Origin of the sequence: uncultured Pigmentiphaga sp. (assembly GCF_937950555.1) — a bacterium.
Taxonomy (GTDB): domain Bacteria; phylum Pseudomonadota; class Gammaproteobacteria; order Burkholderiales; family Burkholderiaceae_B; genus Pigmentiphaga.
Genome location: NZ_CALFCW010000066.1, coordinates 56,325 through 99,293, shown reverse-complemented (window position 1 = coordinate 99,293; position 42,969 = coordinate 56,325). Strand labels below are relative to the sequence as shown.

At 65.3% G+C, this 42,969-nt stretch carries 42 protein-coding genes and 1 tRNA gene (1 of these 43 cut by a window edge); 11 read left to right on the top strand and 32 right to left on the bottom strand.

The window, feature by feature from the left end; genetic code table 11:
- Positions 1–68 precede the first annotated feature (68 nt).
- From Q0319_RS15775 to Q0319_RS15750, 6 genes are read right to left on the bottom strand one after another with little or no spacing between them, the layout of a single operon-like run.
- Complete coding sequence (locus Q0319_RS15775) at positions 69–518, bottom strand: hypothetical protein (protein WP_299454202.1); 450 nt, start codon at positions 516–518, stop codon at positions 69–71.
- Positions 508–1,893 carry a type 4b pilus protein PilO2 gene (pilO2, locus tag Q0319_RS15770; protein ID WP_299454200.1) on the bottom strand — a complete coding sequence of 462 codons (1,386 nt, stop codon included), beginning with the start codon at positions 1,891–1,893 and terminating at the stop codon, positions 508–510. Before pilO2 ends, Q0319_RS15775 begins: the two co-directional genes overlap by 11 nt.
- Positions 1,871–3,649: a PilN family type IVB pilus formation outer membrane protein gene (locus Q0319_RS15765; protein ID WP_299454198.1), complete on the bottom strand. Its 1,779-nt coding sequence runs from the start codon at positions 3,647–3,649 to the stop codon at positions 1,871–1,873. The genes pilO2 and Q0319_RS15765 overlap by 23 nt, the downstream gene beginning before the upstream one ends.
- Entirely contained in the window at positions 3,646–4,515 is an 870-nt protein-coding gene (locus tag Q0319_RS15760; RefSeq protein ID WP_299454195.1) for a TcpQ domain-containing protein, read from the bottom strand. Before Q0319_RS15760 ends, Q0319_RS15765 begins: the two co-directional genes overlap by 4 nt.
- A gap of 37 nt (positions 4,516–4,552) precedes the next feature.
- Complete coding sequence (locus Q0319_RS15755; protein WP_299454193.1) at positions 4,553–4,897, bottom strand: hypothetical protein; 345 nt, start codon at positions 4,895–4,897, stop codon at positions 4,553–4,555.
- Positions 4,881–5,162, bottom strand: a complete 282-nt coding sequence (locus Q0319_RS15750) for a hypothetical protein (protein ID WP_299454190.1) — start codon at positions 5,160–5,162, stop codon at positions 4,881–4,883. The genes Q0319_RS15755 and Q0319_RS15750 overlap by 17 nt, the downstream gene beginning before the upstream one ends.
- Before the next feature lie 466 nt (positions 5,163–5,628).
- Between Q0319_RS15750 and Q0319_RS15745 the strand changes: the two genes are divergently transcribed.
- Entirely contained in the window at positions 5,629–6,171 is a 543-nt protein-coding gene (locus tag Q0319_RS15745; RefSeq protein ID WP_296465951.1) for a lipocalin family protein, read from the top strand.
- Here the strand turns inward: Q0319_RS15745 and Q0319_RS15740 are convergent.
- The 4 genes from Q0319_RS15740 to Q0319_RS15725 all read right to left on the bottom strand — a co-directional run bounded on the left by Q0319_RS15740 (position 6,168) and on the right by Q0319_RS15725 (position 9,559).
- Positions 6,168–6,353, bottom strand: coding sequence for a hypothetical protein (locus tag Q0319_RS15740; RefSeq protein ID WP_296465954.1), 186 nt, complete (start codon positions 6,351–6,353; stop codon positions 6,168–6,170). The genes Q0319_RS15745 and Q0319_RS15740 overlap by 4 nt on opposite strands.
- 58 nt (positions 6,354–6,411) lie before the next feature.
- On the bottom strand, positions 6,412–6,708 hold the full coding sequence (locus Q0319_RS15735) for a hypothetical protein (RefSeq protein WP_296465957.1): 297 nt from the start codon (positions 6,706–6,708) through the stop codon (positions 6,412–6,414).
- A gap of 324 nt (positions 6,709–7,032) precedes the next feature.
- Positions 7,033–8,040, bottom strand: coding sequence for a tripartite tricarboxylate transporter substrate binding protein (locus Q0319_RS15730; RefSeq protein ID WP_296465961.1), 1,008 nt, complete (start codon positions 8,038–8,040; stop codon positions 7,033–7,035).
- A gap of 244 nt (positions 8,041–8,284) precedes the next feature.
- On the bottom strand, positions 8,285–9,559 hold the full coding sequence (locus Q0319_RS15725; RefSeq protein WP_299454184.1) for a LysR family transcriptional regulator: 1,275 nt from the start codon (positions 9,557–9,559) through the stop codon (positions 8,285–8,287).
- 313 nt (positions 9,560–9,872) lie between these two features.
- Between Q0319_RS15725 and Q0319_RS15720 the strand changes: the two genes are divergently transcribed.
- Positions 9,873–11,621 (top strand): EAL domain-containing protein, encoded by a 1,749-nt coding sequence (locus Q0319_RS15720; protein WP_299454181.1) that lies wholly within the window; start codon positions 9,873–9,875, stop codon positions 11,619–11,621.
- Here Q0319_RS15720 and Q0319_RS15715 read toward each other — a convergent pair.
- The 4 genes from Q0319_RS15715 to Q0319_RS15700 all read right to left on the bottom strand — a co-directional run bounded on the left by Q0319_RS15715 (position 11,618) and on the right by Q0319_RS15700 (position 15,762).
- Positions 11,618–12,487, bottom strand: a complete 870-nt coding sequence (locus Q0319_RS15715) for a proteasome-type protease (RefSeq protein ID WP_296465971.1) — start codon at positions 12,485–12,487, stop codon at positions 11,618–11,620. The two genes, Q0319_RS15720 and Q0319_RS15715, sit on opposite strands and share 4 nt — an antisense overlap.
- A gap of 67 nt (positions 12,488–12,554) precedes the next feature.
- A complete protein-coding gene (locus Q0319_RS15710; RefSeq protein WP_296465973.1) occupies positions 12,555–13,352 on the bottom strand; it encodes a transglutaminase family protein in 798 nt (265 codons plus the stop codon).
- Between the two features lie 11 nt (positions 13,353–13,363).
- The gene (locus Q0319_RS15705; protein WP_299454178.1) at positions 13,364–14,317 is read right to left on the bottom strand and encodes an alpha-E domain-containing protein; all 954 of its coding nucleotides are present in this window, start codon (positions 14,315–14,317) and stop codon (positions 13,364–13,366) included.
- Positions 14,311–15,762, bottom strand: coding sequence for a circularly permuted type 2 ATP-grasp protein (locus Q0319_RS15700; RefSeq protein ID WP_296465979.1), 1,452 nt, complete (start codon positions 15,760–15,762; stop codon positions 14,311–14,313). The genes Q0319_RS15705 and Q0319_RS15700 overlap by 7 nt, the downstream gene beginning before the upstream one ends.
- 304 nt (positions 15,763–16,066) lie before the next feature.
- Here Q0319_RS15700 and gtdA point away from each other — a divergent pair, with 304 nt between their 5' ends.
- The 3 genes from gtdA to maiA are packed head-to-tail and all read left to right on the top strand — an operon-like array spanning position 16,067 to position 18,508.
- Positions 16,067–17,110, top strand: a complete 1,044-nt coding sequence (gtdA, locus tag Q0319_RS15695; protein WP_296465981.1) for a gentisate 1,2-dioxygenase — start codon at positions 16,067–16,069, stop codon at positions 17,108–17,110.
- A gap of 35 nt (positions 17,111–17,145) precedes the next feature.
- Positions 17,146–17,844 (top strand): fumarylacetoacetate hydrolase family protein, encoded by a 699-nt coding sequence (locus Q0319_RS15690; protein ID WP_299454173.1) that lies wholly within the window; start codon positions 17,146–17,148, stop codon positions 17,842–17,844.
- Between the two features lie 13 nt (positions 17,845–17,857).
- Positions 17,858–18,508, top strand: a complete 651-nt coding sequence (gene maiA / locus Q0319_RS15685) for a maleylacetoacetate isomerase (RefSeq protein ID WP_299454170.1) — start codon at positions 17,858–17,860, stop codon at positions 18,506–18,508.
- Positions 18,509–18,594: 86 nt separating this feature from the next.
- Here maiA and Q0319_RS15680 read toward each other — a convergent pair whose 3' ends face one another.
- Complete coding sequence (locus tag Q0319_RS15680) at positions 18,595–19,914, bottom strand: aspartate aminotransferase family protein (RefSeq protein ID WP_296465990.1); 1,320 nt, start codon at positions 19,912–19,914, stop codon at positions 18,595–18,597.
- A 163-nt stretch (positions 19,915–20,077) separates the two neighbouring features.
- Between Q0319_RS15680 and Q0319_RS15675 the strand changes: the two genes are divergently transcribed.
- Together Q0319_RS15675 and Q0319_RS15670 are read left to right on the top strand one after the other, a co-directional pair.
- Positions 20,078–20,758 (top strand): Fe2+-dependent dioxygenase, encoded by a 681-nt coding sequence (locus Q0319_RS15675; RefSeq protein WP_299454167.1) that lies wholly within the window; start codon positions 20,078–20,080, stop codon positions 20,756–20,758.
- A gap of 13 nt (positions 20,759–20,771) precedes the next feature.
- Complete coding sequence (locus Q0319_RS15670; protein ID WP_296465997.1) at positions 20,772–21,893, top strand: alpha-hydroxy acid oxidase; 1,122 nt, start codon at positions 20,772–20,774, stop codon at positions 21,891–21,893.
- A gap of 37 nt (positions 21,894–21,930) precedes the next feature.
- Here Q0319_RS15670 and Q0319_RS15665 read toward each other — a convergent pair whose 3' ends face one another.
- From Q0319_RS15665 to Q0319_RS15655, 3 genes are read right to left on the bottom strand one after another with little or no spacing between them, the layout of a single operon-like run.
- A complete protein-coding gene (locus tag Q0319_RS15665) occupies positions 21,931–22,677 on the bottom strand; it encodes an alpha/beta hydrolase (RefSeq protein WP_296466000.1) in 747 nt (248 codons plus the stop codon).
- Complete coding sequence (locus Q0319_RS15660) at positions 22,667–23,026, bottom strand: protocatechuate 3,4-dioxygenase (protein WP_296466003.1); 360 nt, start codon at positions 23,024–23,026, stop codon at positions 22,667–22,669. The genes Q0319_RS15665 and Q0319_RS15660 overlap by 11 nt, the downstream gene beginning before the upstream one ends.
- Before the next feature lie 11 nt (positions 23,027–23,037).
- Complete coding sequence (locus Q0319_RS15655) at positions 23,038–23,922, bottom strand: gallate dioxygenase (protein ID WP_296466005.1); 885 nt, start codon at positions 23,920–23,922, stop codon at positions 23,038–23,040.
- 186 nt (positions 23,923–24,108) lie between these two features.
- On the opposite strand from Q0319_RS15655, the gene Q0319_RS15650 reads away from it, so the two are divergent.
- The gene (locus Q0319_RS15650; protein WP_299454161.1) at positions 24,109–24,825 is read left to right on the top strand and encodes a GntR family transcriptional regulator; all 717 of its coding nucleotides are present in this window, start codon (positions 24,109–24,111) and stop codon (positions 24,823–24,825) included.
- 22 nt (positions 24,826–24,847) lie between these two features.
- On the opposite strand, the gene Q0319_RS15645 is transcribed toward Q0319_RS15650, so the two are convergent.
- The 13 genes from Q0319_RS15645 to Q0319_RS15585 all read right to left on the bottom strand — a co-directional run bounded on the left by Q0319_RS15645 (position 24,848) and on the right by Q0319_RS15585 (position 38,806).
- A complete protein-coding gene (locus tag Q0319_RS15645; RefSeq protein WP_299454158.1) occupies positions 24,848–25,828 on the bottom strand; it encodes a LysR family transcriptional regulator in 981 nt (326 codons plus the stop codon).
- Between the two features lie 51 nt (positions 25,829–25,879).
- Positions 25,880–27,052 (bottom strand): acyl-CoA dehydrogenase family protein, encoded by a 1,173-nt coding sequence (locus Q0319_RS15640; protein WP_299454155.1) that lies wholly within the window; start codon positions 27,050–27,052, stop codon positions 25,880–25,882.
- 201 nt (positions 27,053–27,253) lie between these two features.
- Positions 27,254–28,231 carry a tripartite tricarboxylate transporter substrate binding protein gene (locus Q0319_RS15635; RefSeq protein ID WP_299454153.1) on the bottom strand — a complete coding sequence of 326 codons (978 nt, stop codon included), beginning with the start codon at positions 28,229–28,231 and terminating at the stop codon, positions 27,254–27,256.
- 24 nt (positions 28,232–28,255) lie between these two features.
- Positions 28,256–29,809: a long-chain-fatty-acid--CoA ligase gene (locus tag Q0319_RS15630; RefSeq protein WP_299454150.1), complete on the bottom strand. Its 1,554-nt coding sequence runs from the start codon at positions 29,807–29,809 to the stop codon at positions 28,256–28,258.
- On the bottom strand, positions 29,806–30,915 hold the full coding sequence (locus tag Q0319_RS15625) for an enolase C-terminal domain-like protein (RefSeq protein WP_299454147.1): 1,110 nt from the start codon (positions 30,913–30,915) through the stop codon (positions 29,806–29,808). The genes Q0319_RS15630 and Q0319_RS15625 overlap by 4 nt, the downstream gene beginning before the upstream one ends.
- Complete coding sequence (locus tag Q0319_RS15620; RefSeq protein WP_299454144.1) at positions 30,915–31,889, bottom strand: tripartite tricarboxylate transporter substrate binding protein; 975 nt, start codon at positions 31,887–31,889, stop codon at positions 30,915–30,917. The genes Q0319_RS15625 and Q0319_RS15620 overlap by 1 nt, the downstream gene beginning before the upstream one ends.
- A 29-nt stretch (positions 31,890–31,918) precedes the next feature.
- Entirely contained in the window at positions 31,919–33,085 is a 1,167-nt protein-coding gene (locus Q0319_RS15615; RefSeq protein ID WP_299454141.1) for a CoA transferase, read from the bottom strand.
- Entirely contained in the window at positions 33,082–33,774 is a 693-nt protein-coding gene (locus tag Q0319_RS15610) for a dienelactone hydrolase family protein (RefSeq protein ID WP_299454137.1), read from the bottom strand. Before Q0319_RS15610 ends, Q0319_RS15615 begins: the two co-directional genes overlap by 4 nt.
- Positions 33,775–33,790: 16 nt before the next feature.
- Entirely contained in the window at positions 33,791–34,939 is a 1,149-nt protein-coding gene (locus tag Q0319_RS15605; protein ID WP_299454134.1) for an acyl-CoA dehydrogenase family protein, read from the bottom strand.
- A complete protein-coding gene (locus tag Q0319_RS15600; RefSeq protein ID WP_299454131.1) occupies positions 34,939–35,910 on the bottom strand; it encodes a tripartite tricarboxylate transporter substrate binding protein in 972 nt (323 codons plus the stop codon). The genes Q0319_RS15605 and Q0319_RS15600 overlap by 1 nt, the downstream gene beginning before the upstream one ends.
- 9 nt (positions 35,911–35,919) lie before the next feature.
- Positions 35,920–36,711 (bottom strand): citryl-CoA lyase, encoded by a 792-nt coding sequence (locus Q0319_RS15595; protein WP_299454128.1) that lies wholly within the window; start codon positions 36,709–36,711, stop codon positions 35,920–35,922.
- Positions 36,712–37,137: 426 nt separating this feature from the next.
- Positions 37,138–38,358, bottom strand: a complete 1,221-nt coding sequence (locus Q0319_RS15590; protein ID WP_299454125.1) for an ISL3 family transposase — start codon at positions 38,356–38,358, stop codon at positions 37,138–37,140.
- A gap of 372 nt (positions 38,359–38,730) precedes the next feature.
- Positions 38,731–38,806: transfer RNA gene (locus Q0319_RS15585), tRNA-Lys, on the bottom strand.
- 131 nt (positions 38,807–38,937) lie between these two features.
- Here Q0319_RS15585 and Q0319_RS15580 point away from each other — a divergent pair.
- From Q0319_RS15580 to Q0319_RS15570, 3 genes are all read left to right on the top strand, one after another.
- Complete coding sequence (locus Q0319_RS15580) at positions 38,938–41,193, top strand: mechanosensitive ion channel domain-containing protein (protein WP_299454123.1); 2,256 nt, start codon at positions 38,938–38,940, stop codon at positions 41,191–41,193.
- Between the two features lie 79 nt (positions 41,194–41,272).
- A complete protein-coding gene (locus Q0319_RS15575; protein WP_299454121.1) occupies positions 41,273–41,515 on the top strand; it encodes a hypothetical protein in 243 nt (80 codons plus the stop codon).
- Positions 41,516–41,598: 83 nt separating this feature from the next.
- Positions 41,599–42,048 carry a PA2169 family four-helix-bundle protein gene (locus Q0319_RS15570; protein WP_296470636.1) on the top strand — a complete coding sequence of 150 codons (450 nt, stop codon included), beginning with the start codon at positions 41,599–41,601 and terminating at the stop codon, positions 42,046–42,048.
- A 21-nt stretch (positions 42,049–42,069) separates the two neighbouring features.
- Here Q0319_RS15570 and Q0319_RS15565 read toward each other — a convergent pair whose 3' ends face one another.
- Positions 42,070–42,969, bottom strand: partial view of an ATP-binding protein gene (locus tag Q0319_RS15565; protein ID WP_299454118.1) — the 3' end only. Its footprint extends 1,089 nt past the window's final position; only the last 900 of its 1,989 coding nucleotides appear in the window; the start codon falls outside the window, past its right edge; its stop codon occupies positions 42,070–42,072.

Sequence of the window (42,969 nt, the reverse complement as noted above, 5' to 3'; positions counted from 1 at the left end):
GGCTATCGGCTCGGCGGAGGGCTCTTCTGCGGGCGGCAGTTCAGCGAGATTGGTTCGGTCGAGCAACATCACCGCACCTCCGTTGCTTGGCCAGGGCCGGCTCCGGCGAGTTCGGCCAGCTGCCCGTTGTAGGAGAGGGCCAGCGTGCCTTCGTCCAGGGCGTCGACCCGATAGCCTCCCGGCAGAATGTCGCCGACGTCGGCCATCGCCGCGCGTCCGCCCGGATACAGGAAGGTGCCAACCCAGCCGGCCGTGGTGGCGCGGCGCGCAACGAGCCGTGGCGGCTCGGGCCGCACGTCCGCGCCCGACTCGCCGGCGGCAAGCTTCTCCAGTAGTGCCTGCTGCTCGGCGCGCGCCACCAACGCCTTGAGCCGAATCTCATCCTGCATGATCCGGTCGATGTCGCCGAGCGTGAGCGGCGCCTCCGGCGTACTGCCGGCCGGGGATTCCTGGGCGTGTACAGGCGCGCTCAGACTGAGGAAGGCCAGCGCCAGGCCGGCCACTTTGCTACTGACCATAGAGATCTCCAGAAACGCTCCATTGCAACCGGCCGTCGGCGTCGAATGCCGCTTCAATGGACGTAATACGGACGCCTTGCGCCGGCAGGCCAGCAAGGAACGCCGCCGGCGAACGTTCGGTTCGCTTGACGCTCCAGTTGGTTGTCATCCAATCCGGTGTCGGTGGAGGCAACGGCGAGTCCGGCGGGTGCTGGTAGCCGGGCGCCAGGCTTGAAGCCTTGGCGGCCAGCTCCAGCGGTACGACTTGGCGTTGCAGATGCGTTGCCAAGCGAGCGATGCGCTCATCGTGCGGTGCGAGCGGGTCATCACCGCCAGGTGGCATCGTGACCGCCAGGCTGATGGTCGCCGCGTTGGCGTCCACACTCACGTCGACGGCATTGGCCGCTTCTGGCAGCCATTGCTGCACGCGTTCGCGAAATCCGGCCACCGTGCGTCCAATCGTGCGGGAATACTTGGCCTTGACCGCCGTCTGTGTGCATTGCGCCTGCGCGATCGCCCAGCCATCGATGGTCACGGGCAGTCGCCACAGAGCCTGCATGCAGGTTCGGGCGAACACGACTGCACCGGGCTGTGCGGTCCAGGGGCGCAGCAGCGAAAGCTGCTGCGCATCCATGCCGCTTTCTCGGCGCAGTCGCTCCAGCTCGGCCTGGCGGCGCGCCTCCGCGGCCCGCTGTTGCGCCTCCTGGTACTCGTAGTACGCTGAGAGTCCCCAGCCGGCAGCCACAACGGCGCCAGCGACCGCCAGCAGCGATAGCGCTTCCTTGGGCGTGAGATACTGCAGCGCGCGCAGCTGGTGCTGCCGATGTGCGCCCTTGGCCAGCTGCTCCAGCGACACGTCTTCAGCGTCCGGCAGAACGGCCTGCGGCGCGTACAGACGCATCTGGCCGTCTTCGACTGATCCAGAATGCTCGCGCCAGAGTGCCGCTATGGTTGCTCGTGCCTCCGTAGCGTCGACCACCTTGTCGGATTCCGGGACGATGACGCCGCGAATCGCAGCAACGGTCGCGTAGCGCCCTTCGCCCAGCTCGAAGGCGGCGACAACGTTCGGCCCGAGACTTTCGGCCGCCACCGCAGCGAGCGAATACATCCCCCGGCGAGCGCGAGTGGCCTTCATCGCGAACCCTGCTGCCGTCTGCGCCGTACCTTCATTGAGCGACACAAACCGCACGGGATCCCCCGTCGTGCGCTGTGTGTCCTTGGCCAGGGTTCGCGCTTCGGAGAGGGGCGAAGCGCGGCCCTCCAGCACTTGCCAGAATAGGCCTGCTACGAAGACCCGGCGGCCAACAACGATGCGGGCACCGCCGGCGGGCGTCGAGTACACGCGGACTCGTCGCTTGCGGCGAAGCCGCGGCTTAAGTCGCGAAAGGGTCTTCATGGGCGCCACCCGCACGTGTGGTTGGGTTCGAGCCGTCGTCAGGCATTACCTGCGCGCTGATGATGATCACGACAATGCGACGCGTCTGTTCGCGTGTCCCGCCGCCGGTCACAGCCCACGCCGACAGGCCACCCACGCCTTCCTTGGTCGCGCTGTCGTAGACCTCCTGATAATCGCTCAGGACCATCGTCTGGCCACTGCGAAGGGTTACCCGCTGCGAGAACACTTGGCTATCGCTGCGTGCCTCCTTGATCGCACGGTCTTCCAGCCCTTCGACCGGGGTGATGACGGGTGTTGGGCTCATCGAGGACGTGAACTGCAACGTCACTTCGTCGCCTTCGATGGACGGGATCATGTCCATCGCCAGGCCTGAGACGGCGCTGCACATCTGGATGGATTCCGACGTGCCGACGTCGATGGTGTTGATGGCCTGTTGGCCGCAGACGTACTGCTGCTCGCTGGTCAAACTGATCGGCGTCGGCTGCCGGTTGTCCGTGATCACGCCACGTTGTCGTGTGATCTGCACGCTGCCCTGCCGCCGGAGCGCGCTGAGGATGGCTTGCGTGCCGGCAAATTGCGCGGCGCTGCCGGTTGCTGTCTCCAGAATGCCGAACCCGGCCGACAGACCGCCATCGAGCGGCGTGAATCCGTTAGCCAGCTGCATGCCGAAGTTGCCGGTGACGGAGCGCCAGACAGCATTCCAGTTGAACCCGAGGCTGTCGGCGTCGGTGAACGTGACCGTCGCCACCGTCACGTAGAGTGAGGCGCGGCGGCGCATCGCGGCGTTGACCTCGTCGACGTACGCTGCAATTCGGTCCAGGGCGTCCGGGGTGTCCGTCACCGTCAACTTGCCCGACGTTGAGGACAGCGCGTAGCGGCCGATCGAGGGCGTCATGAGACTTTCGATGGAGGCGCGAAACTCCGAATCGAATTCGGCCCGCCAGCTCACGCTTGTGGCCTGGTTGGTTTCTCCCGTCCTGCTGGAGGCTGCTTCCCCGCCCATGCCGCCGAATCCACCCATACCGCCCGTGTTGCGCAGATTGCTGCCTCGGGCGACCGCTGAAGAGAACGTCATGTCCGACGGCAGTCCGACATTGAAGGTACGCGTGTCCAGGTAGCTGAAGACGATGGCGCCGCTGCGATAGTTCCAGGTCAGGCCGAGCTGACTGCATACAACATCCAGCAGCCCGGAGAGCGGCTGGCCGATCCAGCGCAACGGCTGGATCTTGCTAAGTGTGCCGACCGGGCGAAGCTGCGCGGCCGGCATACCTGGAACCGCCGCCGCTTCCGCCAACGCGGGAACTGCCGGCTCGGCCGCTGCAGGCGTGAGGCTGGGCCTAGGCGTCTGGCCGGGCCCGCTGACATAGGCGCCTGCGAGCGCACCGAGTGCGTCAGGCGTGATGCGCACCGGCAGCTGGCAGTCGGCGCTGATGATCTGTGCCAGCTCCTGCAGCGACATCGGGGCGTCGATTACGAGCCGGAGTCGGCAATCACGGTCACCGGGGAGCTTGGGCCGGGTTGCGACTTGCTTGATCGGGTTCTGGGACACCCATGGTTGCGACAGCCGGCGGATGGCGCCGCTGGCAAAGCTGTTGCGCTGTGCCTGGGCCTGCGCGGCCAGGTCGTCTGCAGCCTGTGCAGCTAGCTCCGGCGCCTCGTCGATGCGCTTGTAGCTTGCGCATCCGGCGAGCGCAACGAGCGTCAGGCCGATGATGATGGCGCGCGGCCGGGGCAGCAATATCTTGGCTATCGTCATTTCGCCTCTCTCACGAGGAGCACTTGATTGGTGTAGGCGGCCGGCGCAAAGCGGCGGCTGGCATTGCGGTACAGTCCGAAGGCCTGTTCCGCCGCGTCGACGAACGTCGGGGCGGTCAGCTCCAGCGGCGCCTCGATCGGGTAGTCCAGGTCGGTTTCCCACCGAACCGTCCAGCCCTCGCGCTGGGCCCAGCCGTCTATCACTTCGGACAGCCGCTGGCCCGGCTCGGCGTGCCAGGACGGGAGGAGCGGTTCGGGTGCAGCAATTTCAACGGGCGCGACCTCCTCCCCCGGCGCGGGCGTGTCGATCGCGCCCGCCGACTGGTCCAGCTCTGGCGCATCAGTCGGCGGCTCGTGGTCGGCACGGATTTCTGCGGCATCGTCGGCCTGGCCGGCGTCCGGTCCTGTGGCGACCTCCACCGTCGGGATCGCCTCCAGGGGCGCGACGGTCAATGGTGCGACGGCCGTTGGTTTGGTGCCTGGGTGCGTCGCGTCTGCCTCGGGCAGACCAGCCGACGTGGAAAGGGGCGTGGCGGGGGCCGGGGGAAGGTCAGACGCGGGCGCGGCTTGGCCGGCGTCGCTTCCGTCCACCAACGCGGCCGGCTGCGCTGCTATCTCCGTGGTTGAGGGCGACTGGTGTTGCCAGGCCTCCAGTTTCTCGGTCAGCGAATCGATGCGCTGCGCCAAGGCGGTGAGATCGATCGACGGCGTGCCTTCGCCTGCCGTGCCTGCCCGCGCCAGGAGCGGCGGGCCGTGATTGATCGGAATGCGTGCGGAGTCAGGCGGGGTCGGGGGCTTCGGGGGTACGAATCCGCAGGCCGAAAGCAGGCAGGCCGCCAGGCCGGCGGCCGAGAACTTCGATGTCATGGAGTCTCCGGGAGAACGTGGCTGCCGCCCAGATTGCTTAGTCCGGCGGGCGGCCTGGGGAATCAGGTGTCCACGGGACGACGCCCATCGCGGCGAGGTCGGAGTGGACGGTCCGTAAGTCGGCCGGAGCCGCACGGCGCCGCGCCAGCAGAAGGAGTTCTAGCAGCACGGCCTGCGATTGCGGGGGCTCGGCCGCGTCTGCTTCGTCGAGCAGGGCCAGTCGCAGCTGCGCAATCCGCTCATCAACGTGGTCGTCAACATCCAGCCGCAGCCGCAGATACTCGGACAGGGCCAGGCCGTGCTGCGCCGCCTTGAGCCGGTATTCCTCGTGTTTGTCCGCGGGCAGGCGGATGCTGACTAGGCGTTCAAGCAGCGGGCGCATCGTCGCCGTCCTTGGCAAGTCCCGGCACCTGCTGCGCCAGGATCTGGGCAAATCCTTGGACGAAGGCCCGATGCCTGTGGCGGCGCTCCGCCGGCGTATCGGCGCGGCCCGCCGCGTGGCCAGCAAACCGCCTTTCGAGATATGTCGCCAGCTGAGCTACCAGGTCGGCAGGCAGGTCGCGGGCAGCCTGCCGGCCAGCACGCGATGCAGAAGGAAACACGGTGGCACCGGCCACGCCGACGCCGGTCGCAAATGGGGCATTCATGCGGTTCCTCTTCGATGCCGGCTCGCTTGCCGTACAGGCCACGAGCGGGGAGACTGGCGATATGGCGGGCGCCTGGCTGGTGCCGAAGGGCCGGTTATTTGGCATGGGCCAGCTTGACCAAATCTTGACCTAAACCGCCGAAAACGGCTGCCTTTTGCTGCAAATCCCTGGATGAATGCCCAGTGTTTGGATCAATGGCTATCGACGCAAGTCGTTGATAATCCGGGCGATTTCAATCTCAGTAGTTTGCAGTTGGCCAGACTTTTAATCCGTTGGTCGCGCGTTCGAGTCGCGCACGACCCACCAGAATTCTGATTCCAATCAGGCACTTACAGCCACCAGCGATGGTGGCTTTTGTGTTTCTGGCGGCGCACCAGGCGGTGCCGGTGGCCTCCGCTCGTTTCAAAAGCGAACACCTGCAAGCCCCACTCCCCGTTACGCTGGGCCATCGAATGGGGAGTCTGCGATGAAGCTTTTGCCTCTGCTTGGCGCCGCGTCCATGACCGCGCTGGCGGCCTGTGCCTCGAATCGACCCGGCCTGCCTACGCAAGACGGGGTCGATCTCAACCGGTATGCCGGGACCTGGTACGAACAAGCGCGCCTGCCAAACCGCTTTCAGGACGATTGCGTGGGCGACGTACAGGCCGATTACACGATCGGCCCGGATGGTGCGCTGGGCGTGACGAATCAGTGCCGGACAGCAGAAGGAAAAACGAAGGTCGCCCGCGCAGCGGGCCGGCTCGCCCGTCGCGTTGACCCGCCCGACCCTGCGAAGCTGGAAGTGCGCTTCGCCCCGGCGTGGACCTCCTGGCTACCCCTGGTCTGGGGCGACTATTGGATTATCCGGATCGACGAGGGCTACCGCCATGCGCTGGTGGGAACGCCTGATCGCAAGTATTTGTGGGTACTTTCCCGCGAGAAGCGGGCCGATCCGGCGACGATCGAGCAATTGCTCGACCACGCCCGATCGCTCGGCTTTGACACCCGCCAGGTCGTGCGCGCGCCCTAGGCGACCCGCGTATAGCGGTTCCCGTCGGAATCGGTCAGGTTGCCGTCCGCCGCAAGAAAAATAAGCGGGCCGCCGTCCACCTTGTACAAGGTGCAACTGATGTCGGCCTCGCCCCAGCGCAGGTGCGCGACGAGCAAGTTGCCCGCCTGGTCGTGGACTCGTATCGTGTGCGTCGTCTCCACGCGTTCCTCCATGATGGTTGTATGCCGATGGCGCGCCGGCTTTCCGCCGTGGCGACGGCTATTCCGGCGCCGCCACCTTGGGATGCAGCCGCAAGGTCGCCTGGGAAGACGCCGCGGCGTAGGCGGCCTGGGGCCGAAGCACCCGGGTATCGGTGACGTTCTCTATCCCCTCTTCGACGACGCGTTTGAGAAAGTTCACGCGCTCCCGGTAGTATTCGGCGTACATGATCGCGTCGCGCACGCGTTCTTCAGCGCGATATAGCGCCAGCCTCGCCTCGTACAGGGCCTTCTCCGCCTCTTTTTCGGGCGTGGCGGCATAACTCAAAGCCCATCTGCGTAGCCATTCGAGCATCATGCCCTCCAATAGAGGTTGGGTTGAGATCAGCTTAATGCAGGATGCTCGACAGCATGCGGTTTTCGCGAAAGTGTTGGTTTCCGGATATGTAAACGTGTGCGGCAAGGGAGACCCGGGGCGCCGGGGCAGGGCGACTGGCTGGCAGGGATGACGGCGGGGCACCGGAGACGATGGGCCCGCGATACCGGCCGATAATGCGCGGATGACATCCAAAAGTCGTCAATTCGCACACATGTGGAAGGGGCCGCCCCGAAACGGCACCGCCCCGCACGAGCGGGGCGGTGTTGCGGATTTTTCAATCCGTTTCGTACGTGGCTACGCGGTTTAGTCCACCTTCACGCCACCCTTTTGGATGACCGGCCTCCAGCGCTCGATTTCCGACTTGATGAGCTTGGCGAAGACCTCGGGCGGATTGGGCGTGGGCTGCGCACCCTCGCTCGAGAGCCGGTTCAGGAGTTCAGGCGAGTTGAGCGAGGCGTTGATCTGCTTGTTCAGCTTGGCAATAATGTCCTTGGGCGTACCCGCGGGCGCCACCACGCCGTACCACTGGTCGGCCTCGAAACCGGGATACCCGCTCTCGGCCACGGTAGGCACGTCGGCGAGCATCTTCACCCGCTCCGGCGACGAAACCGCCAATGCGCGCAGCTGCCCCGCGCGGAGCTGGGCGATGACGGCCGGAATACCGGTAAACATGACCTTGATGTGGCCGGCGACCAAGTCGTTCACGGCGGGAGCCGTGCCCTTGTAGGGCACGTGCTGCATGGGCGCGCCGCTTTGCAGCTTCAGATATTCGGTCGCCAGGTGCGCCGCGCTGCCATTGCCGCCCGAGCCGTAGGTCAGCGCGGTGGGGTTGGCCTTGGCGTAGGCAACCAATTCTTGCAGCGACTTGGCCGGAACCGAGGGATGCACCACCAGCACGTTGGGCACCCGTGCCACCCATGCCACGGCGTCGAAGGCATTGATGGGGTCGTACGGCAGCTTGGGATAGAGCGACGGCGTCACGGCCAGGGTGCCGATGTGGCCCATCATCAGGGTGTAGCCGTCGGCGGGCGACTTGGCGACGCGGTCCGCACCGATGCTGCCCCCGGCGCCCGGCACGTTCTCGACCACGACGGACTGGCCGAAGGCTTGGTGCAACTGCTGCGCAATGGTGCGTCCGAGAATGTCGGTGGAGCCACCCGGGGTGAACGGGATGACCATTCTTATCGGGCGGTTGGGATAGTCGGCAGCGCCTTGCGCCTGCGCCAGCCCGGGCGCCGCGCAAGCCGACAGGCACGCCAGCAGGGAAACCCAACGCAGGCGCGGAAGATTGCTGAAACGTTGCAGAGTCATGTTTGTCTCGTCCTATGTGGAAAACCCTTATGAGGGCCGAGGCACGGCTCGGATCGGGGCGTGCAGCGTTGCGTCCGTCGAATCCGATCTTCCCCCGGGGCCCTCTTTATCGATGTTGTGCATTGCGCCAAAGCCCGCGCGGCCGCTACCGGGCCCCTTAGGCATGCTCTGGCTGGGCAGTATACGGAGTCCGTTCTCCGTCGAGGCATCTTAGCATTGCAAGTTGCAAATGCAACATTGCATTTCACTTATCCGCCTCTACGCCATACTTATTCCGGAGCTCATCGACCGCCTCCGCGGCAGCTTGGCGCAATGCCTGCAGCACCGACACACATGCGGAAGACGCCAACGCATCCCGGCGCTGCGTGATGCCTATCCCCCGTTCGGTACCGGCCAAGGGGCCCGAGGCGGGCACCAGCAGCCCGGCTTCCACTTCAGCCCGCATGTGGAGCGGCGAAACCAGCGCGACGTGATCTCCCGCCAGCAGCACGGAACGCACGAGGGCGGTGCTGTGCGCTTCGATGGAAACATTGGGCCTTTGCGCTCCCACCCGTTCGCACAACCGTTCGAGCACCCGTTGCGCCGGCGTGCCGGGCAAAGGCCCGACCCAAGGATAGGCCGCCAGCTCGCGCAGGGTGGCTCGGCCGCGGCGCGCCAGCAGCGGATGCCCGGCGCGCACGACGGCGACGAAACGATCGACGAACAGCAGCTCTTCCTCGAGATCGGGGGCCAGCTCGGCCTCGCGAAGCGGCCCGACGATGAAATCGATCTCTGCCGAACGCAGCATGTCCGTCAACGCCTCGTACGTGCCCCCTTTGACGGTAAAGGCGATGTCCGGCTCACGGGCAAGCGCCAGCGCGGCCGCCCGGGGAACGAGCACGTCGTCGGCCATGGGCAGCGTGCCGATCGATACGCGCCGCCCCCTCAAGCCGCGCCAATGGGCGAGTTCTTCGTGGCCGATCCGGATCTCTGCGATGGCCTGGCGGGCGTGCATCAGCAACCACCGGCCCGACTCGTTCAGACGCGTGCCGACGCGCGTGCGCTCGAAAAGCGGGATCCTGGCCAGGTGTTCGAGCCGGCGCAAAGCCTGGTGCAGCGCCGATTGCGACACCCCCAGCGATTCGGCCGCGGCGCTCTCGGTAGCATGGGTTGCGCGAGCCACCAGGGCCGATAACAATGAGTCGCTGACCAATCTTGGCAGCGCGGCCGCCGAGGGCGGGGCGCCCCGCAGCCGCAGCCCCTCGGCGGCCGCCTGCAGCAATTCCATGGCACGCCCGACACGCAGCGCAAGCACCCCGCCTGCGGCGGTCGGAACCATGCCCCGGGCCCCGCGTTCGAACAGGCTCAGCCCGAGCAAGGATTCAGCCTCTTGTACGGCCCGCGTCACAGAAGACGCCGACTGGTGCAGGATGAGTGCGGCCTTGGTCACGCTGCCCACTTCGGCCACTACAGCGACGGCGCGCAGCACGCGCAAAGGCACCTCCTTATGGATGCGTGCGCTCTTCTCTTTTGTCCGCATTGCCCCCGGCAGGCTTCCGGCCCCGCCACCCAACCCATCCACCTTCACGGATTCCAGGCACCGGCCGTTTCGCCAAGCGCCGCAGGGCAAAACCCCTTTTATTTGTTGATGTTCTTCGTGCCGCGTCATCGCCATCCGCATCCGGGCAGTGCCGCCGATTGTAAATCGCCGGTGGACCGCCCCTGTATCCGCGGCGCGACGGAAATGAGATGCGACGCTTTGTCTCTACCAAGCTGCCTCGCTTGTGATTCAATAGCAGCTGCAATATCTATCTGTTCGCCGCGTGCACAGCCTGGTCGTGGAGGAACGTACCGTGCAAATCGATGCGCAACCCCCGACGGCGTGGTCCGCGCAGCAACTCACCGTCGCAGCCTATCGGCTCGCGGCGCAGTCGGCCCCTTGCGGGATCTTCATGTGCGATAGCCGGGGCGTATTCACCATGGTCAACCCGGCCTACGAGCGCCTCACGGGCTACGAGGCCGCACAGCTGGTCGGCAAGCTCTGCCTAGACGCCCTGCTCGACCCCTCCGAACTGGCCCTTCGACGCGCCGAACTCTGGAATCCCCCGGTCCGTGACGTGGTAGCAGTGCAGCCGGAAGGCTCCCTCACGGCCGCCCACGGCATGGAAGCGGAGTGGACTTACCTGCGTCCGAACGGCATGCGCGCGACCGTCGCGCAGGCCCTCACGCGGCTTTGCGACGCCCGGGGAAACATCCTGGGCTACGTGGGTACCGCGTTCGAAAACCCGAGGCGCCAGCGGGATGCACTCCCGCTATGGCACTTGTTGCACCACGATCCGCTCACGGGGCTGCCCAACCAGGAGTTGCTGGAAGAGCGGCTAGGCCTGGCGCTGGAACGGGCCCGGCGCACGAACGAGCCGGTGCTGCTGGCACTGCTCGAACTCGACAACCTGCGTACGCTGCGCGACAGCCTGGGCCAAGCCGCGGCCGACGCCGCCGTCAAGCACGTCGCCGCCCGGCTCAAGCGCTTGTGCGGCGACGACCAGCTCCTGGGCGTAATGCGCGGCTCGCTGTTCGCGATCATCTCCACCGGCCATCACACCTTGGCCAGCGATCGCGAACTCGCACTGCTCGCCGAAGTCTCCCGCCCCATCCCCTTCATCTCGTCAACCTTGCACATGACGGCCAGCATCGGGGTGAGCTCCTACCCCTCCGCCGGCAGCGAACCGCGCGCCCTGTTCCAGCGCGCGCTGCTGGCGCTGAACGCGGCCAGCCGCAGCGGCGGCGGCGTCGCCCGTCATTTCGATTTCGGCATGCAAACCCAATCGGCCCGGCGCGCGCACCTGGAGTCGCTGCTGCGCGAAGCGGTCGACGCACGGCAGTTTTCCCTTGCGTACCAACCTCAAATCCACCTAGAGTCGGGCCGCATCACGCGCACAGAAACGCTACTGCGTTGGAAGCATCACCAGCTCGGCGCCATCGGGCCGGCCGAGTTCGTGCCCATGGCCGAAGACCTGGGCCTGATGGAAGAGCTCGGCGCGTGGGTGCTGGATGCGGCGTGCCAGCAAGTGGTCAGGCTGCTTGCGAAATTCGGTCATGCTCCCTGCATGGCCATCAACGTCTCGCCCGCCCAACTGCGGGACCGCAAGCTGTCCGGCGTGGTAGCCGACGCGCTGGAGCGCTGGCAACTTCCTCCCGGCAGCATTGAGCTCGAGATCACGGAAGGCCTGCTGCTGGACAATACGCATCAAGTGATCGACACCCTGCACAACCTGCGCAAGCTGGGCGTGGAGATCGCCATCGACGACTTCGGCACGGGTTACTCCAGCCTCGCTTACCTCACGCGCTTCCCGGTCAACCGAATCAAGATCGACCGTGCATTGGTGCGCGCCCTGTCGTCGGCCCAAAAGGGAGACGCCGTCATCCGCGCCATCATCGAGATGGCACACGCCCTCGGCATCCAGGTCACGGCCGAAGGCGTGGAGACGGCGGCCCACGCGCGCCGCCTGAGCGAACTGGGCTGTGACGAAGCCCAGGGCTTCTGGTTCTCGCGTCCGCTCACGGCCCAGGCGCTGGAAAACGCGCTCGCGCCCATAGGCTAGCCGGGCTCTACCGCGCCAGGCTGGGACTGGGCCAGCGTCTGCGCGAGCGCCGGATCATGCATCGAACGGTAGGGCCCGGCGCCCGGCGCCAGCGGCGGCTCGGATCGCATGGGCGATTTGTCGGGCGGCAGCGCCGAGACGGGCGTCCACTGCGGATCGGGAATCTCGGCAAACACCTGGCGCAGCCGTTCTCCCCACGACGAATGGATCATCCTGAAATAATCGTTGTCGTGATCGACCAGCGCGAACTTGGTCACGCGCAAGCTATCTTTTTCGTAGACCAACAAGTCCAGCGGCAAGCCGACCGATACGTTCGAGCGCAGCGTCGAGTCCATCGATATCAGCGCGCATTTGGCCGCCTCGTCCAGTGGCATGGTCGGCGTCAGGACGCGATCCAGTATCGGTTTGCCGTACTTGGCCTCGCCGATCTGGAAATACGGACTCATGGTCGAGGCCTCGATGAAATTGCCAGCGGCATAAATTTGGAACAGCCGCATGCCCTGCCCGCGTATCTGGCCGCCCAACAGGAAGCTGCAATTGAAATCGATGTTGAAATCGTGCAGCGCACTGCCGTGCATTTGGTAGACCTCTCGCACGGCCTTGCCCACCAGCCGCGCTGCCTCGAACATGTTGGGCACGTTCCACGGCGTGGGCTGCTCGGGATCGGCGGGCTCGGCCAGCAACTGCACGACCGACTGGGTCAGCGCCAGGTTGCCGGCGGTCAACAGCACCAGCACGCGCTCTCCCGGCTGCTCGAAGACGGTCATCTTGCGAAAGGTGCTGACGTGGTCTACCCCCGCATTGGTGCGGGTATCAGACAGGAACACGAGCCCCTCGTCCACACGCATCGCCACACAATAGGTCATACCGGACTCGCCCCGTCGATGTATCGGGCGATTCTAGCGCGTACGAAACGATGCCGCATGGATGGGCTCACTGGTTGGCCTCGCCGACGTGGACGTCTACCGTCATGGCCTCCACGCCGCCGCCCACGCGCATGCCTCGCACCGGCGCAGCCGAACCGTAGTCCGAACCAACGGCCACACGGCAATACGGCCCCGACGCATAGCGGCCATGCGTGACGTCCACGGATATCCAGCCTGCCTCATCGACCCACGCGTCTGCCCACGCATGGCTAGCGGCATGGGGCACGTCTCCGGGATCGATGTATCCGCTGACGTAGCGCGCCGGCACGCCCAACGCGCGGCAGCACGCGATGAACAGGTGGGCATGGTCCTGGCAAACACCCCGCTCCAGGGCGAGCACTTCGGCGGCAGTGCTCGTCACCTGCGTGCTGCCCGAGCTGTAGGCCACGCGTTCCTGGATGCGACAGGCCAGATCGACTAGTGCCCCGGGCCTATCCAGCGGCGCGGCCGCTGCGGCCAATTCGCGCACGGCATCGTCTGCTTCGGTCAAGCGGGTGGCACACGTGAAATGCTCGAGGGGAATGCGGCCCGGCCCTTCCTGCAGCCGGCCCTCGGGCAGCGACACGGTCTCGACTTCCCCTTGCACCACGATGCGCATCTCGGACAGGGGCCGCGTCACGACCAGCGTCTGCACCGTATTGCCATAGGCATCGACGGCGGTGTCGATCCTGCCGGGCGCATGCACGTCCCAGCGCACGACCACCTGGGCGGAACCCGAGGCGGGTACCAGCCGCAACTGCTGAATGGAATAGTGCACGGGGGCATCGTAGCGATAGGCGGTTTCGTGCCGGATGGACAAACGCATCGCACACCTCTTCAGGACGTGACAGGCAGGAGGAAGGCTGCACCGATCTTGTTGCCGAGGGTCGCGATGCGCCCCAGGAACTCGGTCAGGTAAGCATGCAGCCCGCGCGCGAGAATGGGGCGGATCTCGGCGTATAGCAACTCGGCGCGCAGTTTGCCGGCATAGCGCTCGCACTCGCGGGAATTCTCCGTCCTGAGCATGGCTAGGTTCTCGCAGACCCGATCCAGGGATGCGAGTAAGGAGCGCGGCATGGAAGGATTGAGGATGAGCAACTCCGCCACGCGCTCGGGAATCAGCACGTCGCGATAGACCTGGCGATAGATTTCCAGCCCCGAAACGGAGCTCAGGATAGAGGTCCAATAATAGAAATCGTCAAGCTGCGCGGCGGCACTCGGACGTGCGCCCGGCGCCGCGTCCGCGAAGCGTACGTCGAGGATGCGGGCAGTATTGTCGGCGCGCTCCAGGAACGTGCCCAGCTGGGTGAAGTAGAACGCTTCGTCCTTGAGCGCGGTGCCAAGCGTGACACCGCGCGACAGGTGCGAGCGCATCTTGACCCATTCGAATACCGAGTCAGGAACGACTTCCAGCACACCGGCTTCGAGCTGGCGGTTGAAATCGAGCCAGGTGTCGTTGATGGTTTCCCACGACTCGGTCGTCAACGTGCCCCGCACCGCGCGGGCGTTCTCGCGGGCGGCGCGCAGGCTCGAATAAATACTGGACGGATTGTTCGGGTCGGCCGTCATGAAGTGCAGCACGTTGTCGGCCGCCACGGCGTCATAGCGGGCCGCAAACGCCTCTGCCAGCTCCGAGATCGACAGCACGGCCCGCAGGCTGTGCAACGCCCGCTCGTCGCTCTGTGGCAGCAGCAGCGCCTTGCGCGTCACGTCCAGCATGCGCGCCGTATTCTCTGCGCGTTCCATGTAGCGCGCCATCCAGAACAAGTGGTCGGCGGTTCGGCTCAGCATGCTTCTTCCCCCGTCGATGCAGCGCCCGTTTCGTCCAGCACCCAAGTGTCCTTGGTGCCGCCACCTTGGGAGGAATTGACGACCAGCGAACCCTTGCGCAGCGCGACTCGGGTCAGCCCACCGGCCACCGTGGCGATATTGGCGCCCGACAGCACGAACGGCCGCAGGTCGATGTGGCGGGGCGCGATGCCCTCCTCGACGAAAGTCGGACAAGTCGAAAGAGACAACGTAGGCTGGGCAATGTAGTTCTGGGGCTTGGCCAGCAATCGAGCGCGAAAGGCTTCGATCTCGGCGCGGCTCGCCGTCGGGCCGACCAACATGCCGTAGCCACCTGCCCCGTGGACCTCCTTGACGACCAGCTCAGGCAGGTGCGCGAGCACATAGGACAGCTCGTCCGGCTTGCGGCATTGCCAGGTCGGCACATTCTGCAAAATAGGCTCTTCCGACAGATAGAACGCGATCATGTCGGGAACGAAGGGATAAATCGACTTGTCATCGGCTACCCCGGTGCCGATGGCGTTGGCCAGCGTCACTCGTCCTGCGCGGTAGACCGACAGCAGTCCCGGCACGCCCAACACCGAATCCGCCCGGAACGCCAAGGGGTCGAGGAAATCGTCGTCGAGCCGCCGATAGATCACGTCCACCCGCTGCGGGCCCCGCGTCGTGCGCATGAATACCGAGTTGTCGGCGACGAACAGGTCGCCGCCCTGCACCAGCTCCACCCCCATCTGCTGGGCGAGAAACGCGTGCTCGAAATAGGCAGAATTGAAAATTCCGGGGGTCAGGACCACCACGGTGGGATCGTCCACCCCCATGGGGGCGACCGAGCGCAGATTCTCCAGCAGCAAGTCCGGATAGTGGGCCACCGGGGCGATGCGGTTCTGCACGAACAGTTCCGGGAAGAGCCGCATCATCATCTTGCGGTTCTCCAGCATGTACGACACCCCGGATGGCACGCGCAGGTTGTCCTCCAAGACATAGAACGTGCCACCCTCATCGCCCTCCGCCTTGACGACGTCGACTCCCGCGATGTGTGCGTAGATGTCGCGCGGCACGCGCACGTCCTGCATCTCCGGGCGGTATTGCGCATTGGTGTAGACCTGCCCGGCGGGCACGACGCCGGCGCGCACGATGTGCCGCTCGTGGTAGACGTCATGGATGAACATGTTGAGCGCCCGCACCCGCTGCGCCAGGCCGCGCTCGAGCAGCTGCCATTCCTCGCTGGGGATGATGCGAGGGATGAGGTCGAAGGGGATCAGGCGCTCCACGCCATCCGCATCGCCCCCGAGGGCGAAGGTAATGCCCACGCGCCGGAATACCAGATCAGCCTCGGCGCGCTTCCTGGCCAAGGTCTCCGCGCTCTGGCGCTCCAACCACGAGCAGAAGCGCCGGTAATGGCGTCGGACGGCGCCGCCTTCGAACCGCATCTCGTCATAGGGAACCATGGGCACCTTCGGTTTGGCCTCGCTTCAGCGGATGAGCAAGCAAAGGCCGTACCCGGCACGGGCCGCCTGGTTTCCCGCCAGGGCGCACCAAATCGACGTCCTAGAGGAAGAAGCGTCGAATGCAGCGCACCACCCTGGCGCCCATGGGCCCTGCGGGAAGGCATATCCAATCCAATATGCTTGATAAGATAATTTCATACCAATTGGAATACCTACCCCCTACAATGGCGGCAACACCGCCGATTCCGGCGGTCCGAGACGGCGCGGGCATCGATCGCCCGCCGCGCCAGAACCGGAGACAAGCATGCTCGAGAAAACCGCTCCCGATGCCTCACGCCGCGCGTATTACGACCGCATCGCCAAGAAAAACCTAAGCCCCCTCTGGGAGTCCCTCCACACCCTGGTCCCCCCGCAGCCGCAGCCGCGCTGCGTGCCCGCGATCTGGAAGTACGAAAAACTGCGCCCGGATGTCATGGAATCCGGTTCCATCATCAGCGCCGAAGAAGCCGTGCGCCGGGTGTTGATCTTGGAAAATCCGGGCCTGCCCGGCCAAGCGGCGATCACGCAGACGCTGTACGCCGGGCTGCAGCTGATCCTTCCTGGCGAGATCGCGCCCAGCCATCGCCACACGCAATCTGCCCTGCGCTTCATCGTCGAAGGCAAAGGCGCCTATACCGCCGTCAACGGCGAGCGCACCACCATGCACCCGGGCGACTTCATCATCACGCCGTCGTGGACCTGGCATGACCACGGCAATCCAGAAGATGGCGAGCCCGTGGTATGGCTCGACGGGCTCGACATCCCGCTGCTGCGCTCGCTCGACGCCGGCTTCGCCGAGAACTATCCGGAGGCCACGCAACCTGTCATGCGTCCCGAAGGCGACAGCTTCGCCCGCTACGGATACAACATGGCGCCGGTGCGGCATACCTTCAGCGGCAACAGCTCGCCGATCTTTAACTATCCCTACGAGCGCACGCGCGAAGCGCTGGACCAGTTGGGCCGCCGTGGTGAGCTCGACCCATGGGATGGCGTCAAGCTGCGTTACGTGAATCCGGCCACGGGCGGCTACCCCATGCCCACCATGGCGACCTTCATGCAGTGGCTACCCGCGGGGTTCCAGGGCAAGACCTATCGCACATCCGACTCCACCGTATTCTGCGTGGTCGAAGGGCAGGGCAGCGTGCGCATCGGCGACGAGGTATTCCATTATTCGCCGCGTGACGTATTCGTGGTGCCGCCATGGCAACCCGTGCAATTGGCCGCGCTCGAAGACGCCGTGCTGTTCAGCTATTCTGATCGCCCGGTACAGGCCGCGCTGGGGTTGCTGCGCGAGGAGCGCATCGCCTGACCTCCCACCCTTTCATCCATCGAGGAACCCGATCCATGTCGTACGTATTCCCTCCGCCACCAGTCACCACGCTTCCCGTCGCCAGCAGCACCGAGCAATTCCCCGTGCGGCGCGTCTACTGCGTCGGTCGCAACTATGCCGCGCACGCCCGCGAAATGGGCTTCGACCCCGACCGCGAGCCGCCGTTCTTCTTCTGCAAGCCCGCCGACGCCGTGGTGGCCGTGCCATACGGCACGACGCTCGACCTGCCCTATCCCACTGAAACCTCCAACCTCCATTACGAGATCGAACTGGTGGCCGCGATCGGCAAGGCGGGCGCCTACATCCCCGTCGAGCACGCGCTGGAGCACGTTTGGGGTTACGCGGTCGGGCTGGACATGACCCGCCGCGACTTGCAAATCCAGATGCGGGAAGTGGGCCGCCCCTGGGAAATCGGCAAGGCCTTCGATCAAAGCGCGCCCACCGCGCCGCTGCACAAGGCTTCCGAGGTCGGCCATTTCGAAAAAGGCGGCATCTGGCTGAAGGTCAATGGCCAGGACAAGCAACGCAGCGACACGTCCAAGCTGATCTGGTCCGTCGCCGAGACCGTGGCCTATCTTTCGAAGTACTTCCGCCTCGAGCCGGGCGACTTGATTTTCACGGGCACCCCTGAGGGCGTGGGCCCCGTGGTCAAGGGCGACGTGATGGAAGGCGGCGTCGACGGCCTGGGCACGCTGAACGTTCGCATGGTGTAAGGCGGAAAACGCCATGGAACTCTACAGTTTCTTCAACAGCTCGACCTCGTACCGCGTGCGCATCGCGCTGGCGCTCAAGGGCCTGGCCTATGAATACCGGGGCGTGAACATCCGCACGCTCGAGCATCGCGCCGCCGAGTACGTGGCCAAGAACCCGTCCGCCAACGTCCCGCTGCTGGTCGACGGCGACGTGAGCCTGGGGCAATCGCTGGCCATCATCGACTACCTCGACGCCAGCTATCCCACCCCGCGCCTCATCCCCGAAGACAAGATGGCGCGCGCCCGGGTGCTCGAGCTTTCGCTGGCCATCTCCTGCGACATCCATCCGGTCAACAACCTACGCATCCTCAAATACCTCACCGACGTGATCGGCGTCACCGAGGAACAAAAGAAGGCTTGGTACGACCACTGGATACAGGAAGGCTTCGCCGCCGTCGAGCGCCTGCTCCAGGCCCATGGCTTTGGCCCTTACTGCTTTGGCGAATCCCCGACGCTGGCCGACTGCTGCCTGGTTCCCCAGGTCGCCAACGCGCAGCGCATGGGTTGCGATGTGTCGGCCTATCCGCGGATCATGGCGGTGTACGAGCATTGCCAGGAACACCCCGCGTTCCAGCAGGCTGCACCGTCCAAGCAGCCCGACTACAGCCCGCCTCCTGCGCGCTGAAGCAACCGCGCCGCCGGCTCGACGCCACGGTCGGGCCGGCATCCGCTCCGGCCAGGCCGCTGCGCCCGCCGGCATCGCATCCCGCACTAACGGATGCGCACCAACGCTTCCCTCACGGTGCCGAACAAGGTCGCGATCTGCTCCTCGTCGATGATGAGGGGAGGAGAAAATGCGAGCACGTCGCCCGTGAAGCGGACTAGCACGCCCGCCTGCAGGCATGCCAGGAATGCTTCGTAGGCGCGCGCTCCCGCCTGGCCCGCTCTCGGTTCCAGCTCGACGGCTGCCGCCATGCCGATGTTGCGTATGTCTTTGACGTGCGGCGCGTCGCGCAATGCGTGCACCGCCGATTCGAACACCGGCTCCAGCCTCGCCGCGCGCTCGAACAGGCCTTCTCGCGCATACAGGTCGAGCGTTGCGATGGCCGCCGCGGCCGCCGCGGGGTGGCCGGAATAGGTGTACCCGTGGAAGAGCTCGATGGCGTTCTCCGGGGCCGCGCCCAGGATGGCATCGTGTATGGCACGGGACACCGCCACCGCCCCCATCGGCACCGTGGCGTTGTTGATGCCCTTGGCCAGGGTCAAGAGATCCGGCGTCACGCCGAAGCGCTCCGCCGCCGTCGCCGCCCCCAGGCGTCCGAACGCAGTGATGACTTCATCGAAGACCAATAGGATGCCGTGCCGGCTGCACAGCTCGCGCAAGCGCTCCAGGTAGCCACGGGGCGGAACGATGACGCCGGCCGAGCCCGCCATCGGCTCGACGATCACGGCCGCCACCGTCGAGGCATCATGCAACGCCAGCAAGCGCTCCAATTCGTCCGCCAGATGCGCGCCCCATGCGGGCTGCCCCCGGGAAAACGCCGCTTCCGCCACGTTCAGGGTGGCAGGCAAGTGATCGACCCCGGGCATGAGATTGGCGGCATACGCCTTGCGGTTCGCGCCTATGCCGCCTACCGACATGCCACCGAAGCCCACGCCGTGATAACCGCGCTCGCGCCCGATGAATCGCGTACGCTGGCCCTCGCCGCGCGCCCGGTGATAAGCAAGCACAATCTTCAGCGCCGTATCGACGGACTCCGAGCCGGAGTTCGTGAAAAAAATGCGATCCAATCCCGGCGGCATGAGGGCTGCCACCCGCCGCGCGGCCTCGAAGGCGACCGGGCACCCCATCTGGAAAGGCGGCGCGTAATCGAGGGTGCGCATCTGCCTGTGCACGGCATCGATGATCTCGTCCCGGCCATGTCCGGCATTCGTGCACCAAAGGCCGGCCGTGCCGTCCAGGATGCGGTGGCCCTCCGCATCGGTGTAATACATGCCTTTGGCCGACACGAGCAGCCGAGGCGCTGCCTTGAACTGGCGGTTGGCGGTGAAAGGCATCCATAGGGATTGCAAGTCGGGCATGGCGGACATGAGGGGCTCCTTGCCGGATCTGGCACCGCGGCGCTCCGTCGGGCGAAGCCCCGCGGGCTCGGTGGATTGACATGACATCTAGTGTAGGGCGACCGCCCCGGCGAAAAAACGGCATCGTGCACGGGGTACACTTCCCGGGGATTCCAAGCGAGGATGCGTTGCCATGATGTTGACCATTCCCGATGTTCTGACGGCCGAGCAATTGACACATTGCCACCAGGCCCTTGCCGGGGCCTCCTGGGTCGACGGCCGCTCGACTGCCGGGCACATCGCGATCCACGTCAAACAGAACCTGCAGTTGGCGTCCGACGACCCCGTGGCCGTCCAACTGGGCAATCTCATTCTCGACGCGCTGGGAAAGAACCCGCTGTTCATCTCCGCCACGCTGCCGCTGAAAGTACTGCCACCGGCCTTCAATCGCTACGAAGGCGGCGGCTCCTATGGCTATCACGTCGACAACGCGATCCGCAGCCTGCCGGGCAGCGCGCATCGCGTACGCACCGACATCTCCGCCACGCTGTTCCTGACGCCGCCGGAAGATTACGACGGCGGCGAGCTCATCGTGCAGGACACCTACGGCACCCACCGAGTCAAGCTGCCCGCGGGCCACATGGTGGTCTATCCCGGCACCAGCCTGCACCAGGTCACGCCTGTGACGCGCGGCGCGCGCGTGGGTGCGTTCTTCTGGGTCCAGAGCATGGTGCGCGACGAGACCCAGCGCGAAACGCTCTACCGCCTGGACGCCGCCATCCAGCAGCTCGCGCGCGAGACCCCCGCCAGCGAGGCCTTGGTCCAGCTGACGGGCATCTATCACAACCTCTTGCGCCAGTGGTCGCAGACTTGAACGACGGCTCGCCATGCCCTTGCCCCCGCTCACGCAAATTCCGCCCCAGATCGCCTGCGCCGCAGACTACGAGGCCTACGCGCGCGAACGCATGGAAGAAGCGGCCTGGGCGTACCTGGCAGGCGGCGCCGCGGACGAACTGACGCTGCGCGCCAATCGCGAAGCCTATGAGCGGGTGCGGATACAGCCCCGGGTGCTGACTTCGATGGCGGGTGGCGGCACTGCGCTCGACCTGCTCGGCCTGCGCCTGCCCTACCCCATCCTGCTTGCGCCCGTCGCGTACCAGAAGCTCGCCCACCCGCAGGGAGAACTCGCTACCGTCTTGGCGGCATCTGCCATGAAAGCCGCGATGGTAGTCAGCACCCAGGCCAGCATCGCGCTCGAAGAGCTCGCGCGAACGGCTGAAACGCCCCTTTGGTTCCAGCTCTATCTCCAACCCGACCGCAACGATACGCTGCACCTCGTACGCAGGGCCGAAGCCGCGGGCTATCGTGCACTGGTGGTCACCGTCGATGCGCCCGTCAACGGCGTGCGCAATCGCGAGCAGCGGGCAGGGTTCTCGCTGCCCACGGGGGTCGAAGCCGTGAACCTGCGGGGCATGCGCCCCATGGCGCAGGCGGTCGCGCGGGCGGGGGAAAGCGCGCTCTTCGGCAGCGGCGCGCTAGACAGCGCACCGACCTGGGACGACATCGCCTGGCTACGCCAAGCGACCGGCCTCCCCATCGTACTCAAGGGCATTCTCGCCCCGGCTGACGCCAGATTGGCCATCGAAGCGGGCGCATCCGCCATCATCGTTTCCAACCACGGCGGACGCACCCTCGATACCACGCCCGCCACGCTCGATGCCCTGCCTTGGGTGGCCGCTGAGGTGCGCGGCCGCATCCCCGTCCTCATGGACGGCGGCATACGCCGCGGCACGGACGTATTCAAAGCGCTCGCATTGGGCGCCAGCGCCGTACTGATCGGCCGCGCCTATATGCATGGTTTGGCGGCCGCGGGCACCGTCGGCGTCATTCACGTGTTGCACATGCTGCGTACCGAGCTCGAAATCACCATGGCGCTGGCCGGCTGCCGCACGCTGGCTGAAATCGATCGCAGTGCGCTCTGGCCGCCCGCCGGAACCGGGCCGGACTGAAGGGCACCGGCCCGTGCGATGAGGGGACGGGCCCGGTTCAGCGCTCCGCATCGGCGGCGAGCCACTGCGCCATGGCCTCATTGACCGCCTCGGGCTGCTCCATCGTGCTCATGTGCCCGCAATGATCGACCGCGACCAAACGCGCGCCGGGTATGGCGGCGGCGATCTCCTCATGCCGCGCCAGCGGGCTCCAGGAATCTTCGCGTCCGCAAAGCACCAGGGTGGGGCAGCTGATGCGCGGCAACAGCGGCGATGCGTCCGGCCGGTTCAACAGCGCATGAATCTGCGCAGCGAAGATTTCCGGGGTGCGCCGCTCCAACATGTCCAGCACGGCTTCGAATACGGGACCGTCGAGGCGATCGGGGTGCACCATGCCCCGCGCCCAGATGCGCCCCATTTCGCGCATGCCCCGCTCGCGCGCGGTCTGCAACAACGCCATGCGGCCGGCGCGCTCGGATTCACCGGCCACGCCCGCCGGCAACGCCTTGTAGCCCGTGTCCAGCAAGGCCAGGCCCAGCACGCGCTCCGGAGCGAGGCGAAACACCTCCAGTGCCACGCGCCCTCCCATCGAATGGCCCGCCAGGTGGAATTCCTGCGCCGGCGCATGCTTGAGCACGTGCTCGGCCATTGCAGGCAGGGAATCGAGCGCGCCGTAGTCCGGGACCTGGCACGCATACTGTGCGCCGAAGCGGGCGCATTGCGCCTCCCACACGGCCTGATCACAGAGCAAACCCGGGAGCAAGACCAGCGCCGGCTTCTGGCGGTTCGTCGTTTCAGCGGGCATCGGGCACCCGCCTCGTCTTCATGAATTCTTCGAACGTCTCGCCCCGCATGATGGCGTAGATCTCCAGGTTGGTCTTGTGCACGACCCGGCCAAACTTCTCCAGCACGAAGAAGTTGACGCCGTGCTTCACCAGTCCAAGCCAGTCGCGCGCGCGCACGAGTTTCTTTTCCTCTTCTGTCAGGCCGGCCGCTTCCATCGTGCCTTCTTCATCCTCGATGAAGCGCGCGCGCCATTCGGCGCTGATCATGTTCCAGAAGAAACGGTTGATGTTCAGCGTGCGGTTGGCGGTGCGGATGTCGAAGGGATAAGTGCCTGGGATGGTTTCTATGCCTTCCAGTTGCGGATTCATGGCTTTCTCCTTTAGCTCGCGGCCATTGCGGCCAGCTCGGAGCGCACGGCAGCCGGCGCTGCCTCTTCATACAACACCACGGTCATCGCGGTCGTCGTCGCCAGGTAGTAATTCTGGTGCAGCTTACGCAGCGGCCCCGTGCCCAGCGCGCCCCGCATGGCAAGCCACATGATCTGCTCCACGCTTTCGGCGCCGCCCAGGCGGACGTAATCGGCATGCTTCATCCGCATCAGTGCCTCGGGATCCTCTTCCAGCAGGCGCAGGAACTCCATGTCCCACTCGGTATTGTTGAACCCAGTACGCTCGCCGTGGATCTGGTGAGACAGGCCGCCCGTGCCCACGACCACCACCTTCAAATCCTCGGGATAGGACTCCACGGCACGGCGAACGGCCTGCCCGAGGCGATAACACCGGCGCGCCGTGGGCAAGGGATACTGCAGCACGTTGATCGCGATCGGCACGACCGCCCCGGGCCAATCGGGCTGATGCGGCCACAACAGCGGAAGCGGCGAAGCACAACCGTGATCGATGGGTTTGTTCTGGAAAACGGTCAGGTCGAATTCGTCGTTGACCAGGCACTCTGCGATGTGAGCCTGGAAGTCCACATTTCCGCGGATGGGAGGCAGATTGCGCAGCCCTGCTCCCTCGTCCGCGATGGGAAACCGTTCGCCTACCCCCAAGGCAAACGTGGGGTACATGTCGAAGAAAAAAGTCGTGCAGTGGTCGTTGTAGAAGAACACCAGCACGTCGGCCTGCTTTTCGGCCAGCCAGGCAGCAACCGGCTTGTACCCTTCGAACAGCGGCGCCCACGCGGGTTCGTTCTGCTTGCCCTTGTCGTAAGCGACGGCGATGGTGGGCACGTGAGACGTGCCAATGCCCCCGATGATTCTTGCCATGGCGAGTACTCCGTATCTAGCGCGAACCGGCGATCCGGAATAGCTTATCTGGGATCCAAAATTAAGGCAATGACAGCGAATTCCGCACTGCAATACGGCATTTTGGATCCAATACGGGATCCCAAACCCCTTATACTGGGCGTCCGCCGCGACCAAAGCGGCCGTCGAACATCAAGGGAGTCCAGCATGCAGCAAACCACGACCATGCTGCATATCCGTGAAATGATCTTGCGCGGCGAACTCGCACCGGGCGAGCGCGTGCGGGAAGCGGACCTTGCGGCCCGACTCGGCATTTCGCGCACGCCGGTGCGGCAGGCCTTGCCCGCGCTGGCGCAAGAAGGCCTGCTCGTGCCTTCCGGAGCGCGGGGATACGCGGTCCGGGCATTCTCGCCCCGCGAATGCATGGAGGCCCTGCACTTGCGTGCCGCGCTGGAAGGCCTCGCCGCACGTGCGCTCGCCCTCAACGGCGCAACGGAAGAACTGTTGGCCCAACTGAAAGAGTGCCTCGCCGAGGGCGACGAAATCTTCAAGGACCAGGAGATTTCCGACGAAGACGAAGTCCGGTACGCGGAAATGAACGCGCGCTTTCACGCACTCATTCTGGAAGGGGCGGACATGCCCCTGCTGTCGAGCCTGGTCAGTCGCTGCAACGTCGTGCCCTTTACCGCCCCGCTCGTACTGGCCTTCGACGCGCAGAGCCGGAAAACCGCCTTCAACTTCCTGTTCTACGCGCATCGGCAGCATCATGCCATCGTCACGGCCATCGAGAGCGGCCAGGCCGACCGCGCGGAAAACCTATTCCGCGAACACGCCTATACGCAAGTACAAAGCCAGGGCGCCGAATTCGAAAAGGAAGCCGGGCTGGGCCAGCCCAAGCGCAGTAACCCACGGCGCACGCGATGATTTGAGCGCGAGCCTCGTGGCGTCAGGCTTGGTCGCCCGCGGCAAGCGCCGGCACGCCGCAGGCCGGGCGCCGCTCCATGAACAACTCCGCCATCACGCCGCGCAGCCAGCGCGTGCCTCCATCCAGATGGCTGCGCTCGTGCCAGAACTGCTTGACCTCAAACTGCGGCACCTCGAAGGGAAGCGGCAGCATCTTGATGTGCCGGCGCGGCATCATCAACCGCGCCACGGTGGTCGGGATGACCACCAGCAAATCCGTGGTCTGGAGAATGTCCGGCACGACCGTGAAATGCGGGACCCGAAGCGCAATGTGACGATGCAAACCCTTCTTCTCGAGATACTGCTCGATCAGGGTGGTGGTCGACGAATGCAGGGACACCCGGCTATAGCGCGAGCCCGCCGGCTCGATCATGATGTGCGATTCCTCGCTGAACTGCTGCAGGTTGAGCGTCCAGCCGATGCGCGGATGATCGGCGCGCACCATGCATACGTGGTGGTCGCTGAACAGGCGTTGCTGGTAGAAACCCGTCGTCAGCCCGGGCAGAAACCCGATGGCGAGGTCAGCATCGCCGGACTCGAGCGCCTCGCGGTAGTTCTCCCGCGGCAACTGCAGGACGCGCAGCCCGATTCCCGGCGCGACATCTTTGAGATGCTGCATCAGCCTGGGCAGGTAGACGACCTCGCCGAGGTCGCTCAAGAGGATCTGAAAAATCCGTTCGGATCGGGCTGGATCGAAGGCGACCGCGCTCTCCAGTCCAACGCGCATGAGCGACAGTCCCGCCCGCACGCTGGGAGCGATGCGCAGCGCGAACGGTGTCGGCTCCATGCCCGTCTTCACCCTGACGAACAAAGGATCGCCGCACACGGCCCGCAACCGGGTCAGGGCATGGCTCATGGAAGGCTGGGACAGCCCTACCCGCTGTCCGGCACGGGTTACGTTACGCTCCTGCATCATCGCGTCGAACGCCACCAGCAAATTGAGATCGATGCTCTCGATGTTCATTGCCGTCCCCTGTAGATCGCCACCGCCCGAACGGCGGTCCGCGCCATCGGGTCAGGTATCGAAGCGATCGACTCCGTACCGCCCGGACAAGGCACCCGCCGCAACGATCATTCGCTGCATCTCGGAGGATCCCTCGGTAATGGTCCGGCTGCGCGCATCGCGATACATCAGTTCCAGCGGTAATTCGCGCGACAGGCCCAGGCCCCCGTGAATCTGTATCGCCCGATCGATGACCCGTATCAACATCTCGTCCGCGTACAACTTCACCGCGGAAGCTTCCAGATGATAGTCCAGCCCACGGTCCACTTTCCATGCCGCGTGATACACCATCGATCGCGCCGCATGCAGCTCCACCAGCGAGTCGGCGATCATCCATTGGATCGCCTGCCTTTTGGCCAGGGGCTGGCCGAAGGTATGACGGACGTTGGCATGGGCGATGGCCAACTCTAGGGCGCGCTGGGCGCGTCCGACCGACTTCGGCCCATGTATGAGGCGGCCCATGTCGAGGAACTCGCGCGCCAACTCCCAGCCCTGCCCCACCTCTCCGATCATCTGTGCTGCGGGCACGCGCACGTTGTCGAACAACAGCTCCCAGGGGCGGTCGGGGGACACCAGCTCGAAGCTCTGTCCCAACGAAAGCCCAGGCGTGCCCTTGTCTACCAAGAAACAGCTGACGCCCAGGTCCTGCCCGTTGCGCACGGTCCTCGCGAACACCTGCACAAAGTCGGCCTTGTCGGCGCCGGTAATGAAGATCTTGGTGCCGTTGAGGACGAAGTAGTCGCCGTCCGCCACCGCGGTAGTCCGCATGCCTGCGGGATCGGATCCCGCCCCGGGCTCGGTCAGCGCAAAACAGGTCCGCTTCTCGCCTCTGGCGACAGGCAGCAGGTACTTCTGCTTCTGTTCGGCGTTGCAGTGAAAGAGCACCGGCCCAAGGTAGGGGGTGAGAACGGTCGGCGCACGGAAGGCAGGCACGTTGCATTTGGCGAGTTCCTCGAACACGAGGCACATGCCCACGGCCCCCACGCCGCCCCCGCCGACGTCTTCCGGGAGGTCGAAGGCCCAGAATCCGAGTTCTTTGGCCTTTTCCTGGAGGGTGTGCCGGATTTCGTCCGGGATGTCGGGTTCGTTCGCATAGCGGGTCTCCAGCGGCATGAGTTCGCGCTCGACGAAGCGGCGGACGGCGTCGCGCAGCATGCGTAGTTCGGGGGGGAATTCGAAGTCCATTCTTGTTCTCCGGATGGTGGTTTGATCGAGTGCCCCCCGGACCGCGGTCCTCGGCTCATCGCTACTGAAGCCCTCGGCCGGGGCTCGAAACCCTTGCTGGCGACACACCTGAGCCGCAGCTAAGGGTGGATCGCGGGGGAGAGGGGCACCCCGGTGCGAGTTCCGCGCCCGCCCCGCGCGGCCGGGCAAAGAACGGCCCCCTCAGTCCAGCTTCACATTGGCTTGACGTATCGCCGCCTCGTACTGCTCCCGATCCTGTGCAAGAAACCGCGCGAACTCCGTCGGCCCCTGATTCAGCAGCTCCAGCCCCACCCCCGTGACATACTTCTCCTGGAAGGCCGGCTGAGAAACGATCGCAGCCACAGCCCCTGCGATCTTGCGCACGACTTCATCCGGCGTCCCGGCAGGCGCCACCAGGCCGAACCAAGCCTGCGAAACCATCTTCGGAAAGCCCAGTTCCGCGAACGTCGGCGTGTCGGGAAACACCGCGATGCGCTGCGGTGCCGCTACCGCAAGCAGTTTGACCTTTCCACTCTCCACCATCGGGATCGCCGGCGGCACGCCCACCCAGGCCATGTCGATCTGGCCGCCAACGAGCGCAGCCATCACGTCGGCGACGCCCTTATAGGGCACGTGGTTCAACTGGATGTCCGCGAGCTCCGAGAACGTGACGGCATCGAGCTGCGCCTTGCTACCCACCCCGTACGATCCGTAGGTCATCTTCCCCGGGTTCGCCTTCGCCCGGGTGACGAGGTCCTTCACGTTGCCTACGCCCAGATCGTTGCGCACCAGCAAGACCTCCCGCGTCTGTACGAGATTGACGACGGGCACGAAGTCTTTGACCGGGTCGTAGGAAAGTTTCCGGTAGAGGTATTGATTAGAAGAGAGCGTCGGGTCGTTGGCCATCAGCAGTGTATGGCCGTCGGCCTCGGCCCGGGCCACATACTCGGCAGCGATGATGGTGTTGGCGCCAGGCCGGTTTTCGACAATTACCGGCCGGGCCCACCGGGTTGTCAGATCCTGGGCGACGCCTCTCGCCACGACGTCCGCCAGCCCGCCCGCCGTGAACGGGACCACGATGCGCACCATCTTTGCCGGGAAATCCTCGCTGTGTGCCGGGCCGGCGACCGCGCACGAAACCAGCACCGCAACGCATATGAGCGTGGCGCGTATATTCATTTCCGTCTCCTCGATGAATAGGGGTCAGGCGACCTGCCTGCCTCGATTGCCCCAATAAGGCGCTCGCAGCGCCTTTTTGTCGATTTTGTTGGTGCTCGGCAGACGCGGCAGCGCCGTCATGAAAACGACATTGCGAGGCTTCTTGTAGCTGGCGATTAGTTGCCGGCAATGCGCGATCAACGTTTGCTCGTCGGCAGACTCGCCTGGTTTAAGCGCGACGAAAGCCATCACCGATTCGCCCCATTTCTCGTCGGGAACGCCGATCACCGCCGCCTCCAGCACGGCGGGATGCAGCAGCAGCGCCTCTTCGACCTCGCGCGAGTAGATGTTCTCGCCCCCGGAGATGATCATGTCTTTCTTGCGGTCGACGATGAATAGATAATGGTCCTCGTCGAAATAACCCAGATCTCCGGTGCGCATCCATCCGTTGTCCAGCGCCGCCGCGGTCTCGGCGGGCTTGCCCCAGTAGCCCTGCATGATGGCGGCCGAGCGCATTTGCACCTCGCCAACCTCACCCGGTTCCAGCTCCCGGCCGTCGTCGCCGACGATCCTGATCTCCACTCCAAGGATGGGCTGGCCGGCAGACGCCAGGCGGGCGGACTGCACCGAGTCTCCTTCCGGTTCGTGCTGATGCTTGAGCAGCGCGGATCCCGGTCCATGCTCGGTCATCCCGTAGACCTGCATGAAGATCTGTCCCAGCACGCGGTGCGCGCGGCGCGACAAAGCAACCGACATGGGCGCCGACGCATAGCAGACGGTCTGCAGGCTGGACAGGTCCACCGCCTCACGCTCCTGTTCGTCGAGCAGGGCCTGGATCATGATGGGCGCGAAATGCGCGGCGGTTACGCGGTGACGTTCGATGCTCTCCAGGATTTCGCGCGCATCGAAGCGGCGATGCAGCACGATCGTCGCGCCGCAGACGAGATAGCTTAGCAACTCCGTCGTGCCACCAATATGGTAGACAGGCATGACGATGAGCATGCGGTCGGTGGGTTGCGCTCCGTGCGACAGCGCCAGCATGCGCGCCTGCTCCACCTGGCCGGCGTTGCCGAGCATGACGCCCTTGGGTGTGCCCGTGGTGCCGCTCGTATAAATCAGGAACACGGTATCCTCGTCCCGGGCGCGCAGCCCGGGGCGCGACGCGGCGGCCCGGGCGACTGCAGCCTCATAACCGCCCGGCCCGGCGTCTGGTCCGAGCTTCAGCGTCGTCACCCCGGCGGGCAGCGCGTCGCGCAGCTCCTGCACACGGTCTTCATACACGGGGTCGAAAACCAGCACGGCGGGCGAGCAGTCGCGCAGAATGGCGGCCTGGTCCGCGGCAGCAAGCCGGTAATTCAGGCCGACGGCGACAAAGCCGCACATGCCCGCCGCCCCGTACACTTCCATGTACTCCGGGCAGTTCTGCGCAAGAATCGCGATCCGGTCGCCACGACCCAACCCCAGTTCCAGCAGCGCGTTGCCCAAGCGCCTCACTCTTTCAGCGAACGTGCCGTGCGTCACGCAGCGTCCTTCGAAGACGAAGGCGGGATGGTCGCGTACACATCGCGCATTGCGGTCGATGATGTCACCAAGAATCATGCTTGCTCCTCGAATTCGCGCATGGCGTCCCAGTCCACCAGCTCGGCCACGGTTGGTGTCTCGGGCAAGACGACGCGGCCCTTCTCTATGCGTGGCACGAGGGTGACGTACTGCTCCCGCATGGAAAGAAACCAGCTGAGCTCCGCCGGCAGGGCCTGCCCCTCGAGCGCGGCAAACTGCAAGCCGCACCAGGTTCCCAAGGCGCTTTCGCCCATGAGCCCCGCCACCGTTCCCGCGCCGGCGCGGTCGGCCAGATTCCGCATCGCCCGGGCGTCGGAGAGACCGAAGCGCCCGGGCTTGGCACTCAGGATTCGCGCGCCCCGTTCGAGAAACAGCGCCGCGTCCCGTACCGAGGTCATCCCGAAATCCACCAATACGGGCACTCCGCTCGCGCACTGCAGGCGCTCGAAAGCACCATCGGGCGACAGCGGGGCGGGGTCTTCGACCGCGTGCGCACCCTCCTCGGCCATCGCCCGCACATAGGGTTCCGCCTCGCCGAACGGATAGGAGCCGTTGGCATCGACATACAGCCGCACGCCCTCGCCTACGGCCTGGCGCACGGCCGCGACCGCCGCGCGATCGACGTTTAATCCCTGTCCGCCCTTGACCTTCAAGTTCCGGAAGCCATAGGCGTCCACCATTTCGGCCGCCTCGCGCGCCATGGCCTGCGGCGCCTGGCGAGTCACCGCCCACGAAAGCTCCACGACCGGCCGCCCGCCCCAGAGCCGCCACAAGGGCTGGCGCTGCCGCGCGGCTTCCCAGTCCCAACACGCGTTGTCTATCAACGCCTTAGCCACCGTATTTCCGGGGATGACTTCGAGCGCATCACGCAGCTGCCGCGGATGCGAAAGTCCCACCTTCTTCACGATCGGTTCGAACACCTCGCGCAAGGTGGCCACGAGACTTGACGCCGTCGCGCCCACCCAGGTCGGCTTGACCGCGACCTCGGCAGCGCCCACGCCCCCGGACTCTGTCTCAATGCGCAGGACCACGAACTGCGCGGCCGATTCGACCATGTCGCTCCAGCGCACCTCGCGGTGATAGGCGAGGCGGCGGACGAATACCTCCCAGCGCACGATGCGCTCGCAGCAGTCAGCGGTATCCATCAATCCACCCGTGCGCCCGATTCGCTGATCAACTCCTTCCATCTTGGCGATTCCACGGCGACGAAGGCCGCCAGGTCACGGCCGTTCAGATAGTGCGGCTCGGCGCCCAATTGCGCGAGTTGCTCGCGCACATCCTGTTGCTCCAGGATCCGCGCCACTTCGGCGCTCAGGCGGTCCACCACGCCGGACGGGGTGCCCCGGGGGGAGAACAAGGCGTACCAGGCCAGCACGTCGAAGCCGGGAAAGCCTGCCTCGGCCACCGTTGGAATATCGGGCGCGAGCGAAGTCCGCGTGCCTGACGTGACCGCCAGGGCGCGCAGCCGGCCAGCGTGGACCTGCTTCAGCACCGCGGGGAGAGTGAAGAAGGTCATCGAGACATCGCCGCTGATGACGCTGGTTACCGCTTCGGGCCCGGTCTTGTAGGGCACGTGCTTGATGCGAACCTTCGCCAGGTTCTGCAGAAGCGCTCCCGCCAGATGTCCGGAGGTGCCGTTCCCCGCGGAGGAATAGGTCAGCGCATCGGGCTTTTCGCGGGCGAGTGCGACCAGTTCTCCGACCGACCGGACGGGCAGATCCCGGTTGACCACGAGCAGGTTGGGAGCGATGGCGACCATGGCGGCGGGCGGCACGTCGCGCATGGGGTCGTAAGACAGATTTTTGTATAAATGCGGACCGACCGAATGGGTGGGACTACCGCTCATCAGCCATACGTATCCGTCAGCCGGCGAGCGCGCCACCTGCGCCGCGCCGACGTGTCCGCCGGCGCCCGGCTTGTTCTCGACGATGAACGGCTGGCCGAAGGCGGCTTCGAGCCGTTGCGCGAGCATGCGCGCAAGGATGTCCGCCGTTCCCGCGGTGCCTGACGAAACAATGATGCGGACCGGGCGCTCCGGCCATTCGGCCGCCATAGCCTGACCGGGGGCAAGCGCCAGCGTCACCGCGGCTGCCATGGTGGGAATGCATGCCAAGCTCATGACCGTCTCCTCGTGCAGAGAGTTCTGCGTTAGATGATGCGGGCCTGCTTTAGCGCGTCCACGGCCGACTCGGAGAAACCGGCCTCGCGGAGAATCTCTTCTGTGTGCTCGCCTAGATCGGGCGGCGGCCGGAAATCGCTGCGATGGTCGCCGTCATAACGTATCGCCCGGTGCGTGGCGCGCAGGCTGCCGTAGCGCGGGTGGTGCTGCGTATAGAAAACGTTGAGATGGCGCACCTGCGGGTCGTCCTCGAGCTCGTGCAGCGCGCGCTCGCACGTGAAGGGCACGTCGTTCTCCTCCAAACGAGGGACCCAATATTCGCGGTCCTGCCCGGCGAAAGTCTCCGCCAAACTCCTGGCCAGCTGCTCATAGGCTTCCACCCGCTCCCGACGCGTAGGGTAGGTCGCCAGCAGATCCTCCCGCCCGATGGCCACCGCAAGACCGCGCCAGAACTTGTCAGGCGATGAGAGATGCAGGCCAATTCGTCGCCCATCCCGGCAGGTCACGATGTACGACTGCGACATGGCGGCCCGCCCATACAAGCCGGGCGTCACGCCGGTCGCCAGCATGGAGACCAGCGGCTCGCACGCGAGGGAAATCATCGACTCGAGCATGTTCACTTCGACCGTACGGCCCTTGCCGGTGGAAGCTCGCTCCACCAATGCCCCCAGAATGCCAAGACTGGCATAGATGCCCGTCACTGCGTCGGACACCGCGGGGCCGGCGACGCGGGCATCTGGCCCCTGGTGGAACATGGACAACCAGCCCGACGCGGCCTGCCCGACGTTGTCGTAGGCGGCGCGCCTGGCGTACGGGCCGCTGGCGCCAAAGCCGGTGATCGCGCAATAGACCAGCCGGGGGTTGAGCTCGCGCAACCGGGCCGCTCCCAGTCCGAGTTTTTCCTCCACGCCAGGGCGCATATTCATGAGGAGCACGTCGGCACCGGCGATCAATTTCTCCAGCGCGGCCAGTCCCTCGGGCCGGGTGTAGTCCAGGGCGAGGCTGCGCTTGTTGCGGTTATGTGCCTGGAACTGCGGACTGTAGAGCCCGCCCTTGAATGCGCGAAACGGATCGCCGCTGCCCGGACGCTCTACCTTGATTACATCGGCACCTAGCTCGGCCAGCAGCATGCCGGCTAACGGCGCGGTAATGAAATTGCCGAGGTCGAGCACCCGGATGTTCTGCAGGACTTTCATCGCTGGCCAGCCCTCAGTACCGAGTGCAGGAAAGCCACGGTCCGTTCATGCGCCAGCGCTGCCGCGTCCGTTGCGCCGCGCGTGTAGAAACCATGACCCGCTCCCGGATAGCGGTAGAACGTGGCGTCCGCTCTCTCGCGCAGCGCCGCTTCGATTCTCGCCTGGGCATCCGCGGAGGCATACCGGTCCTGGTCGCCGTAATGCAGAATGATCGGGCAGGTCGGCGCCTCGCCGAGGTGGTCTTCCACGCCCACGCCATAGAAAACCGCCGCCGCATCGATGTCCAATCCGGCAGCGGCGCGGAACGCGAGCTTTCCACCCAGGCACAGCCCGACTGCCGCCACACCGCCGGTAAATCCGGGCTGGGCGCGGATGTGTTCAGCCGTGCGGCCGATGTCGTCCAGTCCCGCGGCCTCGTCGAAACGCTGCAGATACCCGAAAGCGCGTTCGAGATCGTCCTTGGAATGGCTCAGCTCCACCCCGGGCTCGAGCCTCCAGAACAGATCGGGTGCCAGCGCGAGGTATCCCGCGGCCGCGTACTTGTCGGCAAGGGCACGTATGGCGGCCGTTACCCCGAAGATTTCCTGCAGGATGATCACGGCATGGCCGTTTGGCTGCGCGGGTAAACTGGCATAGGCGTGGAACTGGCGTCCATCGCCGGCATCGATGTTCGTGCTTCCGGTTTGCATGCGCTTCCTCGTTGCGTCAGATGGCGTAGTTGCCCTTGAGCAGTTCCCGTGCAATGGAATTGCGATGGATCTCCGTCGTGCCGTAACCGATGGACATGCCCCGTGCATCGCGGAAGTACCGTTCGAAGGGGTACTCTTCAGAAAGCCCGTAGGCGCCCGCGAGCTGCATGGCCTGGTTCGTGACGCGGACCGCCATCTCATTGGCATAAGTTTTGGCGATGGAGACTTCAGCCACCGACTGGCGCCCTTGGTCGATGGATTGCGCCGCCCCGTACACCAGCGCGCGCGCCGCCTCAATATCCATTGCCATGTCGGCCAGTTTCCATTGCAGCCCCTGGTTCTCCGCCAACGGACGGCCGAATTGAATGCGGTCCTTGAGGTGCTGGATCACCTGGCTCAGCGCGGCCTGCGCCAAGCCCAGGCAAACCGGGGGATTGCCGGTTATGCGATCGGCGTCGAGCACGTGGAACAGGTCTTTCATCCGGCCCGCCGGCAACAGCAGGTTCTCGGCCGGTACACGGCAGTCCTGGAAGACGAGCTCGGCCATGCCCGTGCCGCGCAGCCCCAGCAGGTCCAGATGCTTGCCCACCGAAAACCCCGGCGTGCCACGCTCAACCAGCACTGCGCCCACCCCCCTCATGCCGGGGTCGTCGGTCAGCCGCACCAGCACCAGGAAAACGTCGGCCACCTGGGCGGCGGTGCACCACAGCTTGCTGCCGTTAATGACATAGTCCGTACCGTCGAGGACCGCTCGGGTCTGGACATTGCCGACGTCCGAGCCCGCATTCGCTTCTGACATGCTCCATGCCGCGTACCGCTCGGCCTTGGCAAAGGACGGCAGATAACGCTGCCGGACCGCCTCGCTGCCTATCTGCAGAATGGCCCGCGGTGTGGCGCCGTCGGTGCAGGAATAAAGCAGCGCGGTATTCGCGCACGACCGCGCCAGCTGCTCGACCACGAGCACGGTCTCGAGCAGGCCGAGGCCGGCGCCTCCGTAGCGCTCGGGCAGAAACATGCCTGTATAGCCATGCTCGGCCAGGGCCCTGAGATTTTCCACCGGCGGTCGGTACTGCCGGTCCGCCGCGGCCGCCCCGGGCGCGAAGCGCTCGCTCGCCAGCGCCCGGACCGAATCGCGGATCAGCCGTTGTTCCTGTGTCAGCTCCACTATTCGCCCTTCGCTCCGGTCAACTTGATGATGTGCTGGTAGCGCGCCGATTCGCGCTGGAGAAACTGGCCGAACTCGGCGGGCGTCGAAGGCGCGCCCTCCAGGCCCAGCTTCACGAATTGCGCCTTCAATTCGGGGCTTTCGACTGCCTTGCGTATTTCCTTGCTCAGACGGTCGACAATGTCGGGAGGCGTCGATGCCGGGGCCAGGACGCCATACCAGGTCATAAAGGAGAAGTCCTTCAGCGCTGCCTCCGCCACCGTCGGGATCTCCGGGGCGACGCCCGAGCGCTGCTCGCCCGATACCGCCAGGCCCTTCAACCGTCCCGCACGCACGAGAGGCACGCCGGAAGACAATCCCGTGAACATCACATCCACCTGCCCACCCACCACGTCGGCCAGGGCGGGCGCCACACCCTTATAGGGAACGTGGGTGAGCTCGATTCCGGCCAAGGCCTTGACCCACTCCATCGCCAAGTAATGCGGCGTTCCGTTGCCGATGGAGGCATACGTGATCTTGCCAGGATTGGCCTTGGCGGCCGCGATCAATTCGGGAACGGTCGAAATCTGTGCCTTGGGGTTGGCCACCAGAACGAACGGCACGAAAACGATCTGACTTACCGGCGAAAAATCCTTCACCGAGTCGTACGGCAGCTTCTGGCTGAAAAAAAACGGATTCATCGCGTGCGAATCGGTCACCAGCCCGATGGTGTAACCGTCCCCTTCGGCGCGCGCCACGACCTCCGTGCCGATGATGGTGCTAGCCCCGCCCCGGTTTTCGATGATCACCGGCTGTCCTAGGCTCTCCGCCATTTTCTTGCCCAGTGCCCGCGCAACGATGTCGGTTCCGCCGCCAGGGGGATAGGGCACGACGAAGCGGATCGGTTTTTCGGGCCATTCCGCCCGAGCCGACTGGGCTCCCAAGAGCAGTCCGGCCGCCAGAGTCAACAGACCTACCGATAGTCGTTGCATGTCTCCTCCTCATCGGCCGCCTACGGGCGGCTCATCTTGTTCGCTCACTTCTTCTTCCGTGCGTAGCCAGACCTCGGCGGCGATCGGGCGTGCCTGCTCCTCAACCAGATGGCCGACCAGCCCCACCGCCCTACCCATGACGGCGACGCCGCGCGCCGCCCGCCACGAGATGCCGAGCTCACAGCAGAGCGCGCCGATCGCGCCGGTGGCATTGACGGGCAGACTCTTGCCATAGGCCGCCTCGGCTTCCTGCCCGATGGCGCGCATTAGGTCGACGTAGCGTCCGGCATAGCCTTCCTCGGCCGCCACTTCGAAAAGGCGGGTCGCGCGCGGATCCACGGGCTTATGGAGATTGTGGCCAATGCCGGGTATGGGCTGCTTGCGGCGGCGGAAATCGGCGACGATATTTCTGGCCATGTCCTGAACCACGCCCTCCGGCGACTCGGCCACTGCCGCCTCCAGCAAGCGCGCGGCCCCTTCGGCCGTTCCCGCGAAGGTGGTGCCCATCCCACACAGTCCGGCCGCCACCGCCGACTGCAACGACTCCGGCGCGCCCAGGTACACCAGTCTGGCGGCGATCGCCATAGGGGTCATGCCGTGCTCCACCAGCGTGACGAGAATGGCGTTGAACACCCGGGATTGCCGTGCGTCGGGAAGCCGTCCGGTCATTTCCAGGTAGGCCATATCGCCCAGGTTGAGCGTCCCGATGATGTCGCGGGTTAGGTCCATCCCCTGGACGAATATCCGATCCGGCGTGCTGCGGCCCATGCCGCTACGGATCGGCTGTCGGTTTCGGCTCATGCTGTCTCCTGATCCACTTCTGTGGTTTTCGCCGCGACGGTATCCCCGCCTATGGAGGAGGAAGATAGGCGCACGCCTCGAGCGCTGTCCAATAGACAGGAGCCATTTCCCTTATGCACGAGACGAATAGTGGTGCGCCGCCCCCGCTTGCCACGGGAGGTCGCGAACGTGGAGCTCTTCCTCGCGTCCGACGAAGCGAGCTATGTCACGGGCAGCTATTAGCTATATCGTCGATGGCGGGTTGATACGCAACGTCGGAGGAACCTGAGGGGCCCTGGGGCTATGCCGCCGCCTCGTTCGCGCCTCCCCCAAAGGGACAAGCGGCAACAGATGTATCGCGATCGGAAAATAGAACTCGCCGCCGCGGCGGAGGAGCGCTTTATGTATGCGCCCATCCTGATGGACAACATGGGGCTTAATTCAGGTTCATCGAGGAATACCGGGGAAAGCGGCGCGGATTTTGAGGAAGAAGTATTCCTCGTCGCGATAGCCGTAGGCGCGGCGCTTGATGACCTTGATGGTGTTGTTGATGCCTTCGACGATGCTGGTGTTCAGAGGGTGTCGACAGCGTGCCAGAATGCCGTGCCAGTAGCCTTGCAGACGTCGCGCGAAGGCCTGCAAGGCAGCAATGCCGCTCTGCCGGGCCTGTTCGCACCACTGCTCCCATGCCTTCTGCGCCCACGCCGGGCGCCGGTAAAACCACAGGCTTTTGAGTGCATCGCGCATGATGTAGGCGCACATCAATGGCGCGTTGGCAGCCAGCAGTTCCTTCAGGTGCACCGCCTGTTCGGCTGGCAGATTCTCCCGGTTGCGCAACAGCAGCCAGCGGCTGGATTTGAGGACTTTTCGGGCCGGTCGGTCCTGCCGCAACTGGTTGGCCTGCTCGACCCGGACCCGGTCAATGACTTCCCGCCCATACTTGGCCACCACATGGAACAGATCATAGACGATGTCGGCCTGCGGGCAGTGTGCCTTGATTTCCAGCTCATAAGCCGTGGTCATGTCGATCGCCACCGCTTCTATGCGCTGGGCCACGCCTGGGGGCAATTGTTCGAAGAAGGCGCGTGCCGTTTCCCGGGAACGTCCCTTGCCCACCCAGAGCACTTGGCGGCCGATCGGATCGACCACCACCGTCGCATAACGGTGCCCCTTGTGCAGGGCAAACTCATCCATGGCCAGGTAGCGGATGGTCGACCAGTCCGGTTCGGTCACACGCGCGCGCAGGCGACGCTTGTCGATCGATTTGACCGTGTGCCAGCCCAGATCGAAGAAGGACGCCACCGCCTGCACAGTGGCTGACTGCAGCAATTGCTCGACTGCCTCGGCAAAGCGGTTGGTCACTCGCTGGTAACGCCCCAACCACGCCAACTTCTCCAGGCGCGGACCGTTGCAGCGCGGGCACCAGACCCGCCGCCGCGGCACATGCAGCACGACGCGATACTCAAACAGGGGCAGATCACGCACCCGCCGCACCGTCGTCTCGTGCACCTGATGACAGCGGCTACCGCACTGCTCGCAGTACATCACCCTGCTGCTCGGCTTGAGGTGCACTGATAACGTGCGGCGTTGACTGTCCGGACATTCAATCCGTGCGATCCGGTACCCCTTCCAGCCGCCCACAGCCTCCAACAACTTCCGATCCAGCACCCTGCCTCCTGGCTTCTTCACAGACAGCGCGCAGAGTACGCAAACTATTTCGTTTGCTCCACGGTTTTCTTCGAAGAACCAAAAATTGGTGCGGCTATTTGTCGCGCATAATAACAACATCCCTAATAACAGAACGCCGTTCCTGCATAAGGAACAACTTCGTGCTTATTAGGAATGGGGAATACGCGAAAGGGGAGTGAGACTCGGCGAACGACGATGGTCGGCGGCGGCTCAGACTCAGGGGCAAGGAGATGCGATGCCCGTTGGGTGAGGTCAGATGAGGAACGCGTGAACGTGACAAAGATGCCCGCCCAACCTGCCGACGCCAAAGAAAAAGGCCGACCCTTCGGGCCGGCCTTCTCTGGGAATTCCTGGTGGGCTGTGTAGGGATCGAACCTACGACCTACGGATTAAGAGTCCGCTGCTCTACCAACTGAGCTAACAGCCCCCACGTGAGAGGCAAAATTATAGCAATTTTTTTCGCAGCGTGCATGGAGCGTCCCTGCCCCTTGAAACGCGGCCCCGGTGGGAGGAACAGGCATGGGTAGAATCGGGTTCCCCTCACTTCGCTCGCTTCCCATGTCCGCACGACGCTCTCTTTTCCGGATCGCCGCGGTCCTCCTGTGCGCCGCGGCGTGGCTGCCGGCGCTCCGCGCCGCCGAGGCCGAAGTCAAGTCGGTCCCCCCGATCCAAGCCCGCCAAGTGCTCGAGATCCTGCGAGACGATGCAAAACGTGCCGAACTCGAACGCACGCTGAGCGTCATTTCCCAGGCCGCGGATCAAGTGGAAGCGCCGGGCGGGGCCGCGGAAGAACCGGCGCGGCCGATCACCATCGAGAAAGACAGCGTGATTGCCCAGGCGTTTGCGCAAGCCGGGCGATGGCTGCACGCCGCTTATGACCAATTGAGGCGGACCGGTGACACTGTCCTGGCCCTCCGGTCGGCAGGCCAGTGGTGGGAAGAGCACCTCGGCACGCCCGAGGCGCGCACCGGGGCGCTCCGGATCATCGGCGCACTGGCCCTTACGCTCGGCTTGGCGCTGGGTGCCGAGGCCCTGGTTTCGCGCTCGCTGCGTCATCCGCGCCGCGTCGTGCTGGACTTCGCTACGCGCCGCCAAAGCGCCGGGAGCGCCTTGGACACGGACGACCAGCACGTGCGCATCCTGCGACGACTGCCCTACGCCCTGGCGCACGGCATACTGTCGCTGCTGCCGCTCGCTGCCTTCCTGGCAACCACCTCCATCCTGACGGCGCTGCTGGGGGGGCCACGGGCCAGCTTCTATCCCTACCTGTTGCCGCTGGTCACCGCCTACGTCGCGACGCGCCTGACCATGGCTGCCTTGCGGCTGGTGACCTTCCCTGCCGGCGCCGGCCTGCGCCTTTCCCGCTTGGGCGACGAAGCCGCTGCCTACCTCGACAAGCGACTGCTGCGCATCGTGGCCACGGCGGCGTTCGGCGTCGCCGCAAGCGAGATCGCCTATGCGCTCGGGGCCGGCACCGACGCGCGCAATGCGATATCCCGGCTCGTGGGACTGCTCGTGCACGGCATGCTCATTGTGATGGTCCTCCAGCGCCGGCACGCCGTCGCGCGATGGATACGCGGCGAAGGAGACATCGGCCTGCGAACGCTGCTAGCCGATGCCTGGGCCCCGGCCGCGGTAGCGATCATCGCCGGGCTTTGGATCGTCTGGGCGCTGGGCGCAGACAGCGGCTTCCTCCAATTGCTGAGCTACGCCTGGCGCACGGCGCTGGTCCTACTGGCCGCCGTCGTCACGTCCATGGTGCTGCTCGGCACGCTCGGCCGGCTTTTCTACGGAAACGCCCCGGCCGAGGCCGGCACGCCCGCGCCCCACCCTTATCGGCAGCTGGCACAACGCACCGTTCTGGGCCTGGTGTCTCTGGTTGCCGCCGTGGCACTGCTCGAGGTCTGGGGCATCAACGCGATGGCTTGGTTTTCCCCCGGCACCATCGGCCGCCGGCTGGCATCCGCGGCGGCTACCATCGGCGTAGCCTGCGTGCTCGCGCTCGTCGCGTGGGAAGCCGTCAACCTGTCCATCAACCGGCGCATGGCGCGGTGGACGCAGGCCGGGGATCTCGTCCGCGCGACGCGGCTGCGCACGCTGGTGCCCATACTGCGCACCACGCTCTTCATCGCCATCGCGCTCGTCGTGCTCCTGACTGCGCTCAATGAACTCGGCATCAATATCGCGCCGCTGCTGGCCGGCGCGAGCATCATCGGGGTGGCGATCGGGTTCGGATCGCAAAAGCTGGTCCAGGATTTCATCACGGGCATCTTCCTGTTGATGGAGAATGCCATGCAAGTCGGCGACTCTGTCACGCTGGCGGGCGTGTCCGGCACGGTGGAAAATCTTTCCATACGGACGGTGAGGCTGCGTGCCGGAGACGGCTCCCTGCACGTCGTGCCCTTCAGTTCGGTGGGCACGGTAACGAACAACCATCGTGGGATCGGCAACGCCTCGATCCGGGTGAGCGTGACCGCCGACTCGAATCTGGACGAAGTCATCGCCGCGATCCGCAACGTGGGCGAACAAATGCGCAACGACCCGCAGCTCGGCCCCCTGATGCTGGGCGGCCTGGAACTGTGGGGCGTGGACCAGGTAGACGGTGCGTCCATTACACTCGCCGGGCAGATCCGCGCCATCGACCGCGGCCGCTGGGCCGTGCAGCGCGGTTTCAACGAACGGATTTACCGCCGCTTCCGCCAGCTCGGCATTCAGATGGCGAACCCGCAGGCGCGTTTCCTCCCGGAAAAAGAGGAGGCCGGCAAAGCGCCCGCCGCCCCCGCCGGGCGGGACGACGCCGGGCCGTCCTCCTAGGCTTCCCCCGGAAGGCTGCTGCCGCTGCCGGGCACGTCTCTTGCGGCTTGCTCGAGTCAAGGCCGACTAGGAGCACGACATGAAAGCGGAAACCAAGCATCCCGCGAGCAAGCCCTCGAAAGAAAACGAGAAAGCTGAGCAGGCAAAGTCAACCGACGAACGCCTGCCGACTTACCAAGAACTGCTCGACGACTCCCTGGAAGATACGTTTCCGGCAAGCGATCCGATTGCCCCGGGAGCCGCCGCCTACGCCGATCGCGAAATCAAGACGCGCAAAGACGACAAAGATTGGGAGCTCAAGCCGGGGCATCCCAAGAAATGACGCTCGGGCCCGTTTCCTGCTGAACCGGGCATGCCGGGCCGCAACCGCGCCCGGCATCCGACGTTCTATACCAGGAGATGACAATGGCCCGAGATGTCGCGACCGTATTGAATGACCTGATCGAGACCTGCAAGGACGGCGAATATGGCTTCCGCCAGGCCGCCCAGGACGCGCATGATCCCGACTTGAAGAACCTCTTCTCGCGCCGAGCCGCCGATTGCTCGACAGCAGCGGCCCAGCTGCAGGAACTCGTGGCCGGCTTGGGCGAGCAACCCGAGGAAAGCGGGACAGCTGCAGGCGTGCTACATCGCGGTTGGATAGGCTTGAAGACTGCGGTAGCGGGCCGTACCGACCTGGCCATCTTGGAAGAATGCGAGCGGGGAGAGGACGTGGCCAAGAGCCGCTATCAAGCGGCTCTCCAGGAAGACCTACCGCCGCAGCTGCTCGCCCTCATTCAATTGCAATATGAAGGCGTGGTGCGAAACCACGACCAGGTCAGGGAACTGCGTGACCGGATGCGGGCGCACGCCTGACGGCCTTGCGCCGGACCGCCCTCACCGACGTTCGAGAGAGGCGGTCCGGGCAAGGCTCTGGATCAGGCCCGCCAATTGAAAGAATTCCACCGGCTTGGCGAGATAGACCTGGAAGCCGCTCGCCAGCGCGCGGATGCGGTCTTCTGCCTGGGTAGCCGAGGTAAGCGCAATGGCCGGGGTCGGCATGGGAAACCGATCGGGTGCGCCGCGTTCAAGTTCACGAATGCGGCAGAGCGTAGCGCAGCCGTCCATCCCCGGCATCGTGAGGTCACTGACGATCACGTGTGGCATCCCGCATCCCGACGCCTCGCCCAGGTACCGCAGGGCCTGCCCCCCGGAATCGCATGCCACCACGTCAGCGCCTGCCGAGCGCAGGGATTCCGTCAAGGCGGTGCGCCCCTCGTCGTGGTCTTCGATCAGCAGGATGCGCAATCCATCCAACGAGGAAGCGGCGGACATCTCCGGGGGGGCTGGCACCGCCTGCGCCCCTTCTTTGGCCAAAGGCAGGTAAATCGAAAATACCGCGCCCTGCCCTTCTCCGGCGCTTTGCGCCGCCACCCGCCCACCGTGCAGCTCGGCCAGATGGCGGACCAGCGTCAGCCCCACCCCCAGCCCTTCGGCGCGACGGGCGCGGAGCGCATCCTGGTGGCGAAACGGGTCGAATAAATAGGGCATCACGTCGCTGGAAATGCCTTTGCCGGTATCGCCCACTGCAATGCAGGCTTCGTTGCCCGCCACCGCGACGCGCACCGAGACCTCGCTGCCCTGCGCGCTGAACTTGATGGCGTTGGTCACCAAGTGGCCCACCATTTGCTCCACGCGCTCTCCGTTTCCCCACACTTGCACTTGCGTCGCCGGCAACTCCGCGCGCAAGGCCACGCCGCGTTCCGCCGCCAGCCTCTCGGCCTTGGCCAAGGCCCC

Bases quoted from the DNA above. Each gene is read 5' to 3' on its own strand.
- Q0319_RS15610 (WP_299454137.1), bottom strand. From the start codon at position 33,774: ATGCAAACCGGAAGCACGAACATCGATGCCGGCGATGGACGCCAGTTC.
- Q0319_RS15735 (WP_296465957.1), bottom strand. From the start codon at position 6,708: ATGATGCTCGAATGGCTACGCAGATGGGCTTTGAGTTATGCCGCCACG.
- Q0319_RS15635 (WP_299454153.1), bottom strand. From the start codon at position 28,231: ATGAATATACGCGCCACGCTCATATGCGTTGCGGTGCTGGTTTCGTGC.
- Q0319_RS15730 (WP_296465961.1), bottom strand. From the start codon at position 8,040: ATGACTCTGCAACGTTTCAGCAATCTTCCGCGCCTGCGTTGGGTTTCC.
- Q0319_RS15570 (WP_296470636.1), top strand. From the start codon at position 41,599: ATGGCCCGAGATGTCGCGACCGTATTGAATGACCTGATCGAGACCTGC.
- Q0319_RS15640 (WP_299454155.1), bottom strand. From the start codon at position 27,052: ATGGACTTCGAATTCCCCCCCGAACTACGCATGCTGCGCGACGCCGTC.
- Q0319_RS15745 (WP_296465951.1), top strand. From the start codon at position 5,629: ATGAAGCTTTTGCCTCTGCTTGGCGCCGCGTCCATGACCGCGCTGGCG.
- Q0319_RS15755 (WP_299454193.1), bottom strand. From the start codon at position 4,897: ATGCGCCCGCTGCTTGAACGCCTAGTCAGCATCCGCCTGCCCGCGGAC.
- Q0319_RS15705 (WP_299454178.1), bottom strand. From the start codon at position 14,317: ATGCTGAGCCGAACCGCCGACCACTTGTTCTGGATGGCGCGCTACATG.
- Q0319_RS15630 (WP_299454150.1), bottom strand. From the start codon at position 29,809: ATGATTCTTGGTGACATCATCGACCGCAATGCGCGATGTGTACGCGAC.
- Q0319_RS15765 (WP_299454198.1), bottom strand. From the start codon at position 3,649: ATGACGATAGCCAAGATATTGCTGCCCCGGCCGCGCGCCATCATCATC.
- gtdA (WP_296465981.1), top strand. From the start codon at position 16,067: ATGCTCGAGAAAACCGCTCCCGATGCCTCACGCCGCGCGTATTACGAC.
- Q0319_RS15775 (WP_299454202.1), bottom strand. From the start codon at position 518: ATGGTCAGTAGCAAAGTGGCCGGCCTGGCGCTGGCCTTCCTCAGTCTG.
- Q0319_RS15615 (WP_299454141.1), bottom strand. From the start codon at position 33,085: ATGAAAGTCCTGCAGAACATCCGGGTGCTCGACCTCGGCAATTTCATT.
- Q0319_RS15650 (WP_299454161.1), top strand. From the start codon at position 24,109: ATGCAGCAAACCACGACCATGCTGCATATCCGTGAAATGATCTTGCGC.
- Q0319_RS15660 (WP_296466003.1), bottom strand. From the start codon at position 23,026: ATGAATCCGCAACTGGAAGGCATAGAAACCATCCCAGGCACTTATCCC.
- Q0319_RS15680 (WP_296465990.1), bottom strand. From the start codon at position 19,914: ATGTCCGCCATGCCCGACTTGCAATCCCTATGGATGCCTTTCACCGCC.
- Q0319_RS15645 (WP_299454158.1), bottom strand. From the start codon at position 25,828: ATGAACATCGAGAGCATCGATCTCAATTTGCTGGTGGCGTTCGACGCG.
- Q0319_RS15690 (WP_299454173.1), top strand. From the start codon at position 17,146: ATGTCGTACGTATTCCCTCCGCCACCAGTCACCACGCTTCCCGTCGCC.
- Q0319_RS15655 (WP_296466005.1), bottom strand. From the start codon at position 23,922: ATGGCAAGAATCATCGGGGGCATTGGCACGTCTCACGTGCCCACCATC.
- Q0319_RS15670 (WP_296465997.1), top strand. From the start codon at position 20,772: ATGCCCTTGCCCCCGCTCACGCAAATTCCGCCCCAGATCGCCTGCGCC.
- Q0319_RS15625 (WP_299454147.1), bottom strand. From the start codon at position 30,915: ATGGATACCGCTGACTGCTGCGAGCGCATCGTGCGCTGGGAGGTATTC.
- Q0319_RS15710 (WP_296465973.1), bottom strand. From the start codon at position 13,352: ATGCGTTTGTCCATCCGGCACGAAACCGCCTATCGCTACGATGCCCCC.
- Q0319_RS15620 (WP_299454144.1), bottom strand. From the start codon at position 31,889: ATGAGCTTGGCATGCATTCCCACCATGGCAGCCGCGGTGACGCTGGCG.
- Q0319_RS15665 (WP_296466000.1), bottom strand. From the start codon at position 22,677: ATGCCCGCTGAAACGACGAACCGCCAGAAGCCGGCGCTGGTCTTGCTC.
- Q0319_RS15600 (WP_299454131.1), bottom strand. From the start codon at position 35,910: ATGCAACGACTATCGGTAGGTCTGTTGACTCTGGCGGCCGGACTGCTC.
- Q0319_RS15715 (WP_296465971.1), bottom strand. From the start codon at position 12,487: ATGACCTATTGTGTGGCGATGCGTGTGGACGAGGGGCTCGTGTTCCTG.
- Q0319_RS15675 (WP_299454167.1), top strand. From the start codon at position 20,078: ATGATGTTGACCATTCCCGATGTTCTGACGGCCGAGCAATTGACACAT.
- Q0319_RS15760 (WP_299454195.1), bottom strand. From the start codon at position 4,515: ATGACATCGAAGTTCTCGGCCGCCGGCCTGGCGGCCTGCCTGCTTTCG.
- Q0319_RS15575 (WP_299454121.1), top strand. From the start codon at position 41,273: ATGAAAGCGGAAACCAAGCATCCCGCGAGCAAGCCCTCGAAAGAAAAC.
- Q0319_RS15725 (WP_299454184.1), bottom strand. From the start codon at position 9,559: ATGCGGACAAAAGAGAAGAGCGCACGCATCCATAAGGAGGTGCCTTTG.
- Q0319_RS15750 (WP_299454190.1), bottom strand. From the start codon at position 5,162: ATGAATGCCCCATTTGCGACCGGCGTCGGCGTGGCCGGTGCCACCGTG.
- Q0319_RS15700 (WP_296465979.1), bottom strand. From the start codon at position 15,762: ATGGTTCCCTATGACGAGATGCGGTTCGAAGGCGGCGCCGTCCGACGC.
- Q0319_RS15580 (WP_299454123.1), top strand. From the start codon at position 38,938: ATGTCCGCACGACGCTCTCTTTTCCGGATCGCCGCGGTCCTCCTGTGC.
- Q0319_RS15595 (WP_299454128.1), bottom strand. From the start codon at position 36,711: ATGAGCCGAAACCGACAGCCGATCCGTAGCGGCATGGGCCGCAGCACG.
- maiA (WP_299454170.1), top strand. From the start codon at position 17,858: ATGGAACTCTACAGTTTCTTCAACAGCTCGACCTCGTACCGCGTGCGC.
- pilO2 (WP_299454200.1), bottom strand. From the start codon at position 1,893: ATGAAGACCCTTTCGCGACTTAAGCCGCGGCTTCGCCGCAAGCGACGA.